Genomic DNA, 54,847 nt, shown 5'->3' with positions numbered 1-54,847 from the left:
CTACCCGACGGCGCAACCGCACAGCACCCTGAACTCGGCACCGTGGCGCGCAATGGCAGCGAGTACGAATGCACGATTCGCTTAGGCCATGGCCCCAACGCTCCACACGAAACGCGGTTCCCCGCACCCATCGTACTGGAAGGCCACTACGGGCCGATTGAGCTACCGCTGTATGACGTAGTGCCCGAAGAAGAGCAGGAGCCGACAGAATGAGCTGGTTACAAGACGCCGAAGTGACGTTTCCTTTATCTGATGAAGAAAAGCTAGAGATAGCGAAAGCCGCTAAAATACGTGAAATTAATAATGCATACACAAAAGCAGCTAAACCTCTCATTGTAGATTATCCCGACCTAGAACAAGCGACGTGGATAGCTCAGGAGTCAGAAGCGCGTTTATACTTAGCTTGGTATGCTGATCAACATGGGGAACCACCTTCGACGCCTGTATTAAACTCTATTTTACTAGGTAGAAATGGCGACTCGGGCAGTGAATCTCTTTACGAATTATGTACAGCAGTACAAGAGAATGCTGATCGATTTACGGCTTTCCAAGTTTTGACAGGTAAAAGGCAAAGACTTGTTAGAAGCGTAAAGCATGCAAAAACTATAGGATACATAGAGTCGGTGGTCTTTTGAGTTTAGCTATTGATTATGTTTTTGAAATCCAAAAAGATCCAAGCTGCTAGGCTCATCGATACCAAAATTAATATAGCAATCGCAAGGGATGAAAGTGTTTCTTTTGGCAGCATTGATTGCAATGTAAATGCTAATAGTAAGTAGTTGAAGATCATTAGTAGCAATGGCGCGGATTTTGCCAGCCTATGTCCGAATGGCTGTGTTCTGAATACTTGGAAAAAGACAGTTTCTTCACTTACGCTAAAGCCGGGCATTTTTTTAGGTTGTGACATACACCCCGCTTCAATCAAAGCGAGCCTGTGCCTTTCTTGAATAAAGGTTAGTCTTCTTATAGAGAGGTAAATGATATAAATGATTAATAGGGATAATGATAATAAAAATGCGGCTATCAGCTTTTCATTTTCTTTTAACAAGAAATACCAGCCCGCAAAAGTACCCGCCTGCACTGATGATAATATAGCCATCTTTGACCAAATTAAGTCGTAACATTTTAGAAATATGTCTTTATCAATGCTGGCGGCAAACTCTGACTTATCCATTTATTACGCTCGCTGATTAGTGTAACCAAAATACATGGTGTCGACGTGAAAATCCAACATAGCGCCTTTCGCGGCGAGCTGCCGATCATGGACGCTCGCCTGTTGCCAGAAAACAACGCCCAGCGGGCACGTAACGTCTACCTGAAACGGGGCACACTCAAGCCCGAGCGTGCACCGCTCACCATTGAGTCGCTTAGCGTGGTCGCGAATCCTTCAACGCTTTACCGCTACCCCAGCGGCAACGATGGGCAAGGCTTCTGGTTGACGTGGGGCATGGGGCGTAACGTTCACGTGGTGAAGTCGCCGCTCGCGAATGACGACTTTTCACGCGTGTACTGGACCGGAGACGGCCCGCCTAAAATGGGCGGTATCAGCGATATTACGAGTGGCACGCCGCCGTACCCAGGTAATAGCTACCGCTTGGGTATTCCTGCGCCGACGAGTGCACCGTCAGCAACAGTCCCTAGTGGGCGGACACCAATCGACGAACGCCCACCGACGACGCTGGAAACCTCGTATGTGGTCACGCTCATTTCTCGCTTTGGCGAAGAGGGAGCGCCCAGCGCGCCCAGCAATATCATTGAACGGTGGGATATGGTCATTGGCGCGCCTACGGGCGGCGAGGTGCAGCTGGCATTACCTAGCGTGCCCAGTGGCAGCCATGACATTGTGACCAAGCGCATTTACCGCGCCGAGTCGAATGGCATCTATCAATACGTAGCCGATGTAAGCGCATCCACCAGTGAATACGTTGATAACTACACCAGCGCCCAACTTGGCCGCGCATTGCCGTCGGTGGAGTGGGATATGCCCGATCCCAGACTTCAAGGATTAACCGCACTCCCTGGCGGCATACTGGCCGGTTTCTTTGAAAACACGTTGTGCTTTAGTGAGGCGTACTTGCCACACGCCTGGCCAGTGGCTTACCAGCTAGCTTTCAAAGACAACATCGTTGCCATTGGTGCCACGTCGTCAGGACTCATCGTGGCGACACAGGGGCAGCCTTACCTTGTCAGCGGTGCGAGCCCCGAGGCCATGTCGCCTATGCAGCTGGATGTTGACCAGCCTTGTATATCAGCACGGTCGCTGGTGGATATGGGCGAGTACGTTATTTACGCAGGCCACGAGGGGCTAGTCGCTGCTGGTGGTCGTGATGCCCGCGTGGTGACTGCCGAGGTGTTTACAAAAGACCAGTGGCAAGCGCTGAACGCCAGCACCATGCATGCTTATCGTTACGATGGCCGTTACCTTGCCTTCTATGACGGTGGCTGCATGGTGTTTACGCCCGGTGAAGGCGTCGAGTTCTTGGATATTAATGCCAGCGGCGGCTATCACGACATTGCAGCGGGCACGCTCTACTTGATCCAGAACAGCGCTATTAAGGCGTGGGGGCAAGGAGGGGCGATGACGTACACCTGGCGCTCTCGTTTGCACGAAGTACCCCCAGGCAGTGCAGGCTTTACTTGTGGCAAGTTGATTGCCTCCCATTACCCCGTTCGCCTCATCATTCGTGCAGACGGCAACCAAGTGATGGATACCCAAGTTCCCAATTCGGGTATGTTCCGACTCCCAGCGGGCTACACGTTGTGCCGCGACTGGGAAATTGAAATCCAAAGCAGCAATGAAGTGCAATCCATCCAGATCGCGACCTCTCCCAGCGAATTGATTTAACCCTTTCAGGCTCACCGTGAGGTGCCCATGAACCGACGCCGTCGGACACTGCCGCCTGTGCCGCCAAAGGCACCGAGCGAGTTACGCCCCCTGATTGCCGCCATGACCGAGATTCTGGAAACCGGCGAAGGCGTGCGGGGCGACCCCTTAGATCGCAAGGTCACGTTGCGTGACCTGTTAGATAGCGGCATTGGTCGTTTAAAGCCCGGCATGCGCCCAGGACAAGATGGAAACCTCGATTCCGGAGCACTGCCGCCAGCGCCGGATTTAAGCATACCGCCAGCCCCTGCCAACTTTGACGCCCAGGGCGGCTTCTACGGCATGATCAACTTAAGCTGGACGATTCCCGGCCAGCAGTATCGCAATCATGCGTATACCAATATTTTTCGCAGCGAAGAGGACAACTTTGCCAATGCGGAGGTGATTGGACGTGAAGCGGGCGGTTTCTATACCGATTACGTGCGCGATGATGCAGTAGATCCAGACGACCCGACCAAGCTCAAGGGTTACTACTACTGGATCACGTTCACGTCGGTGGCCGATATCGAGGGCCCGCCAAATAGCCCAAACGGCACCTATGCCGCCCCGCTGGCTGACCTGGGCTACGTGATAGAGCTGTTGACCGGGCAGATTGATGCGAGTGTGTTGGCGACTGCACTGCGCCAAGAGATCGAGAAAATCCCGACCATTGAATCCAATATTGAGCGCATCGGCCCGATAGAGGCTGAGCTGCGCGGACCAGAGTCGCTGGACGGGACCGTGGCGAACCGTATTGCTCAAGAGCGAGCGGGCCGGATAGAGGCGTTGGACGAAGAGCGAGCGGAGAGGATTCAAGGGCTCACGTTTGAAGCCCAGGCACGTGCGCAAGCCATACAGGATGAGGTCGAGAACCGAACTACGGCTATTCATCAGGCAGTGGAGCAGCTGGAGCAAGAGGATAACTTGCTGGCCCTTCAGCAAAATGTCATTGCTGCCGTATTCGATGCAAATGCTGCATCGATATACTCTATGTCGCAAGTGCGAATTAATGACCAAGAGGTGTTTGCCCAGCAAATTGAGCAGCTATTTGGCAGCGTGGACAGTAATCAGGCGCTGATTCTGAATGAGCGACAAATTCGCATCGATCAGCTCAGTTCGCTATCAACGCAAGTGGGCATTTTGTCAGCTCGCTTGGATGCCCGCCCCTCTATGGCAAGTAGCTTTGAGCCGGGTAGTGATTTTGATGCATGGACCCCGACAGCTGGCAGTCAGCTGCTGGCCGACACAAGCGACGTGTATGCCGGGCAGCAGGCGGCGCTGATATCGGCCACCATAGGGGCTGCAAACCCGGAGACCCATGGTGTTCGCCGAACCATCAGCAGTGACACTTCCAGTCAATTCAGTGGTAATGAAATCCGTGTGTCGCTTTATGCCAAGCGGCCAGCCGATAATGCCAGCGGCGAATTCGCTGTCGCTTACTGCGTAGCGGGGGTTTATGGGCAATGGGTACGCTTTACGCCCAATGATGAGTATACCTTTCATGAGATCATCGTGGATGTGCCAGCGGACACCGCTTCACTGACACATGAGCTGGTGATCTGGGGGGACACGGCGGGTGGCGGCGCTGGCGTGTTGGTTGACAGGGTGTTGGTTACGTTTGCTGAGACCGATATACCGGAAGTCACTGCCGCAATTGAGCAAATCCAACAGGCGTTGGCCGACCAGGAACAAGCCGTCGCCAGTCAGTTGCAAGCGTTTCTGTCACAGCTTGGGCAGAATACTGCGGCAATTCAGTCGGAAATCGAGACCCGATCCACTCAGTACGGTGCGCTGGCCAGCAGCCTGCAAATCCTGACTGCCCAGACGCAGGACAATGCCGCTGACATTGCCGCTGACAGGGCTGCATGGACTTCTGAGGTAGAGGCCGTTGCCGAGGACATACTCGATCTATGGGCGGGAGTAGGTGGCAACGAAGCGCGTATTACGGATGAAGCTCGTGTGCGCGCCACTGAGGACGATCTCCTGGCCGCTGTTCAGCGGGTGATGTCAGCCTCAAGAGGCACGGCGGCGGCAACGTTTTATGGCCTCGAAGAAGTGCGGCTGGCAGATAGCGAAGCTACGGCTCTGCGTATCGACGGCGTTGAGGTGCAACTGGCGGATGCGCTCGCCGCCATCGAACAAGAGCAAAACGTCCGCGCATCCGAGTACCAGGCGTTGGCCACACAGATCACCACGGCAGTGGCTGAGCTGGATGGTGGTATTTCAACGGTGCAGCAGGCGTTGAGTACCGAAGTGACCCGGTTGGATGGCCGGGTAGATGCTCAGTCGCAAGCGCTGACCACCGTGCAATCCCAGCTATTGGGTGACATTGCTACGGTACAGCAAAGCCTGAACACAAACGTGAATCGTCTGGATGGGGCGGTGAGCGCCAACGCTCAGGCGATTATTGATGTTCAGAGTGCGACAGACGGCGCGCTGGCGGGCGTTCAGCAGGACTTCAATACCCAAGTGACCCGCCTTGATGGGCGCATCGATACAGCCGCTCAAGCGGTAACAGAAGTGCGCTCCGACCTGGAAGAGGATGTGGCTGGGGTACAGCAGAACCTCAATACCAACGTGTCACGAATCAATGGGGAACTTCAAAACAATGCCCAAGCGATCACGACCGTGCAGTCGCAACTCAGCGGTCAGATTTCCACCGTTCAGCAGAGCTTGAACAGCCAAATCAATCGAGTTGACGGTGAAATAGAAGCGACGGCGCAGCTGGTTCAACGCGTGCAAACGGACCTTGGCTCGGGACTGCAGGCAGTGGAGGTTAAAGCCGTGACCAACGCGGGCGGCTTGCTCTCGAATGGTCAGTTTGCGACAGGTGACCTTGCTGGCTGGGGTGATACCTGGTCGGGCGTCAGCGTGATAGAGGCCAACCTGGACGGCAGTAGTGGCGCTATTCAGAGCGCGCCGACACGCTACATTGCTCGGTGGTCCGATTCTGCGTGGTCCAGTCACCAGTACATGCGAGGCGAGCGGTTTACGGCAGTGGCGGGAGAGATGTATACCTTCCAGTTCGCTTATGCCAGTGGGGGTAGTAACCGCAATATTACGATTGAGCTGCGTGTTGCCTGGGTGCAAGCGGATGGCGCCACCAGTTACCAAACACTGCGCAGTCAGTCAGTGTCGTCAACCAGCTGGAACAAGACCCCGCTACTCAGCACCGTGGCCCCAGCAGGCGCTGTTGAAGCATGGGTGTACTTCCGACGCGTCAGCGGAGGCAGTGGCACGCTGTTTCTGGCGGACGTACAGGCCAGGCGTACCGATATGGTGGCCGGAGCGCTTTACACCGCAAAGGTGCAGAGCGGCGGGCTGGTCGGCGGGTTTGGTATTTTCAACGATGGCTCCGAGGTGGAGGCGGGGTTTGACGTTGACCGTTTCTGGATTGGCCGCACCGACAGTGATAAACGCAAGCCATTTATCATCGATGGCAATGTCGTTTACATGAACAACGCGATGATTCGCAATGGCTCAATCCAAGAGGGTCAACTGGGCCCAATTACGATTGGCAAGTTCTTCTTGAATGATGGTACGCCAGTGACCACCGCAGGCGGCTTAATCCGTGCGGATGCGATCGACGTCGATAATTTGAGTGTCGCGGAGGCGGCTCGGTTTTATGCAGACGTGCAGTCCGGCAATTACATTGCAGGGCAAAGTGGCTGGCGAATTCGCCAGAACGGCACGGTGGAGTTCAATCAGGGCCAGTTCAATGGCTCCGTGAATGTGGGCAGTGTGACAGGCCTGGGCAGCCTGGCCACTCAGGATAGCGTGAGCTACGCGTCGGTGACAGGCGGCAAGCCGCCAGTGAACGCTGACAGGACGGCCGATAACGTCGCAGCAGATACCGCTAACGTGGCGGGCACAGCGGCGGCTACTGTTCGGGATCGTGCCAATGCAGGCAACTCAGCCAACAATCGCGTATCGAGCTGGACGCGGCCCAGTTCAACGTTGATCGACGGAAACCAGATTTTCACTGGTGACGCGTATGTGGATACGCTGCAAATCAAAGGACAGGCGGTAACGATACCCATATCAGTCGCTGCCTCTTCAGCCATTAATGTTGGCCAGCCTTCACAGGAGCGGGAAATTCTCTGGTCATCCATCAACGCGGAGAATACGAACGTCATGGTCATGGTGTCGTTTGGTGTGTCGGCAGGAGCAATCGACCGATTCGAAATACGCCGAAACGGCACGACCGTTGTTGCCCGCCCGGGGGGCAGTGGCGCGATGTCAGTGGCCGCCCATGTGGGTGCAGACTCGCTGCAGACCTCAATTTTTACCGTTCACTGCTTCGGCGCTAATTTTACGGTCACAGGTCGATCTATCGGCCTGCTCGCCACCAGGAGGTAACCATGAATTGCTATGCCATGGTGCGCCCAGACGGGCGTATCACCCAAATCATGACTGTTCCCTATTGGCTGCTGGCGTGTGATGCCACGGTCAGTGATGACACGCATTACGCCGACGTGGCCACGGGCGCCATATATCCCAAGCGCATGACAGAGGTGGCCCAGAGCGTCGACGGCTTGACCGTCACTCTGTCAGGCCTGCCTGTAGGGATGACGGTATCCAGCAATGGTATGAGCACCATGACGGACGACGATCCGCTGGTCATCGATTACGACTTGCCCGGGACCTATGCAGTTGAGCTGAGCGGTCATGTCGAGTACCAGGACACGACCGTGGAGGTGACCGTTGGCTAGACTTGATGCCAGAACACATGCCAGCCTGCGCGATGCCCGTGCCCATTACCTGACATTGATTGATAATGCGGCCGCACACCAACGCTACTTGGACCCTGCCCAATGCGATGTGTATCGGCAGAAAGTCGCCGAGGCTCGACAGGGGGGCGGTCATCGGCTGGAGGAGGAGGCAGAGATGCTCGGCATTCCGCTGGACGTACTGACAAGTGCCGTCCTGCATCAGCACGAGCGTCGCCAGACTATGGTCCAGACGGTCGAAATGGCACGTATCAAGGCCAAGCGCGATATACGTGATGCACCGACCCCCGCGGCCATGGATGCTATTTTCAACGCCTTCAAGCAGCAGCTGAGCCTGCTATAATTCAACCTTAATTCGCTCACCGTGAGGTGCCGCATGCCCCGCCAGAATGAAGCCACGTTCCTACGTGGCGTACTCCGTAATAACGAAGCGGCCGCGCAATTTTGCGAGATGCTGTTTCGTATTTCCCAAACGCTGGACGACCTGGTCGATAAAGACAATCCGGTGGCTGATACCACGCTGATTCGAACGTTTTGGGAAGCGCTGATTGAGCTGCCTGCAAATCCTTTCTATCGACAGCACGAACCGTATCTTCGTCCGTTGATGGCCAGCGCCTTGCAGGACTGGCGCGATAGCGCGTGCCTTGAGCGCTCTGACAGCCGCCACTACAAGACCCTGGCCTTTGTGCTGCGCGACCAGCTAACCAGCGTGGTGACGCAGTGTGCCTATCTGGTCGGTGGCTATGAGTGGATGAACAAGGTCAGCTTGTCGGTTCGTGATCATTTCCACGAAGATGGCCTGGATGACTACCTCTCTGGCCTTTCCCCGGTACCGGCAGTACCGGCAGAGGAGTATGACGAATGAGTGGCGGCGGTGGCGGCGGCGGCAGCACGACCGTCAAGGACACACCGGAGCAACGCCAACTGGCCGAGGTGGCCGCTGAAAAGTGGAACTTTGCACAGGAGCGGCTTGCCCCGCTGGAAAATGCCTATATGGAGTCCGTAGGCGATATGACCAGCGCAGGCAACATGAGCTACATTGCGGGCCGCACACTGCAAAGCCAGCAGCAGGCCGTGAGCGCCGCCAGTGAACAGGCGGGCATGCAGTTGAGTCAGGCGGGTATCGACCCGTCTGGCGGACGCGCTCAAGCCGTGATGAGCGGCATCGCCCTGGGGGGCGCTAGTGCCGGGGGGGAGACGCTGGGGCGCGCCCAATTCGAACAGGAGAACCAGCAGATTCAGGGCTTGCAGAACATCGTGGCCATTGGCCAAGGCCAGGCTGGGCGGGCGCAAGTCGGGCTGTCAGGCATCGCCGCCCAATCAGCCCAGGACGCACAGCAAACGGCGGCCAACCGCTTCAACCGTAAAAGCGCCAACCTGCAGTTGCTGGGTCAGGTGGCAGGGGCCGGTACCGCTCACTACATGGGGGCCTCGCCGTCGGCCCCGGGCCTGAACCTCTATCACGAAATAGGTGGGGCTAAGCCATGACCTATCAACCCACGCTTGGGCGTATTCAGTACGCCCTCTCTCAAACGTCCCAGCAATACATCGACCCTGGCCAAGCCATGCGCGGCGATCAGGGCGCTTCTCAGCTGTTGGGGCAGCTCAATCGAGCCCAATGGGCCGACTGGAAAAACCGCTTTGCACCCTACGTTGATGAGCTGGCCCGCGTTGCTCAAGACAACAACGCGCCGGGCGTCGCCGCTGCAAATGCCAGCAATGCCGTCGGGCTCGCTTACGACAATAGCCAGCAAGGCTTAGCGCAGCAGCGCCAAGGCTATGGCATTAGCCAAACACCGCAACAGCAAGCGGCTGAAGAGCGCCGTACCCATTTGGAGCGCAACGCTTCGATGGTCAGCGCAGGCAACGAAGCCCGTATGTCCGCCCAGGATCGGCAGCAAGCCATTTTGGCCGGCGGCATGGGCCTTTCCAATATCCCTGACCGAGTGATGAACCCATGAGCTACGGACTACTAGGCCTACGCCAGCAAATGGAAGGCCAGGCCATGCAGGGGCTGAGCGACCTGGCGGGCCAGCAGCGCCAAGCCAAGCTGCAAGAGGACCAGATGAAGCAGGCCGAGCGCGCCCAGAAGATGAGTGCCGTCGGCACCAGTGCGGGCATCGGCATGATGGCAGGTATGAAAGCGGGCAGCGTGGGCGGTCCCATGGGGGCTGCCATTGGTGCAGGTATCGGCTTGCTGGCCAGCTCCATTTTTTAAAGGTGACCACCATGGCGGGATTGGATACACGAGGCTTGGCCACTGGCTTCGCCCAAGGTTTTGGGCTGATGAATCAGTTCCAACGTGGCCAGCGAGCGGATGAACACGCTGAGCAGCAACTGGGCATGCAGCAAGAGCGCATGCAAATGCAGCGGCAACACTTTGATGCCCAGCAAGAAGAGCTCGGGCGGCAACGTGATATGGAAAACATACAGTTCACGCTGGGCAAGATCGGCTCGGGCATGGATGTAGCCGAAGAAGAGCTGGAAACCCTGCGCCGCTACCCGAAGTTTTGGGCCGCGTTAGACCCGCAGACTGACGCCTCTATCAATCAGGCCATGGCGGTGATTGACCCCAATACCACGGTAGACGCTAACGATCCCGAAAGCCTGGCAGCGCTGAACCAGATGTTTGGCGCCGAGATTAACCGCGGCGAGGGTGGGCAAAAACGTGTGGTGGGCATGTACCCAGCACCCGACGGCCAAAGCGTTGCGCTTGAGCTTGAGGTGGTGGGCGAAGATGGCAACACCTACCGCGCACCGATGACCGAAGGGCGCGGCACGGCGGATGATGACCTGGTGAAATACGTGCCGGTGGAGGCGCTGGTGGAGCAGGTGCAAGGCATGCGCTTGCTACGCAATACCATGCACTCGCCGGAAGCCCAGCAGCGCGCCACTCAAGTGCTCAGCCTGCTGCGCGGTGACTCGCAGGAGCGCTGGGAGCAAGTGCAGGGCCCTGGTGGCTCTATTCTGCAGCGTAATGCGACGACAGGTGAAATGCGCTCAGTCATCGGACGGGCGCCCCTACCAGCCAGCTCGGCCAGTGGTCAGGGCGCGCCTACGGCCACCATGAAAGAAGCGCAGTGGATGGTCGATCAAGGGATTGCTGCTGACATACCCAGCGCGTTTGAAACCTTGCGCCGGAGCCGCGGCGATGACCTGCAGCGTGATCGGCTGCAGCTGCAAACCATTAATAGCGACCTCGACCGCACGGCGCGTCGACTCAGCAATATGCGGTCTACGCAAGATGGTTATGCCGAGTTATCCGCACAGTATGACAGCCTGGTCGAGCAGCGTAACGCAATTGCTGGGCAGGTATTTGGTGCAGGCCAAGGGGCGAACCAGGAAACACAATCGCCAAGAGCTGAAGAAGCGCCTGCTGCTTCCGCGATGGCAGACGATGAGCTGCTGAACTCTATCCTGCGCGACCTATAACGAACAGAAGGAGCCGCGTGTGAACGCCGCTGAACAACCCCAGCCCCTACCGTGGAAAGCGGTTTCTGAGCATCCCGATTTCCAAAATGCTGACTGGCAGACCCGCCAGAAGATGCGCAACAACTACATGGAGCGCGTGGTTCGCCCGCTGGCAAAAAGCGAGGACGACTTTTCCCGCGTCCGGGACCAATTCTTTGCTGCCACAGAGCCTGACGTGTTTGGCAACAGTGGTTATCGCGAGCGCTCTCGTATTGCTGATAGTCAGTCGCTGAATGCCGGGTATGGAGGTGGCTTGGCTGAACAGCGCGCCCTGGATGCGAGAGAGATGCCTGAGCCTCAAGCGGCGGAGGGTCTGGCGTTGCCAGCGGCTGACGCTCAACCTGCTGGTCAGCCGGAAGGGCGAACAGCTACCGGCTGGGGAGTGAACCTGGGTCGCGCCGTCGCAGAGGGTGCGGTGGGCTCTGTCGGTGCTGCCGTTGAAGGTATGGGCGTGATAGGCGAGCAGGCGAGCGTGGTGGAAGCCAACCGCCAAGTAGACGACGCTATCAAACGGCTTGAGACCACACAGCAGCAGTATGAGTCGGCGCTAGAGGGTACAAGCGACGCCTTCCGTGAAGACGTGGAGGCCAACTACCAGCGCTTGCTGGATGACCGCGCTGAAGAGCTTCATCAAGCCATGACGGCGTGGGCAGAGCGAGAACCGAGTAAAGCGGCACAGTGGCTGCGGGATCGCGGTATCGACCTGCGCGATTCAGCACAATCGATAGGGCCAGATGACGACTACCGTGGAGTTGCCACTGATTTGGCCGGTGGGCTGGGTTCCATGCTGACGTACATGGGGCCCGGGTTGCTGGTAGGCGCACTGACTCGAGGGTCATCTGCAGCGGCAATGGGCACCGCCGTCGGCATGGCAGGCCCGTCAGGCGTTTCTGAGCAGTATCAGCGTGCCAAAGCAGGCGGGCTGGACGAAGAGGCTGCGCTGGAAAAGGCCATGCAAGGGTTTGGTGCCGGGGCCATTCAAGTTGCCCCCCTGGCGGCCATGATCCGGCCCCTGCCTGCCGAGTTGCAAGGCAAGGCCATCGGCCAGTTGTACGGCATCATGCGTGCTGCTGGCTCTGAGGCGGTGGTAGAGGGCGCCGGTGGTGTCCTGCAAAACCTGATTGAACAGTCCTATAACGCTGAGCGCGGAACATGGGACGACACAGCCTACCAGGCCGCGATAAGCGGCGGCTCAGCGGGGTTGCTGCAAGCCGGGGTTCAGGTGGCCACGCGTGGGCGTGGTATGAACGCAGGAGCGCCCCAGCGCCGAGAAGTCGAAGCCGAGCAGGTAGATGCCCCGCAAGCAGCTGAAAGTGACGCTAACGCTGAATGGGAAGCCGCATGGCGTGAGCAGGCTGCAGAAGACGGCATTATCGACTTCGACCCCCATGCCAATCTCCCAGACACCACGATTGACGTAGATGGCCAGCCGGTAGAGGCCCCAGCCGAGCCATTGCAACAGGAAGTGGAAGCGCCCGCTCCAGCCACGCCCCGGGAAGATGACACCGGCGCGCGATTGATCCGCTCGCCCGTCGACCAGTTGGATCCAGTGGAGCAACGCGCCCGAGAGCGACTGCTAACCGGCGACGGGTACGCTTACCTACGCGAGCGCGCCGACGGCAACGAGGCGGCGGTTGCTGCCGTTGACCGCATGCAGGTGCTGGCTAACGCAGGGGACGCCGACGGTGCCGCCGATGCCTACAAGGAGGCCCGCCAGCTACTGCGACCAGCAGAGCCAGCGGCAGAGACACCCCAAGCAGATGCGCCGCCATCAGAGCAGCAGGCCCACGAACAGGCTGCACCGCTGCCAGATCAGGAGATTGCACAAGGAGCGCCGCAAGCCGAGCCCGCGCAGCCTGCTGCTGTGCCAGTACTTGCCCCCGACCAGCCATCATTAAACCTGACTGCTAAAACACCCCGTCGTGTACCGGTTGAAAGCATTCAGGTGGATCCAGAAGCCTATCAGTTCCGCACGGAAGTAAATGAGCAGGGGGTCGATAGTCGCCTGGAAGGCGTTGAGCAGTGGGACGATATTCGGGCAGGAAACCTGATTCTTCACGAACGCATTGACGGTAGCGTGTTCGCTGCTGATGGCCACCACCGGATTAACTTGGCCCGCCAGCTGGAGCAGCCAGACGTGAACGCTATCGTTCTGCGCGAAGCCGATGGTGTCTCCGTGGAGGATGCGCGCCGTGCGGCGGCTGAGGCGAACATTGCGGCAGGGAGCGCGACCGCGATGGACGCCGCCAAAGTGTTTCGCAACAGTGAGGGCAATATTGATACCGTCATTCGTGAAAGCAACTTGCCACGCTCTCAGCTTGTGCGAGATGGCGCGGACATCGCTAAGCTGGATACAGAGCCGTTTGGGGCGGTACTGAACAAGGTCGTCACCGAAAAAGACGGCGCGGTGATTGGTCGCTCTTTTGCCGACCCAGACCAGCAAATGGCCGCTATAGGCGTCTTCCAGCGCGTGAAGCCGACCAACGACAACCAGCGCGAACTACTGGCTAATGAGGTGCGCCAAGCAGGTTTTGCCGAAAGCCAAGGCGAGCAAGGGGGGCTGTTTGGCAACGATCCAGCTGAGTCGCTGATTGGTGAGCGCGTGAAGGTAATGGACAACCTGCGCCAAACCCTGGTGCGCGACAAGCGCTTGTTCGCTACGCTGAATGACAACGCTCAAACGGCCGAACAGGCAGGTAACCGCATCGCCAAGGATCGCAACAACGCCTTGCAGGAAACCTCGGCAGACGCCATTGCGCTGCTTGAGCGAGCAACCACAACGCCAGAAATTAACCAGCAAATTAACGACGCTGCACGCCGCATAAAGGATGGCGAAGCACTGGCCAGCGTGACGCATGAGCTAAAAGAGGCACTACTGAATGGCACAAACACCCCAGCAGCGAGCGAACGACGTACACCAGCACTTGGCGGCCGATCGGCTGATCAAGCAGGGCAAGACGCTGGACGAAGTGACGCAGTACCTTCAGTCGACAACACACGAGCAGCGCGTACAGGAGAACAACGCCCACGCCCTGGAGCAGGAGCGCAAGCAGAGCCAGCGGTAACCCTGAAAGCCGATGGCAAACCCTTCCAGACGCGCAAGGCCGTTGAGATATCCAAGCGCTTCCGCGACACGCCAAACGCTCAGCCCGTTGAGGTGGAAGGGGGCTGGGGGTTTGCCGTGCAAAATGCTACGCCTGAGGCGTCAGCCGCCACGCAGCAAGCGTTGGCCGCATCAGCTGAACGACCCCAAGTCGCACCTTTGCTCGAAACTCAGACAGAAGAAAGCCTGGCGCGTCGGGAGGCGCAGGTTCAGCAGGCTGAGCAGGCCTCCGCCACTCAGCGCAACCAAGAAGCACAGCGCGCCCAGGCAGACCGTGACGCCAATGATTTTGTATTAAGCGGCAGCAACCGAAGCGCTGACGTTGCTGCATCGCGTGGGCAGAATGATATCTTTGGTGCACAGCCAGCACAGCCAGCACAGCCAGCACAGCCAGCACAGCCAGCACAGCCAGCACAGCCAGCACAGCCAGCACAGCCAGCACAGCAACTGGACACTGCGCGCAGCCCCCGCAAGCCCGCGCCTTTCACGCCACGCCAGCGGCGAGCCAGCGAGGCCTTTGGCGGTGCCGTGGTGGGTGATACGGTCAAGCTGGTATCGGATGTGGGCTATGCAAAGGCAGGCGCCGTCTATACCGTCGACTCGATCAACAAAGACGGCACGTTGCAAGCCACCAATGCTGAGCGCGGTAGTTCACTGATGATCAGTCAAGGCGAGTGGACCCAAGCCAGCCGCAGCTTACAGGGCCCGGTTGCGGAGGTGATCCCCGGCGAAGCCACTGGCGCATCAGCGGAACAGGATGCCCTGTTCAGCACGCACCCAGAGCCGGGGGTTTCTCAATCTGGCGTCGCTCCACGCGCTCCCGATATTACCGCCGCTCTCGCCAACACTCCTGAGCTTGCCGATACCCGTATCATTCAGACAACGGCGGAGCTGCCACCACATGCATTGATAGGCATGATGCTCCGGGGTGTCAATCCGCGTGACGTGCGAGGGATGTTCATTGGCGACGAACTGTTTGTCATCGCGGACAATGTCACCAGCATTGAGGAAGGCGTGCAGACGGCCGTCCATGAGGCGGTAGGCCATAAAGGGATTCGTGGGGTGCTGGGCGGCGAGCTCGAAAGCGTAATGCGCCACGTGTATAACTCCCTGCCGCTGGATCCTCGGGGGCGGGAAGCGCTGAACGAGGTGTTGGAAAGCTACCCGTTTCTGGACCAGTCCAACCCGGAACACCAGGTGACCATCGCTGAAGAGATGGTGGCCCATTTGACCGAAAAGGGCTGGCAGCCCAACGTATTGCGTCGCGCTGTCGCCAAAATCCGCGAGCTGCTGCGCCGCTACTTCCCGGGCATGAACTGGACAGATACAGATGTCATGCAGTTGTCGGAGCGGTCACGTGAGTACCTGCGCCGCCAGCAGCAAGCCAGCGAAGGCGTGGCTGACCAAGACATCGGATTCAGCTTAACCGGCCGCAGCCAATCAGCCAGCACCAGCGCAGTGCAAGCAGGTCTTGGTGAAGTGAGCGGCATCGGTCGGCCGAAAGTGCTGGAAAGCGCTGACAACCTTGCGCTGGATATTGCGCTGGAAAGCACCATTGCTGGCGTTAACCCCCAAGAGGCGATCGCCTTTTATCATGGTGATGACCTGTATGTGATCGCCAGTAATGCCAGCGACTCCGCCGAAGCAGTACGCGCCACCATTGCCACGGTGGTAGGAAACAAGGGGCTTCGCGCCACCGTCGGCAACCGTGTGGATAGCACCCTGCTGAACGTTGTAGCGGGCGCACAGAAAAGCATTACAGGCCGCGAGGCGATTCGAGCCATTCGGGCAGAATACGACCACCTTACTATCGATCATGCCGCCGATCAGGTGAACCTTGGCGCTGAATTGGTTGCTCGGATGAGCGAGCTATCCGACCCGCCCGCATTTATCCGGGAGGCCAATGCCAGGCTGGATGATCTGCTGCAAAGCGGCTATCCCAATGCAGGCTTCACAGCGGGCGATGGCCAAGCCCTGGCGCGCCAGAACCGCCACCACTTGCAACAACAGCAGCGCGACTTTGGTAAAGGCAAGCCGCCTTATTCACTGCCCTATGTATTCAGCGCCCAGGATGGCCCGGGGCGCGGCACCCTTTTGGATATGAACACTCAAGTGGTGGATGCAGACGGCAACATTGTGAGCGATGCCCGCATTGATGGACCGGTTGTGTCTGCGGCGAAATATGGCCAGGCGTTTTTTGAATCCGCGACGGACAGGCTGCGCCGCAGCAATTCACCGGTTCTCCAGGAGCTGGCCAAGCGGGTAGACGCCTACTTTGATCAAGCCGAAGCACGGCTTGGCATGGTGAATGGCATTCTCCGTGAGCCGTTGAAAAAGGTTCGATCAGCTAACCCGTTTAAAGAGCGCCGCAACATGCGCGACTTCGAAGGCTATATGCGCCACCGTGATAATGGTCGCATGGCAGAAGCACAGGCCATAGCAGAGCAGAACGAAGCGGTAGCCGAACTGGCCGAAGCCGTCGACACCATGTTTGACCAGGTGGGCACGATCAACCAGACGGTGAAGACACCCCAGGGCACCGGTATGCGCGTCTTCGACAGCAAGACCGGGGCTTACCGTAAAATCGGCAAGTTCAAGAAGGGCGGCTTTTGGCCGCGTGCCCTGCGCCCAGAGGTGCAGCGCGTCATGCATGACCCCACCAGCAACAGTAAGCTATGGCATGAGCTACTGGACGCCTTGATTGATGGTGGCCATGCCAATACGCGCAAGGAAGCTGCTGAGTACCTGCGCGGCAATTCAGGCTATTTTTCAAACGAAATTACCAGCGACTACTTCGCCGGCATTGAGAAAGCCCGCGGCGAAAAGCTGCCTGAGATGTTTTATGACTACCGCTTTGACGTAGTCAGCAACTACGCCCGAAAGTGGAGCGACCGTATCAGCCAGGTCGAGCAGTTTGGCCAGAAGATAGGGCCGATGGGTAAGGACGCGTTTGAAGAGGCAGCGAGCGTGGCTCGCGATCAGCGAACAAAGGACTATATCGGCTGGCTGGCAGATCGCGCTTATAACCGTCGACCCACGGACGCCTATCATGAGCTCATGGCCAACGCGAACCTGGCGGCCACCGGCCTGCAACTGGGCAACCCGGGTACCGCCACCCTGAATATCATTGGCGGCACTCAGCTCAACGTGCAAATGTTTGGTTCCAAGCGGATGGCCAAGGCCTATCTTGACCTGGCCATGGACGCCAAAAACATCTATCGAGAGGGGGTGGAGCTGGGCATTCTGGGTAAGGACGTGCTGAATATCCTGCGCGATGCTGATAACCGAAATGCTGAGTACATGGATGCCAACAGCAGAACCAAGGACATGCTGGGCAAGTTTACAGCCTTCACGATGAAATGGGGGGGCTACACCGGCACAGAGCAGGTTATCCGGGCCACGGGCATGATTGCTGCGCGGGCACAGCTCATGGATGCGCTACACGCCTGGAACAAGCGCCCGCACTCACGGGATGCCCGCACCTACCGCAAGTTTATGGAGCGCAACCGTATCGACGTTGCCAAGCTGCTGCGTGAAAACGGTAAAGGGGAAGAGACGGGCCGCTATCTTCGCTTGATGGTCAACATCCCCCAGGGTAGCTATCGCGTTGACATGACGCCGCTGTACGTCGATACACCGATGGGCCGCTTCTTCTTCAAATACCAGAAATTCGGCACCCAGGTGAGCCGCCTATTTTGGCAGCAGAAGCTGAAGCCTTTTATGGATGTTGTGAGTGATCCCAATGCTACTGCTATGGACAGAGCGCATGCATTCCTACCTTTGCTTCAGTGGTTTGGATGGGCGGTGGCTGGAGGTGGCGCGGTGCTGGCTGCTCGCGGGGCAATGTTCGGCTATGTTGACCCGGGGCCTGAGCTAGAAGAGATAGCAAAAGCACTCGAAGACGATGACAATGCATCCGCATGGGGGCTTGTAGCAAGCAAGGCTCACGCGAATCTAATAGCTGGCAGTGCCTATGGTTTTTTTGGCAGCTATATACAGATGGGCTTAGATATTGCTGATCAGCAGCGCGTTAAAAATCCCTTTGAACCGCCAGGCCTTGCGCCAGTTGACTCAATTATAGAGCTATTTAGGCGCGGGCTAGAGCAAGGGCGAATCCCTTACGCCGCTGACTTTGATCAGGTGATTAATCGAAACTTCTCGCTCTACAGAACAGGGAAGCGCGGTATTGCAGCACTGGGTAATCAGACTGGCTTTGAGGCGGATTTTATCCAGCTTGAGCAAGCTCGTCGTGACCTACAGTATATTCGTAAAGCTGCCCGCCGCTTTGCTGGCGAAAGTGGGATTGAAGCAACGCGAACTTCCTCAGGTCGCTTTGGTTTAACTGAGAACACGGCTGCCAACAGGGAGATAGTCAACGCTATTTTAATTGGAGATGGGCGGCGCGCTGCTGCTCTGGTAGATGCAGAGCTAGACGCTACGCAAACAAAAGAAGAGGAAATACGAAGAAAGCAGTCTATCCGATCAGCGGTGCGCGCGCGCCACCCGGTTCAGCTTGGCGGGCCCGCAAGCGAAGAAGAGGTTTATTTGTTTTTAGATTGGGCTGACGAGCGCCTACCCGCATCGAGAGCAAGGTTTGTCAGGGAGGTAATTGAACGGTATGAGAACGCCAGTTATAACGCAGGCCTATAACTAAAGGTATTGCCATAGCACCCAGCCTGAAAAGGCTGGGATTGCTGGCAGCACTGCATTGCATACGCCGAACATAAAGAAAACTGGCTCTCCGTCCGGCATCAGGCGATAAGGAAGAAAGAACACCACCCAAATAGGGCTTAGAATCACAATTAAAATAATGGCTGCTATAACAGCTAGACTAATCGGCCAGTAGAAAGCTGAAAAAACAGCATTTATTATGCTTGAATCCGATGCGTGATCTATCAGCTTGGAAACGCCTAGGTAAGTAACGAAGCTCAAGACAATGTATAGCCCGTTGCGGAACTTGTATTTTAGAGGCGCTGGTTTGTTGTCGACTTTTGGCATATAGCAAGACTACCTCATGCAAGCTTGAACAGCGAGGGCCCGCTATTGCTTGTCTTCCCCATTATGCGGGCTGGGTGGTTCGGCGGGTTTTGGCTCAACTTTAGGCTGAGGTGCTGGTCGCTCAGTTTTTGCGCTACCAGGCCCCATGTGTGCCAAGAACTGGTTCAGCCAATACTGGATTTCCTGGACACCAAAGCGCCGCGCCAAGACCACAAGGGCAAAAAGTTGAAGAACGCCGACCAGTAGCGGCAGGGTCCAGGTAGATGCGTTTTGCAATCCCCACGCATTGAAGATGACCACCAGAATGATCATGAACACGAACCGATCCTCTTTGCGGGCATCCCGCTCGTAGGCCAGCTTCTGTTCAAGCTCTACCTCAGCCGTGCTTCTTGCATTCTGCGGGTCGGAGGCGGCGCTTTTACTCGCGAGAGTGCGGAAGCGGTCAGGCTTCTGAGAATCGGGCTCTGTACTCATTCAGGATCGCTTCTTGATCAATGACAACGTGGCGCATGCCGGGGGCGTACGCGTGTGCCCACGCTGAAATAGGTTCGTGGGTAATATCAACCAGCCTGAACGGATCGAGGGGGCCAAGCTCATTCACTGCCTGCACAATTGTCTTGTACTCGTCCGTCCAAGGGGCAACGTCTGGCACGTGATTGAAAATATTTTGGATGTTTGAGCTGCCATAACCCGAAGCATGGTTGTAGACAGAGGGAAGCACCGGGCCATAGGCCCAAGCCTGGAACCGCTCATCATTGATTAGCGGTTCGCCATGCTCGCCAGAGTAGACCATGTGAGCAATGTAAAGGATTTTGTGCAGCTGCAGGTTGCTGAGCGTCCAGCCAGACGCGGCACATGCTGTTTTGGCCGCCTGCATCGCGGAGATAGCCATGGTTACCTCCTTCCAGAAACCGCATAGGGATTGTTGTGTGTCGTGACAAGATAGCGCATTTTGCTACATCTTAGACAGGGAATAGGGGGGATGGTTTAGGGCTTATCCTTAAATTTTTTCTGCAATTTCTTGCCTAGGCGCTCATCAATTTTTCTCTCTATGAGTATAGCCATCATTTCTTCAAGCAGGTCGACATCTCGAGACTCTAGAGCGGATACATCAGAGGTTCTTCGCAACCTCACAATCTCTTTCGGCCCTAAAGACGCTTCAAAACTATCCTGCAGCCGCGCGACTATCTCCGCATTCATGGACCGATGATTTTCTTCCGATGCGCTCTTTAGCTTATCTCTAAGCTCAGGCGGCATTCGTAATTTGTACTGCGTGTGCGTGTCATGTGTGCTCATTCTTCAAATAATGCACCTAATGGGTTCTTGACACAATAGAACCCAAAGGGTACGTTTGTAGAACCCAATGGGTGCAAAGGAGATTGAGCACAGATGAAGCAACGTGACCCCCAGCTGAAAATTCGCCTGAAGCCGAAAACCAAAAGCTGGATCGAAGAAAAGGCGGAGCAAGAAGATAGAAGTCAGACGTGGCTAATCAATCACTATTTAGAGGAGGCGATGCGTCGTGAGTCACAGCAACCAGCCGCATAGAAACGAAGAAGCCCCAGGCGCTGCAACGCTAGGGGCTTCGGATACACAGAACCAACACATTACAGAAGGATACTGCAACATGAATAATAGCATCGGCGCCCCTGGCAAGCCAATCGTCTCCATCAATGCCGGTCAGCCGGTCACCACCTCGCTGGCCATTGCCGAAGGTGTGGGCAACCCGCATTCGTCCGTCATCAAGCTGATCCGCCAGAACGCCAGCGATCTGGAGGAGTTTGGCAATATTGGATTTGAAATCCAGAATTCGCAATCAGGTGCAGGGCGCCCCACTGAGTACGCCATCCTGAACGAACAGCAGTCCACCTTGCTGCTGACCTACATGCGCAACAACGATGTGGTGCGCGAGTTCAAAAAGCGGCTGGTCAAAGCGTTTTTTGAGCTGCGCGACTCTGGCATGAATCGCGTTGACCCTATGCAGGCCCTGTCAGATCCCGCCACCATGCGTGGTCTATTGCTCAGCTATTCTGAGAAGATGCTGGAGCTTGAGTCCAAGGTTACTGAGCAAGCGCCCAAAGTGGCCGCTTACGACCGCATTTCAGCCAGCGGCGAAACGCTAACCATCACGCAAGCAGCCAAGGTGCTGGGGGTAAAGCGTGATGATCTCACGCGATACATGGCGGCCAAAGGGTGGATTTATCGCCAAAACAAGAGCTGGGTGGCTTACAAGTCACAAGAGACGGCGGGTCGCCTGGTATACAAAGAAGCCAAGTACACCGATGACAACACCGGAATGGAGGTGCATCGCCCATATTGCCACCTGACGCAAAAAGGCCTGGCAAAGCTTGCGGTGCTGCTGCAGGAGGGTTCGCTATGAAACGCCTGCAGTATGCCCGCAGCCAGCTCCACAGTGCCATCAGTCTGCTGACGGCAGTGTCTGCCGATGTTGAAGACGTGCATTACGGTGCTGTGATGGGCGTGGTCGGCCAACTTGAGCTTCTTCTGGAGGTCGTCAGCCTCAAAGACTCCGCCGAGAATGTCAGTGACGCGCTCAAGATAGACGTTGCGGCAATGCTTGGGGAAAGCGCTTTCGCCATGGGGCCGCGCTCGCTGCTGGATGATTATGCCTCGGTTCGCCTTGAAAGCGTTGCCGCAGCGGTTCTAAGCATTCAATCTCGGTACCTGGATGCTGACGACAAGCCGCTACGCATGATTGGTAATGCCATGTACGAGGCGCGCCTATGGATATCAGCAGCCAAGCATGCTGTTAACAACGAGCTGAACGCGTTTCCAGAGATTTATTTGGCGGCATAGCCAGGGGGGTATATGGACACTCAAGCTGACAACCAGCTTCTAAAGCCTGATCACCGCGGTGTGGTCAGTATCGACCTGACGTTTCTGTCCGAGATAGTGGCGGAAGCGCTCAGGCTCGATTCGGCCTTTGCTTGTGATGGCCGGGAGAACTACTACCAGCCCATAGGCGCCGAGATTTACCACGGCTGCATTGAGTGTGCGGTGCCAGACGAGCATCTTGCCCAAATGGAGAGCAATGACCATGCCTTGCTGCCGGTCAGCGCGTACCTGGCGTCCGAAGATACGATCTTCTCCAGGATAGGGGAGTATCTCGATTTTGCCGAGCCGGGAGATAAGCCCGGGCTTTCATGGGTAGCTAAGGGCAAGACGCCTTCATTGCTTGCGGCCATCGAAAACATCCGTGGTACGTGTCGTTGGGCGATAGAAGTGCCGCCTGATGGAGAAACTATCCACTGAAGAATTAGTGGGCAAGTCTGAAGCCGCCTGCGGGCGGCTTTTTGCTCCTGCACCATCAAACCCATCGTAGAAACTTATCGTTACTGCTAATCTTGGTTTGCCAGCGGCGTGCTGGCTTCCCTCAGAGGATGGCGTATGAAAAAGGTCATGTTAGCGATGATGTTGGCGGGTATGCTGGTGGGCGGTGGAAGCGCCCTGGCGGCGACAGCGGTTGACGCTGGAGAGGTGGTGGAGCACGGCGGCCGCACAGATAGTAATGGCTGCCACCGTGACACAAAAGCAGGGACGCGCCACTGCCATTAAGCTGAGTGCTGCAACGCCATAACGTCGCTGATAGCATGCCGAACGCGTTGCAGCTTTTTTGCTAGGGAAAGCTCCGCACCATCCACCCCAGCTCACCACCCGGCGACAAGCGCCATACGCCTTCCGTGATGTACTCCTGCCGATAGAACACATAGCCGAGCGAGCCTGGCCGCATGTTGTCCTCGGCATCCAGGTGCCCGACCACACAGCGACCGCTATACAGCTGCCCGCGATGCAGGATGTGAAACTCAATGGCGCGCCGTCTGGGCACGCCCTTTTTGACGTTGATCCAGCCACGGCGCTCCAGCGCTTTTCGCCACTGGACGGCACGGTATTTATCGGGTCCGTTCATCGTCCTGACCAGGGCGAGGGTAGCGTCGGCCTGTCAGCTCCTCGATCCGGTCGGCGGCTTCACGGCAAGCTCGGTTGGCGGGCAGCTGGCGTAGCTTGGTCACCAGCTCTTCGTCGGTGAGTTTTCGCTGGAAGTATTCGGCGGGGGTTTCCATGGGTGGGGCTCCTGATCATCGTCACATCAGGATAGCAGGGCGGGGGTGTGGCGGGCAGGCGTGGCAATCAAAGCATTCAGGCATGCCAACATGCTTGAATACTCTGTGAAGAAATTGTGAGCGCGTCACCATTGCTGACGTGAGCAACAGCACGTTATGCGCCGTTGATATAGCAAATTCACGTTGCACCCAGCAGATAACTATATAAATATCAGTTGCTTATATTCAGGCGGGGTATGGTTTCGGTGTCTTGAAAACCGGCATAGGTTAATAGCCTATCCAGGGTTCGAATCCCTGTCCCTCCGCCACTTATTTGAAAAAGCTCCTGATTCGTCAGGGGCTTTTTTTATGCGTGTGATTTGGCCGAGAATGTATTTATCTCCATCTGTATTCGTTGCCAGCGCTACTTAAAGGGGACGCTATCGTCAGGGTGCCTGCCTGCTTGATACCATGGATATGTATCAGGTGGGCCTTGTCGATTAACCAGTACCTGTCGACGCGGGGTTTATCTTGCTGCTGATGAGCAACATGCCTATAATAGATTTCAACAACACCCCCCAAGCCTATCCTGCAGCGCGCTGCGGTGATGCTCAAACCGGGGGGTTACTATTTTGGGGCTTCCAAAATGTACTATGACAAGCCTCCTATCCCTATTGAGCAGCAAGTGTCGCTACTCCGCAAGCGGGGCATGAATGTGCCAGATACCGCTCGTGCCGAGCATTACCTCACGCATATTGGCTATTACCGCTTAAGCGCTTACTGGTTGCCTTTTGAAGAGCCTAATGCGCTCGCTGACGTTGGGCGTACCCACCGTTTCGTTGCAGGTACCTCGTTTGATGATGTGCTCCAGCATTATATATTTGACCGTGAGTTACGTCTGATTTGTCTTGAAGCCTTGGAGCGGGTGGAAGTCTCCCTGCGCTCGTTATGGGTGAATGCATTTGCTCTTCAAAAAGGACCGCATGCGTATTTGGATGCTCAGTACTTTCATTGTCCTTACAAACACGCCAAGCAGGTGGCCAGAGCAGCCAACGATCTACAAGACAATGAAGAGGCGTTTGTAAAGCACTATCGCCAGAAGTATCGTGGGGCTGGATTGCCCCCTATTTGGATCATGGCGGAAACACTGACATTTGGAGCGCTATCGCAGTGGGTTGAACTCACCATGCCTACAGAAATTAAAAAGGTAGTGATTCAGCAGCTTGATCTACCGACCATCGAAATAGCCCAAGGCATTTTTCATAACCTCAGTCAGCTGCGTAATGTGTGTGCCCATCATGCACGCTTATGGAACCGTCGCTTCTCGAAAAAATATCCCCACATCCGTAGGATGCCGCTTCTCTTGCATCCAGAAACACCCGGTGAACAGGCCCGTTACATCTATAACCATTTCGTGATGCTTGGCCACCTGATGGTGGTAATCAATCCTGGAACATCCTGGCCGCGGCGGTTGTATAGCCTTCTGGAAAAGCAGACCGAAGCCACCCACGTAGCGATGCACCTTCCCGATCACTGGCGGACAGCACTGGCTGCCACTGGCCCGAAGGGCAGTTTCAAGTGATCAATCCGCCCACGAAGGGCTATTTCCAAAGCGCCACCAGATAGCTTATGTTGTTAAATCAACCAACAGGATGGTGACTCTATGAAACGGATATTAGCGGTAGCGATGACGATGGCCATGGCGGGCGTTGCTTTTGCAGAACCGACCATCGACGCTTCCAACCCGCGATACTTTGACCGGTCCCTCGATGAAATTCGTGCTTCACTGGATGACAGCGAGGCTGAACGCTTCGACGAGGCCGTGAATACGCTGCTGATGCGCCGTTCCCAGCAGGGGCTGACCATCGTTCAGCTCAGTGAACTGCGTGATGACGAGCTGGAAGCCCTCGCGACCGAGGCCCGGCGCAGTTTGCACGGGTTGAGTGGGCCGCAAGTGCTGGCCCTGGCAGGGAACTTGCCCGAGAAAGACAAGGAAGGCCATGAGCTGGAAGAGCCCATTGCTCAAGAAATGCTGAGCCGGTTCGTGGTGGAAAGTGCCGAGTATCGGTTAAGCGATGAAGGGGGTTCTGGCAGCACGCCGGTGATCGAACTTCGAGTTACCAACAATACGGGCGAACCGGTGGCACAGGCCCATTTTCGAGGCGTACTGCAAAGCCCGGGGCGGTCGACGCCTTGGGTGGATGAAACCTTCTTCTATACCATTTCCGGGGGCATCGAGCCTGGTGAAACGCTGGAGTGGAGCTTGGCCCCGGATAGCACCGGAGCATGGGGGAATCCGTCGATCAGCGACGATGCGCAGCTGAGTATCGAGGTTCTGCGCCTGGATGGCCCCACCGGTGACATGCTGTGGGAAAGGCCTTGAGAAAGCGCCTGACCTGACGCATCAACACCCGCCAAGGCGGGTGTTGATCGAGGTATCACTTGCGCAGGAGCGCACCATGGATAAAGTGTTTGCCTGGGACCATCGCCGAGAGCGGGTGGTTTATCGAATACCAGGGCATCGTCATGACGATGGACGAGAGGATAGCGACCTGTCGCCCGTGTGGCTGGCTGCTCAGCCCGACGATTTGCCGGAAGGCGTGGCCGTGGAAGACCTGCGCAAGGTCGATGTTGACGAGTAGCCTTATGGCTGTTCGTCGTGTGTTTGCTCGTTGAGGGTATTGGCCACATCGTCGGCTTCTGGCTTGGTGGCGCCCCGGTGGCGAACCAGCTCGCCATCGCGCTCGTTTTCATCCCTCGTGTCGACCACCCACCACTCGGGCTGGTCGTCGATTTCGGCACCTTCCTTGACTGCACGGTAGACGGCAAAACGTTCCATAATCCTCTCCTTGGTCATGATGGGTACGTTAACCCTAGCGCATATCGGCAGCGGTTGCCGAAAGTTTGTTAAGCTTATCGGCCACTTGAGCGTGTAACAGGAGCCCTGCCTGTGTTTCAGCCGTCCCGCTGGCTGGTCAATGGCCATCTTCAAACTGTGTATAGCCCGTTGTTACGTCGCCGTGCGGCCCTGTCGCGCCACCGTGAACGCCTGACCCTGCAGGATGGGGATTTCATCGACCTGGATTGGTATGGGCCTGAAGGGCCACAGGTGCCTTGTGCTGTGTTGCTGCATGGTCTGACGGGCAGTGCTTCTTCCCACTATATCGTTGGCCAGCAGCAGGCCTTGGCGGCCATGGGCTGGCAAAGCGTTGCGGTGAACTGGCGTGGCTGCTCCGGTGAGCCGAATCACCGAGCCCGAGGGTATCACTCCGGGGCCAGCGAGGATCTGGCCGATATCGTAGCCCAACTGGTGGCACGGGCGCCGCAGAAACCACTGGCCGCCGTCGGTTACTCCTTGGGTGGCAATGTGTTGCTGAAGTACCTGGGAGAAACCGGCGAGCAGTGCCCTTTACAGGCCGCCGTGGCGGTGTCGGTTCCCTTTCGGCTCGACCACTGTGCCGACCGTATCAGCCAGGGGGCGTCCAGGGTGTATCAGGCGCGCTTTCTGCGTGACCTGCGCCGCTACGTGGAGAACAAGCGCCACGCGTTCGAAGCCCAGGGCCGCGAGGAAGAGTTGGCGCGTTTGAGCGCTTTGCAAAGTCTGGAGGGGATGCGCACCTTCTGGGACTTCGATGGTCGCGTGACGGCGCCTTTGCATGGGTTTGCCAGTGCGGCCGAGTATTATCGGCGTTGTAGCAGTGCTTACTTCATTGGCAGCATCGCAAGACCCACGCTGGTGATTCATTCGTCGGATGACCCTTTCGTTTATCCTCATAGCGTGCCGCCGAGCGGTGAGTGGGCGTCTTGCGTCACGCTGGAGCTGCATGCACAGGGGGGCCATGTGGGATTTATCGAAGGCACGCCATGGCGGCCACGCTATTATCTCGAACACCGCGTGCCACACTGGCTCGCTGCACAAATAGCCGTACACGGCGCCGTGTCCTGATCACTTGAATAGGCAAGTCGAGGTTATTCATGTCTGCATTTCTGAAGCGGTTGAACGAGGTCGGGTCACCCCGCATTGGCCTGGGCTGCATGAACCTGTCCCATGGGTATGGCCAACGCGTATCGGACGCCGAGGCCATCCGTGCCCTGGAAGAAGCCTTCGAGATGGGATATCGCCATTTCGATACCGCCACGCTGTATGGCGGTACGGCCAACGAGCGGCTGCTGGGGAGCGCCCTGGCCAACAAACGTCACGCGCTGCTGCTGGCCAGTAAAGGCGGAATGGCCATGGACATGGAGCGCGGCCAGCGGGTGATCGACGGTCGTCCCGCTACCTTGCGCAGACAGTGTGAAGAGAGCTTGGCGCGCCTGAAAACCGATCATCTCGATATCTACTATTTGCATCGCCTTGACCGTCAGGTGCCCATCGAAGAGAGCGTGGGCGCGCTCGGGCGCCTGGTAGAGGAGGGCAAGCTGGGCGCGGTGGGGCTATCGGAGATTTCAGCAGCGACGTTACGCAGGGCTCATGCCGAGTACCCCATTGCGGCCGTTCAGTCCGAGTATTCGCTGTGGACCCGCAACCCCGAAATTGCCCTCAAGCAGGCCTGTGAAGGGCTTGGAGTGGCGTTGGTAGCCTTCAGCCCCCTGGGCAGAGGCTTCCTGACGGGAACGATGGACACGCATACGACGTTCCCTCAGGGCGACATGCGGGCCAACATGCCACGCTTCACGGGCGATAACCTGGTGCAGAATGTACAGGCACTGGCTGATGTCAAGGCGCTGGCCGCACGCCAAGGGTGGACGCCTGCCCAGTTGGCGCTGGCCTGGGTCTGTGCACAGGGGGAGAACGTCGTACCGATACCGGGCAGCTGTTCTACCCAGCACATGCGTGAGAACCTGGCGGCAGAGAACCTTCGCCTCGATGCGGATGTATTGGTCAGCCTCCGCCAGATGATGGGCCCAGAGACGGTAGCAGGCAGCCGTTACAGCGATGCACAGCAGGCGGATATCGATACCGAAGAGTTCTGACGCGCCTGGGGCATTTTATTTTTTTGGTGCCGTTGCATTCTTTCAGCATTTGGCTAACATCCAAATTATGCTAACAGGCTGTTAGCCCCCTAAGGAATACCGCCATGTTGAAAGGTCTGATTATCTGCTTCGCTGTACTGTTTGCCCAGTTGGCGGTACTGAACGTGATCGATGCGCGTCTCTACAACGCTCAGGATGCCCGCCAGTCTGCTTCTACCGTGGTGACACCGCATCGGGACGAAGAGGGCGATAGCGAATCGTCCGTGTAAGGGGCAGCGTTGTTCGTTGACCGTGGCTGGATGAAAAAACGACGGCAGCTTTCAAAGCTGCCGTCGTTTTTTTGGGTGCTGATCAAAGCATCTCTGCCAGCCACTGTTGAAATGTGGCCCAGGACTGCTGGTCGGCGCGTTCGTGATAGCGGTCGCTGCCGAATACGCTGAAGGCGTGCGGCGCACCAGAGTAGATGCCAATCTCGTAGGTAACGCCTGCGGCTTCGAGCTCCGTTGCCAGGGTGGCGACATCCTCCAGGCTCACCGCATCATCAGCGCCACCGTGGGCGATATAGATGGGTGCCGTATCGGCTGCGTATGCCTGGCCTTCAGGAGTGTCCAGGCCGCCGTGAAAGCTGGTATAGGCCGCGATGTCATCCGCCTCGCCTGAACGGGCCATTTCCAGCGCGACGGCGCCGCCAAAGCAGTACCCCATGATCACGCTGCGTGAAGCGGCGCCTACCTCACGGGCATGGGCAAGGCCTGCCAGGGTCAATTGACGCATGCGCTCGCGGTCTTCATAGAGCGCTCGCGTGGCAGCCTGTTTATCTTCGATGGCCTGGGGGCGATTGCCTTCACCGAACAGGTCGACGGCAAACGCATCGTAACCCTCCTCGGCCAGCATGTCGGCGCGCTGGCGCTCATAGTCATCCAGGCCGTCCCAGTCATGGACGATGATGACACTGCCTTTCGGGTTGTCACCGCCAGAGACGAAGTAACCGCTGAAGGACTCACCATCGACCTCATAGCGTGTGTCTTCGCCCTGCGGGGTAAAGCCATGGGCGGCCGTCGCCAAGGCGAAACAACCTACGGAAGAGATGATGACAGGGATCTTGTGGCGCATTGTCGTGTCCAATGTATGTTGGGAAATATCAGCATAGTCGAATCGCCGCTCGAGGCGACAACGCAAGACACTCGTTGCGTTTAAAGACAAAAACTTGCGTCTGGAACCTGAGGACGGCATTCTTGTCCGTTGTGAGTATGACCATATAGGGAGCACTGATAATGGCTTTTAACGATTCCAACCTGGCGAGAGCACAGACCACCACGGTCAGTGGTGCCAGTGCCAACAAGGTTCTGCGAAACACCTACGCGCTGCTGGCGATGACGCTACTGTTCTCTGCCGTCATGGCAGGGGTGTCCGTGGCCATGGGCATTCAGCAGCTGAACATTTTCGTGTTCTTCATCGGCGCCTACGGCCTGATGTTCCTGGTGCACAAGACTGCCAATTCAGCCGCAGGCCTTTTGGCAACCTTCGCGTTCACCGGTTTCATGGGCTTTACGCTGGGCCCCATCATCTCGGCCTATCTGACACTGCCCAACGGTGGCGCGCTGATCATGAACGCGCTGGCCATGACGGGGCTGACGTTCATCGGTCTGTCGGCCGTTGCGCTGACGACCAAGAAAGATTTCAGCTTCCTGGGCAACTTCCTGCTGGCTGGCGCGATCGTGCTGGTGCTGGCCATGGTAGCCGGGCTGATCTTCAACATTCCGGCGCTTTCCTTGATGGTGTCCGCGGGCTTTGTACTGTTCGCTTCGGCGGCAATCCTTTACCAAACCAGTGAGATCGTTCATCGTGCGGGCGAGACCAACTACATTCTGGCGACCGTCACTCTCTACGTATCGATCTACAACCTGTTCATCAGCCTGCTGTCCATTCTGGGCATCATGAGCAACGATTGATGTAGCAGGGATGCTCACTGAATGAGAGCATCATGCAAGTACCAACAGACCCTACCCAGTAGGGTCTGTTTTTTTGGCTTCGCTAAAACGAGAGGTGAGCCATGCAGTATGGCCTGTTAGTGATGGGCGCTCCGTATTCAAGTGCCGCTCCTCATTCAGCGCTGCGCTTTGCCCATCAGGTCATTGCGAGTGGGCATCGGGTTGCCGGTGTATTCTTCTACCGCGATGGGGTTCACAATGCGTCGTCGTTGATGACGCCGCCTCAGGATGAGCTCAACCTGCGCGAGGCGTGGATAGAACTTCACCAGACCAACGGCGTGATGCTCGATGTATGCGTGGCTGCGGCCTTGCGTCGGGGGTTGCTCGATGAGTCCGAGGCGAAACGCCATGGCAAGAGCGTGGCCAACCTGGAGGCTCCGTTCTCGCTGACCGGGCTTGGCCAGCTTTTAACGTTACAGCAGCAGTGTGATCGCTTGATCACCTTTGCCTAGGAGCCATTGATGAGCACTTCTCAACGTTTGGTGATCATTCGTCATGGGCCCCATGCGTCCAACGCCTTGCGTGAAGGGCTGGATGTGGCCCTGGTGGCGGCGGCATTTGGTGAAGAGGTAAGCCTGCTGTTCATGGGGCAGGGGGTGTTTGCGCTGCTCAAGGAGCAGGGCGCTGGCGCGCCGGGCCAAAAAGCGACGCTGCCTACGATGAACATGCTGGAAATGTACGACATCAACGACCTGTGGGTGCTCCAAGAAGCGCTGGACGAGCTGAGCCTGACGCCCGATCACCTGCGGGAAGGGGTCAAGTGCTTGCCAGCAGTGGAGCTGCCTGCGCTGCTGGCACGTCATGAACAGGTACTCACCTTTTAATGGGCGACATACGATGCTGCATATAGTCAACAAACCACCTGGGCACAGTGCCGCACACCAGATGCTGGCAGTCGTTTCCCCGGGTGACACGGTACTGCTCATCGAAGACGCCGTTCAGGCCGTGCTGCACGATGCCTGGCAGGGCTGGCGCATGGAAGGCGTGGAAATGCTGGCGCTGAATGAAGATGTGGTAGCCCGCGGGTTGAGTGGATATGCATCTGACAAGTCGTTGGCAGATATGCAGATGTTTGTCCGCTTGACCGAACAGCACCCGCAGATCTTGACGTGGTATTGATATGAGTAATGAAGATTTATACCGTTATCTGGATTCGGCTAAAACAATCCAACTCGACCCTGAAGGCTATCTGGTAGAGCAAGGCCAGTGGTCAGAAGAAGTAGCGGAGTGGCTGGCGAACGACGAAGGTATGTCGTTGACGGCGGAACACTGGGAAATCATCCATGTGGTACGAGACTTCTACGCCCGTTACGAGATGGCACCTGCCATGCGCCCGTTGGTCAAGGCCACCACACAAGCACTGGGAGCAGAAAAAGGGCGCTCGATCTATCTGATGACACTCTTTCCTGGCAGCCCGCCGAAACGTATTGCGAGGATTGCCGGCTTGCCCAAGCCCACCAATTGCCTATGAGCATGCGCCTGCTGGTCATGGCAGGCGCTATACCAGATCTCCACGCGTACAGACCGAGAGCACCACGGCATCGTCCTGGCTGGTCGACACCAATGCGTGGCCCATGTCGCTGTCGAAATAGATGCTGTCACCCTCTGCCAGTACCAGCGGAGCATAGAACTCGGTGTACAGCATGATATCGCCATGCAATACCATCAAAAATTCTTCGCCATCGTGACGCACCCACTGATGATATTCGTCAAAGCTGCGGGCGCGCACGATGGTCTTGAACGGAATCATGCGCTTTTGCGCCAACTGATGCCCCAGTAGCTCGTGTTCGTAGGTGGGGGTGGGGTGCAGCTGCCCTTTGCCTTTGCGGGTAAGATCGCGACGCCCCATGGTGTAACGCTCACGCTTGGGCGGCGTAAACAGCTGCGGCAGGTCGATATTCAAACCGCTGATCAGCTTCTGAACCACCCCGAACGTAGGCGAAACCTGATCATTTTCGATCTTGGACAGCGTCGAACGGGCAATGCCGGTACGTTGGCTCACATCTTCCAGGGTCCACTGGTTGGCCAGACGGATCTGCTTCAACCGCTCACCCAGGCGCAGCGGTTCGACAAAAGGTTTTCGCCCTGAGGCAATGCGCAGCGCGGCATGCTCTTCGGAAGTCGCGGTCATAAAGGTCACGTAGTGAGAGCGTCAATGAGAGAGAACGTCAACGAAAGCCGCATGGTACCACAGGCAAAAGGGGCGCGGTGGCGCCCTAGGGCGTATCGGTGAAAGGTAACCCCAACAGGGCCTTGAGATGTGCTTCACTGCTACTGGCCAATGAAGTCAGGTTATAGCCGCCTTCCAGCACGGACACCACTCGGTTGTCGGCATACAGGGCCGCTATCTCCATGGCCAGGTGCGTCACCCAGTAAAAGTCCTCGTCCTCCAGGCACAGGTCGCCCATGGGGTCCTCGCGGTGAGCATCGAACCCCGCCGAGAGCATCACCAGGTCCGGTTTGAACGCATGCAGCGCCGGTAGCCACTGACGTTCGATGGCGCTGCGAAACGCCGCGCTGTCGGTACCGGCCTCCAGCGGGGTGTTGACCACGTTCTGCCACTCGCTACGCAGGTAACGCCATGGATAGAAGGGGTACTGGAAGCTGGTACAGACCAGCACATCGGGGTCATTCTTGAAAATATCGATGGTGCCGTTGCACTGATGGACATCGAAATCGAGTATGGCGATACGCCGAGCGCCATATTTTGCGCGGGCATGGGCAGCGCCCACCGCCACGTTGTTGTAGAAGCAGAAGCCCATGGCGTCGGCAGCTTCCGCATGGTGCCCAGGGGGGCGGACCGCACAAAACACGTTGTCTGCCTGCCGTTTGTAAACCTGATCGACACCACGAATCACCGCTCCGGCCGCCACTCTGGCCGCTTTCAGGCTCTCCGGGTTCATCATGGTATCGCTGTCCAGCGTCACGATACCTTCATCGGGCACGCACTTTTCCAGCGCTTTCAGGTGGCGCAGGGGGTGCACCCGCGCAAGCGCTTCGTCATCCGCTTCCTTGGCATCCCCCTGCATGGTTTGTTGCAGCAATCCGCTCAACGACAGGCGTGCACGAATGGCTTCCAATCGCTCAGGGCTTTCGGGATGTTCCGGCCCCATGTGGTGCAATACGCAATGGGGGTGGGTAAGGTAGGCGGTAATCATGCAAGTGCTCCGGTGACGGTAAAGCCACCTTAATCGCCCCGGGGGCTTGCGCGACAGTGTCAATAAGTCGTACACAGTAGGGACCCATGTCAGAGGAGATGCCTTCGTGAGCACACGCTTTCTGCACCATTTTTTCGAGCCTCGCTCCATTGCCGTTTTTGGGGCGTCTGAAAAGCCTGAATCGCTGGGTGGGCTCGTGTTGGGCAACGTGCAGGAGGCGGGCTTCAAAGGTGCGCTATGGGCGGTGAACCTGAGAGGCTACGACAGCGTGTTTGGGGTCAAATGCGTCAGAAATGTCGACGAGCTGCCGGAAGTCCCTGATCTGTGTGTCATCTGCTCGCCTATCGAGGGCGTGCCTCGCTTGATCCGCAAGCTGGGCAAGTTCGGCGCCAAGGCCGCGCTGGTACTGTCAGGCGGCGCCTATCTGGACCGCGAGGAGGGCGACAAGGGGTCGATTCGTCAACGCATGCTGCAGGCCGCTCGGGAATCCGGCATCCGAGTGCTGGGCCCGGAGTGCATGGGCCTGATCGTGCCAGGTAAAAAACTCAATGCCTCTTATGCCAGCCAACCTATCAAGGCCGGGCGAGTCGCGTATCTGGGCCAGTCCGGCATGCTGGCCAATGCGATGATCGACTGGGCGGCGGGGCGGGACGTGGGCTTTTCCCATCTGATTACCGTGGGTGACAGCGTCGATGTGCTGCTGCCCGATTTGATCGACTACGTGAACCAGTACTCACCGGCCCAGGCCATCCTGCTGCACCTCGAACGGGTCACCGACGCCCAGCATTTCATGACCTCCGTGCGGGATGCCTCGCGCAATCGACTGGTGGTGGCCATCAAGAGTGGCCGAACCCCGCAATCGGATATTTCCGGCATGCCGCCGACGCCAGGAATCGCGAACCGTGACGTAGTGTTCGACGCTGCCTTTGCCAGAGCGGGGGTGGTACGGGTGAATGATTCGGACGAGATGCTGGATGCGCTGGAAACGCTGTCACGCATGAAACCACTGCGGGGAGACCGCCTGGCCATCGTGTCCAACGGCCTGGGCCCTGCCATGCTGGCCATCGACAAGCTGATCAGTGCCGGAGGAACGTTGGCCGAGTTCGACGCCGACACCCAGGCGGCTCTGCACAAGAGCCAGGTCGACATGAGCAAGCCGGGGGAAAACCCGGTAGACCTGGGGGGCAACGCCACACCGGAGCGCTTCGTCGAGGCGCTGCAAATCGTCACTGCAGACCCCAATGTCGATGCGGTACTGGTGGTTCACGCCCCCACTCGGCTTGCACCTTCGGTGACCACTGCCCAGGCGCTGATCGATCACCGCAAATCCTTCAAGCGCAACCTGCTGACCAGTTGGATGGGGCTCAAGGAAGCTCTCAACGCCCGCCATGTCTGTAATCTGGCGGGGATTCCTACCTATACGTCACCGGAAAAAGCGGTCAAGGCTTTCATGCACATGGTCGACTATCAGCGGGTGCAGGCGCTGCTGCATGAAATTCCGCCCAGCCTGCCGTTTTCCACCAGTCCGGCGATTCGCGCCGAGTGCCGTGCCCTGATCAAACACGCCAAGGAGCAGGGGCGGCAAACGCTGACCCACTCGGAAACCGCCCGGGTACTGGAAGCCTACGGCATCCCCACGGCAGAAAGTGTCTACCTTCAGTCGCCGGAAGAAGCCTTGCAGGTAGCAGAGCGCTTCCCGGGCCCCAAGGCGTTGAAAGTGATTCACGACGGCAACTGTCGGCCCTATCGTTATCGAAAGCATCCCCACAAGATTTCGGCAGGCCTGCTGCAGGACCTCGAAAGCGCTCAGCAGGTGGCCGATGGCGTGCGCCAATTGGGAGACAAGGTCCGCGAGAAATTTCCCGAGCACAGCGTGCGTGAGTACTGCCTTCAGCCCATGCAGCGGGGCAAGCACTCCATGCAGATATGTGCCGGCATCACCCGAGACCCGGTGTTCGGCCCGCTGATCGTGTTTGGTATCGGGGGCTACAAGGTCAACGTGCTGGCGGACCGGCAGGTGGCGCTGCCACCGCTGAACATGAGCCTGGCCTCGGATGTGGTTGGCCGCACCCATGCTGCCTCGCTGATCCGTGAACACTCTGCCGACCCCGAGCGGGACATCCAGCGGCTCTGCCAGCTGCTGGTCAAGCTGTCACAGATGGCCTCCGACCTGACCGATCTGCGCGGCCTGGAGCTCAACCCGCTGTTGCTCAACCGTGACGGTATGCTGGCGGTGGATTTTGCCATGGATTTGGGCACTCCCGCCCGGTTCGCCATCATGCCGTACCCGGAAGAGCTGCGGGAATGGGTCTCCCTGAAAAACGGTTGGCAGGTGGAAGTGCGGCCAATTCGCGCAGAAGATGCGCCGCTGATCACCGCCTTTCACCGGCAGCTGTCGGAGGAGAGCATCCGTTTTCGCTATTTCCACAACAAGTCCAGCCTGACACAGCGTGACCTCTCGATTCTCTCGCATATCAATTATGACCGGCAGATGGCCTTCATTGCCGAGCATCAGCACGACGATGGCAGCAAGGAGATGCTGGGAGTGGTGCGAGTGTGGAACGACCCCGACAACATTCGCACCGAGTTCTCGATCATCATTCGCGATGATTTGCAGGGCTTGGGGATCGGTAGCCTGCTGATGAAGAAAATGATCGATTACTGCACCAGCATCGGCACCCTGGAAATGATCGGCAAGATCATGGTGGACAACCACCCCATGCGTGCGCTGATGAAGCATTTGGGGTTCCGCTGCCGCTATAACATGGAGGAGCAGGTCATCGATGCCGTGCTGAGACTCAACGAGCCGGATAGCGAATGGCAGCGCCACCGCCTGGAGAGCCTGCCGGATTAAGGGCGGGTACTGCCTGAGGAGCGGCCTCCTCAGGCAAGGTTACATGGAAAGCCATGTCAGGGTGCCAGGCGGAAGCGACTCCACTCGCCCCCATCGCGGCGCTCGTAGCGCAGGCGGTCGTGCAGGCGGCTTGGCTGGCCTTGCCAGAACTCGATCATTTCAGGATTGACTCGATAACCTCCCCAGTGAATCGGGCGTGGAATCGTCTGGCCCTCATACGCCTGCTCGAAGCGCTTCTGACGCTCCTCGATCCAGTTGCGGTCAGGAATCACCACGCTCTGGGTAGCGATCCAGGCGCCCAGCTGGCTGCCGCGAGGTCGATTGGCAAAATACTCGTCTGACTCTGCCGCGGGAACCTGCTGGACAGGCCCTTCGATACGCACCTGCCGTGACAGCGACGGCCACCAGAAAGTGAGTGCCGCGTAAGGCACGTTGTTGAGCTCGCTGCCTTTGTGGCTGTGGTAGTTGGTAAAAAACACCATGCCCTGGGCATCGAAGCCCTTGAGCAATACCACGCGAGCATGGGGGCGTCCCTGGCTGTCTACCGTGGCCAGGGTCATGGCGTTGCCATCCTGGCCTTCCTGTTCCAGGGCAAGGCTGAACCACTCATCGAACAGTACAAACGGGTCGCTGGGGGCCGCAGCCTCTTCCAGACGTCCACCTTCATAGTCGCGCCTGACATCGGCAATGTTACGTGTCATGAGCGGATCTCCCTTGCTTTCATCAGTTGTATGCAGGTTATGTTCGCTGGTCTGTGCGTAAAGCTCAAGCATTGATCATGGCTCGCTCCGATGCCGACGCTTGTGACTGTGATACCAACGTGGATAATGAGACACCTTGCCAGCACCATGACAGAGGAACGGGGAATGCAGAAGCAGACAAGACGCATTGCAGTGTGGGATGTGCTGATACGCCTGTGCCACTTGGCCTTGCTGGTCGCCGTCGCCCTGGCCTTTTACACGACCAAAACCGACGGAGCCCCGTTTCTGTTTCCCATCGAGGTACATGCGCAGGCGGGCTACGTGATTCTGGGACTGATCGTCTTCCGTGTACTGTGGGGCCTGGTGGGCAGCCGCTACGCTCGTTTCTCGACCTTTCTCTACTCACCAACGCGCACCACCGACTATGTCCGTGCGCTGATGAAGCGCCAGGAGCCTCGCTATGCCAGCCACAACCCGTTGGGTGGCTGGATGGTCGTGCTGCTGCTGTTGAGTCTGGGATTTCAAGCCCTTAGTGGCCTGTTCCTGAGTGACGACATCTTTTTTCAGGGGCCGCTGAACGGCTGGGTCGAACGTGACCTGAGCCGCGATCTCGCCAGGCTACACGCCTTGAACAGTGATCTGCTGTTGATATTGATCGGCGTGCATGTGGCGGGGGTGGCGCTGCATGTTGCCAAGGGGGAAGGGCTGATGGCGGCCATGGTCACCGGCGTGAAACGCTTTGCCCGTCCGCCTGTGGATGAAGCACCCGCCGTTCACTCGGCGACTACTCAACGGCTGTGTGCCGTCGGTGCGCTGCTGGTGGCGGCGGGTGTCAGTGGTTGGCTGTGGTTTGCGTAAGATCAGCCTTTCAGGTGCTGCTGACGGCTACGGAAACGCGCGTAGCCCATGCAGCCGGTGAATAGCGCCAGTGCCACGATGGCTTCCAGCACGCCGCGCAGACCTTGCCCTGGCAGCGTGGCCAGCATGACCCCTTGGGTGAAATAGAGCAGACTGACGAAGGCCAACCAGGCATGGCCGCGCGCACGCTGGCCAATGATCGAGGGCAGAAACAGTATCAGCGGCAGAATGAATGCCACCACCGGCCGCCAGTTGAAGTCGTCCCCTTGAATGAAAAACCCGCGATAGATGACCAACAGCAGCAGTAGCGCGAAACTCCCCAGTACCAGCTGGCGAGAGTAACGGGTCAACGTATCCAGCCCATGGCGCTGTTCCAGACCATCCAGCCACTGTCTCATGATGCCTCCTTGCGGCGCATTGCTTCGAGCGCCAGGGCCAGACGGGCAATGCGCTTGCCTTGTGCTTGGCACAGCGCACGTTCGTCGGCATCCACCGGACGGTCACTGCGAGCCCCAGCCACGTGGCTCGCCCCGTAGGGGGTTCCGCCGCTTTGGGTGCTCAGCAGCTCGGTTTCGCTGTAGGGTACGCCTGCGTACACCATGCCATGGTGCAGCAGGGGCACCAGCATGCTCAGCAGCGTGCTCTCCTGGCCACCGTGAAGGCTGGAGGTCGAGGTGAAGGCACAGGCGGGTTTATCGATCAGTGCACCATTCATCCAAAGGTTGCTGGTGCTGTCCAGGAAGTACTTCAAAGGGGCGGCCATGTTGCCAAAGCGGGTCGGGCTGCCCAATGCCAGCGCGCTGCAGTGGCGTACATCGTCCAGCGTGGCGTAAACCGCGCCTTCTTCCGGAATCTCGGGGTCGACGGCCTCGCAGGTGGTCGATACTGGCGGCACCGTGCGCAGGCGTGCTTCGATGCCTGCCACGCCTTCCACGCCTGCGGCCAGCTGTCGTGCCATCTCTGCCGTCGCGCCTGAGCGAGAGTAGTAGAGAATCAATACATAAGGGGTAGCATCGCTGCTCATGGTCGCTCCTGAAGGGGCCTGAAGTAGGCAAGGACGCTGCCTGGGGTTGGCGGCGTCGTCAAAGATGTGGGGTATGTTACCAGAGCGGCCAGGTCGACAGGAGGGGCAAGCCAACGCTGCCCGAGGGTTGGCAAGCGCACATATACCCAGGCCTGCTGCCCGTTGGCCAGCGGCTGTTTGATGCGGTTATAGCGCACTCCCAGCCGTTCGTAGCGGTCCAGCCTTTCCAACTGATCTGCCGTCACGGTCAACAGCAGCCCCTCCACGTGGGCCGCCGGGTTGGGCGACAGGTCGAGGCCCCGGCGTTCGAAGCCCGGTAGCCGTGCTTCGCTTGGATTGCCGGACGCACCCATGACCACCCAGCGCACCGGCCAGTAGCGCAGCGTGCCGTAGACGAACACCTGATGCGTGCGCGGCTCGACCTCGGCCACGCTATCGGGGCGCTCATAAAACCAGGGGCTCAGCATGGTCAGCCACAGCCACCCGGCCATGCCGATCAGCAGTAGCGCTATGAGCCACAGCCCGCGTTTGACCCAAACCATGGGCATGACTCCTCAGGTTGCAAATCTCTCAGCTTGAACGGCGTGACGACACAAGACAAGTCTTAAGCAATATCGCGGGGTTTGCTACGATGGTAGAAGATAGCGTGGCACTCTATAGCTGACGAAAGGAGCCTGATATGAGTCAGTCACTTCGGGATGAGTTGGATTTCCGTTCGCTGGTCGGCGAGGTAACGCCGCTGGCCAAGCGAAACCGTGCCGATACAGGCCCTCGGCGGCAAACGCCCTCCGAGGCGCAGCTGGCCAGACGTGAGAGCGCCGCTCAGCGCTTCGATGAGCGCAATTTTCTGTCCGATGATTTTGTCGATCTGCTGCCTCCTTTCGACCCCATCGAGTTTCGCCGCGAGGGGACCCAGCAAGGCGTGGTCGATAAGTTGAAGCACGGCGGTTACAGCGTTCAAGCTCAGCTTCACCTGCTGCGCAGACCTTTGGCGGAGTGCCGGCGCATGCTGTTTCCGTTCATTCAGGAAGCCTATGCCCACGACTTGCGCTCGGTGCTGATCGTGCATGGCCGTGGCCGCGAGCTGGATAGCCCAGCCAACGTATTACGCTCTTATATCGCCAAGTGGCTGACCCAGTTCGACGAAGTGCAGGCGTATGTCTCCGCCCAACCGTCGGAGGGTGGGTTAGGTGCCACCTGGGTGATGCTGCGCAAGAGCGATCGCGCCAAGGCCCACAATCGAGAGCGCCAGCAGAAACGGCGCGGCTGAACGCAAAAACGCCGACAGGGGCTGCCCCGGTCGGCGTTTTTTTAACGGATGGCCGCGCTTAGTGGCTGGCGGTCAAACGCTTCTCGAACAGCGCCTGACGCTCTTCGACGTCCGTCTGGTAGCGAACGCTGAAGGCGTTGAGGGCACGCAGGGCGTCTTCGGGGTGCTGATCATCCCGCAGGGCCATGGTCGAAAACCCACAGCGGCGCATGTAATCGAGCTGGTCGACCAGCACGTCACCCACCGCACGAATTTCCCCCATGAAGCCGTAACGCTCCCGCAGCAGGCGGGCAATGGTGTAACCACGGCCATCGGTAAAGGCAGGAAAATCGACGGCAACGGCAGGTGCTTTATCGAGCGTGCTGGCCAGCTCGGCATTCAGCTCGGTATCACTGGCCAGCAGGGGGGCCAGTTCCGCATCTTCCTTGTTTGCCTGCCAGAGCGCCAGCGGCACGAACGCAGGGCGCTGCTCGGGCAGCGCGTCGGCATCGTAGGAAACGCACCAGGCATTCTCTGCGGCCAACTCACCCTCTTCGATCAGGTGATCCACGTGCACCGGCGTCTGTGGCAGCGCTTCGGTTTGAGTGTCATTGCTGGGCATAAACACGCTCCTTGAAGGGTTTCAGGCCAATGCGACGGTAGGTATCCAGGAAGCGCTCGTCTTCGTGGCGTTCGGCCACGTACACTTCCAGCACTTTCTCGACCACACCCGGCACGTCTTCGCGGAAGAAGGAGGGGCCGAGAATCTTGCCTAACGAAGCATCATCGGTGGCGTTACCGCCAATCGAGATCTGGTAATACTCTTCGCCTTTCTTGTCGACGCCCAGAATGCCGATATGGCCAACGTGGTGGTGACCACAGGCGTTCATGCAGCCGGAGATGTTCAGGTCCAGCGGCCCCAGGTCGTAAAGGAAGTCGAGGTCCTCGAAACGCTCCTGGAGCGCCTGGGCGATGGGGATCGACACCGCATTGGCAAGGCCACAGTAATCACCGCCGGGGCAGCAGATGATGTCGTTGAGCGTGCCTACCGTGGGGTTGGCCATGCCCAGCGCGTCCAGCTCGTTCCAGAGTGCTTCGATCTCGTCGACGGGCACGTCCGAGAGCACCAGGTTCTGCTCATGGGTAACACGTACTTCACCGAAGCTGTAACGGTCTGCCAGGTCGGCAACGGCGTCCATCTGGTCGGCGGTCACGTCGCCAGGCGCGTGCTCACGGCGCTTGAGCGACAGCGTCACGGCCTTGTAGCCCGGCACTTTGTGGTCGGTCACGTTGTTGGTGACGAAACGCGCAAAACTGCGGTTTTCACCGCGCAGCTGTTCGTAGGCGTCGATGGCGCTCTCGCTGACAGGGCGGCGCTCGGGCTCCGGGAAGTGCACCTTGGCGGCATCCACGGCGGCCTGGTTCAGCGTTTGCGGGCCATCCTTCAGGTGGGCCCACTCTTCATCGACGCGGCGACGGAACTCTTCGATACCCAGCGCCTTGACCAGGATCTTGATGCGCGCCTTGAACTTGTTGTCGCGGCGGCCAAACTGGTTGTACACCCGTACACAGGCTTCCAGGTAGGTCAGCAGGTGCTGCCAGGGCAGGTCATGGCGGACCACGTCACCAATCATCGGCGTACGTCCCAGGCCACCGCCTGCCAGTACCGAAATGCGCAGCTCACCTTCATCGTTGCGCCACAGGCGCAGGCCAATATCATGCACCTGAATGGCTGCACGGTCCTGAGCGGCGCCGGTGACGGCGATCTTGAACTTACGCGGCAGGTAAGCGAATTCGGGGTGCAGCGTCGACCATTGGCGAATCAGCTCGCACCACGGGCGCGGGTCTTCCACTTCATCGTTGGCGATACCCGCAAACTGGTCACTGGTGGTATTACGGATACAGTTGCCGCTGGTCTGGATGGCGTGCATCTGCACCTTGGCCAGTTCTGCCAGGATGTCCGGCACGTCTTCCAGGGCGGGCCAGTTCAGCTGGAGATTCTGGCGCGTGGTGAAGTGGCCATAGCCGCGGTCGTAGCGACGGGTGATCTCCGCCAGCGCGCGCAGCTGATAGCCCGCCAGCATGCCGTAGGGAATGGCAATGCGCAGCATCGGGGCATGCTTTTGGATGTAGAGCCCGTTCTGCAACCGCAGGGGGCGGAACTCTTCTTCTCCCAAACGCCCTGCGCGGTAGCGTTCCATCTGGTCGCGGAACTGAGCGACGCGCTCATCGACCAGCGTCTGGTCGTGAATATCATAACGGTACATGTGGCACGATCCTGCTAAAAGCGAAATGGTCACGTCGGGACGGACGGTATTGTGCCGCCACCTTAACGCGGGCGTCATATTCTACAAAAGAATATATAATTATCTTTTTATCGTTAAATGCTATTAATGCGTTAGCGCTCAGGCATTCGCCTTGAGGCCGTGGGCCAGCCAGCGTCGTCGCTGCCAAACCCATAAAAAACTGCTGGAATTGAGCAGCCGATAGCATAGCTGGCTCAGCCATACGCCGACCAGCCCGTAGCCCATGACGATGCCGACCCACCAGGCCAAGGGCAGAAATACCAGCCACTGCATGCCCAGCGTCAACAGCATCACGGTACGTTGTGCGCCCGCTCCCATCAACGCCTGGGCCAGCACCAGGGCAGCCGCATCCAGCACGATCATCACGGCGGTAATGCGTAGCGGCAGTGTCCCAAGTTCGAGCAGCGCCGGATCCGTAAAAAAGATCCCCAGAATCTGCGCGGGAAACAGCAGCATGGGGAGCGCCAGTATACTCAACATCATGGCCGCGACGCGAAGGGCGTCCAGCCCCCAGCGATGTGCCTCGCGCTGATCGTCACGCCCCAGGGCTTCGCCCACCAGGCTCATGGCAGCCACGCCAATGCCCACGCCAGGCAGAATCAGCAGCAGAGAGAGGTTCACCAGCACATGGCCTACCGCCACGCTGGAGGTACCCAACCGCCCCAGCAGCCAGAACAGCACCACATAGCCCGCGGCAAACCAGAGCTGTTGAAGTGAGTGGGGGAAGGCCAGCCGGACGGTTTGCCATAGGGCCGCCAACGGCAAGGGCTGCCACGTAATGCGCGCCCGCAGCGTTACCCAGGCCCAGGCCAGCAGGCCCAGCAGCAGTGAAAGGCTGGTGCCCATGGCCGCGCCATTGGTGCCCAGCGCAGGCAAACCTGCCAACCCGTAAATCAGCCCTGCGCTGAGCAGCACGTTGACCAGATGCACCGCCACGACAATACGCAAATACAGGTGGGTGTGCTGAAGCCCGTTCCAGTAGCCCCTCAGGCAGAGGGTCATGGCGATCACCGCAAGCGACAGCACTCGCCAGCGAAAGTAGTCGACGGCCACCTGCGAGACATCATCGGCAGGGGCGATCAGCTGTATCCACCAGGGGGCTTGCCACCATGCCCAGGCGGTCAAGGGAACCCCTACCCCCAGGCTGATGAGCAGCCCGGCCTGCAAGGCAGTGGGCGCGGTGCGGCCTTCTCCGAAAGCGTGAGCGGTCTGGGATTGCACGCTTGACGAGAGGCCGAACACCAGTGCCGTCATCATGAACATGGCGTAGCCACCCAGCCCCACGCCCGCCAAAGCCTCCTCTCCCAAGTGGCCCACCAGCGCAGCATCCACCAGGTTGAGCATGCTCTGAGACAGCATGCCCAGCATGACCGGGAGAGCAAGGCGCATGACCTTGCTCTGACGACGAACCGGCGCCATCAGCTCGGATCGTAGGAGAGCACGGGCGCCAACCAGCGCTCCATTTCTTCCAGCGACATCTGTTTGCGCTGCGCCAGCGCATCGACCTGGTCACGGGTGATCTTGCCGGTGGAGAAGTACTTCGACTGCGGATGGGCAAAGTACCAGCCGGACACCGCCGCCGCAGGCCACATGGCAAAATTTTCGGTCAGCACGAGCCCGGTGTTCTTTTCGGCTTCCAACAGCCGGAACAGCGTGGCTTTTTCGGTGTGATCAGGGCAGGCCGGATAGCCGGGGGCAGGGCGGATGCCCTGATACTTCTCGGCGATCAAGGCCTCGTTGTCCAGCGTCTCTTCCGGCACGTAGCCCCAGAACTCCTTGCGTACCCGCTCGTGGATACGCTCGGCAAAGGCCTCTGCCAAACGATCGGTCAGGGCCTGCACCAGGATGGCATTGTAGTCATCTCCCGCCGCTTCATAGGCTTTGGAAAGCTCATCCACACCATGGCCCGTGGTGACCGCAAAGCCCCCGATCCAGTCGGCCTTGCCGCTCTCCTTGGGGGCGATGAAATCAGCCAGGCTGTAACAGATGCCGTCACGGCCTTTGGTGGTCTGCTGACGTATATGATGCAGACGCTCGACGACCTGGGTGCGGGATTCGTCGGCATAGACTTCGATGACATCGTCGTCCACGCTGTTGGCAGGCCACAGGCCGATCACACCCCGCGCCTGCACGCGTTTTTCATCGATCAGCTTGCGCAGCATCACCTGCGCATCGGCAAACAGGCTGCGCGCCGCTTCACCCACGATCTCGTCGTCGAGAATCTTCGGGTACTTGCCGGCCAGTTGCCAGCTCATGAAGAAGGGCGTCCAGTCGATGCGCTCCACCAGCTCGTTCAGGTCGTAATCATCGAAGGTCATCAAACCCGGCTGCCGGGGGGCCACAGGGGTATGCGTGGCCCAGTCGGTGCGGAAGCGCCGCTTGCGGGCCTGGGTGTAGTCCAGGTCGGCGGCTTTGGGGCGACGCTTGGCGTTGCGCTCGCGGACCTTTTCGTACTCTTCACGAATCTCGGCGACGTAGGCCGCCTTGAGGTTGGGCGCCAGCAGCTTGCCGGCCACGCCCACGGCGCGGGAGGCGTCGGTGACGTAGATGACCGGGTGGTCGTACTGGGGCTCTATCTTGACGGCGGTATGCGCCTTGGAGGTCGTCGCACCGCCGATCAGCAGCGGCAGGTTCATGCCGCGTCGCTGCATCTCCTTGGCCACATGGACCATTTCATCCAGCGAAGGCGTGATCAGGCCCGACAGGCCGATGATATCGGCATTGTGGTCAATGGCGGCCTGGAGAATTTTCTCGGTGGGCACCATGACGCCCAGGTCGATCACTTCATAGTTGTTACACTGCAGCACCACGCCGACGATGTTCTTGCCAATATCGTGGACATCGCCCTTGACCGTGGCCATCACGATCTTGCCCTTGGCCTGGGTCTCGGCGCTTTTCTCGGCTTCGATGAACGGGATCAGATACGCCACCGCCTGCTTCATGACGCGGGCCGACTTGACCACCTGGGGCAGGAACATCTTGCCCGCGCCAAACAGGTCGCCGACTACGTTCATGCCATCCATCAGCGGGCCTTCGATGACCTCGATGGGGCGTTCAGCCTGGGCGCGGGCCTCTTCGGTATCTTCCTCGATGAACGCCGTCACGCCCTTGACCAGCGCATGCTCGATGCGCTTGTTGACCGGCCAGCTGCGCCACTCCAGATCTTCCTTCTTGGCTGCGCCGCTGCCATCTCCCTTGTACTTGTCGGCAATGTCCAGCAACCGTTCGGTGCCATCATCGCGGCGGTTGAGCACCACGTCTTCGACGGCGTCACGCAGTTCGGCGGGCAGATCATCGTAAACCGCCAGCTGGCCGGCGTTGACGATGCCCATGGTGAGGCCGGCGCGAATCGCGTGGTAGAGGAACACCGAGTGGATGGCTTCCCGCACCGGGTTGTTGCCACGGAACGAGAACGACACGTTGGAGACGCCGCCGGAAATCATCGCATGGGGCAGGTGCTCACGGATCCACTGGGTGGCCTCGATGAAATCGACGGCGTAGTTGTTGTGCTCCTCGATGCCGGTGGCGATGGCGAAGATATTCGGGTCGAAGATGATGTCTTCCGCCGGGAAGCCTATCTCGTCCACCAGCAGGCGGTAGGCGCGTTCACAGATTTCCACCTTGCGGGCGAAGGTATCGGCCTGGCCCTCTTCGTCGAAGGCCATCACGACGATCGCCGCACCAAAACGGCGACATTTGGTGGCCTGTTCGCGGAACGCCGCTTCACCCTCTTTGAGCGAGATGGAGTTGACCACCGCCTTGCCTTGCACGCACTTCAAACCCGCCTCGATGATGGCCCACTTGGAGGAGTCGATCATGATGGGCACCCGGGCGATGTCAGGCTCCCCGGCAATCAGGTTGAGGAAGCGCACCATGGCTTCCTGCGACTCCAACATGCCTTCGTCCATGTTGATGTCGATGATTTGCGCGCCGCTCTCGACCTGCTCCAGCGCCACTTCCAGCGCCGTGGTGAAGTCCTCTTCGACGATCAGGCGTTTGAAGCGGGCCGAGCCGGTCACGTTGGTACGCTCACCCACGTTGACGAACAGCGAGTCGGCCTCGATGTTGTAAGGCTCCAGGCCCGCCAGACGGCAGGCGCGACGGCGCTCGGGCACCTGGCGGGGCGCCATGCTGTGAACGGCCTCGGCAATGGCGCGGATATGTTCCGGCGTCGAGCCACAGCAGCCGCCAATGATGTTGACCAGACCGCTCTGTGCAAACTCGCCCACGATGGCCGCCATCTCTTCTGGCGTCTGGTCGTACTCGCCGAACTCGTTCGGCAAGCCCGCATTGGGGTGTGCCGACACGAAGGTATCTGCCTTGGTGGCCAGCTCTTCCAGGTAAGGGCGCAGCTCCTCGGCGCCCAGCGCACAGTTGAGGCCCACCGAGAGGGGCTGGGCATGGCGAATGGAATTCCAGAAGGCTTCGGTGGTTTGCCCTGACAGGGTGCGCCCGGAGGCATCGGTGATGGTCCCCGAAATCATGATCGGCAAACGAAGGCCCAGGTCTTCGTAAAGCTCTTCAAGGGCGTAAATGGCGGCCTTGGCATTGAGCGTGTCGAAAATGGTCTCGATCATGATCAGATCGGCACCACCCTCGATCAGCGCGTTGGCGGCTTCGTAATAATTCTCGCGCAGCTCGTCGAAGGTCACGTTGCGCTTGGCGGGATCGTTGACGTCCGGCGACAGCGATGCGGTACGCGAGGTAGGCCCCAGCACGCCGGCCACATAGCGGGGGATGTCGGTTTCCGCGGCCACGGCATCACACACCTCTCTGGCCAGCCGGGCAGACTCCCTGTTCAGCTCGGGCACCAGGTCTTCCATGCCATAGTCGGCCTGGGAAAGTCGTGTGCTGTTGAAGGTGTTGGTTTCGAGAATATCGGCGCCTGCCAGCAGGTAGTCGCGATGGATACGGGCCACCACGTCGGGACAGGTCAGGGCCAGCAGGTCGTTGTTGCCCTTGAGATCGGAAGGCCAGTCGTGAAAACGCTCGCCACGAAAATCCTCTTCACTGAGCTGGGCATTCTGCAGCATGGTACCCATGCCGCCATCCAGAATCAGGATGCGTTGGGTCAGGCGTTGGGTAAGGGATGCAGTCAAATCACTAGCGGCCATGGCAGGGGAAGTTCTCCAGCGTCTCGGTCGAAAAGGATATTCTTGTTGTCGTCGTCATGGGTGAGCGGCGCTTATCATACCAAAGGGTGCTCGCAAGGGCAGCAAGTAAGCCATGCCGCTCGCCCAATAGCCGACTAAAACGGTCGGGATTGTGTCGCAACGTGGTTTTGCTTACCATAGGCACAAATGACATGTGAAGTGGCAACGCCACTACCACGGGAGGATAACATCCCTTATGACCACGACTATCGAAGCGCCGGGCATTGACATCACTGATAGCGCACAGGGCTACCTCGCCGAGCTGCTGGAAAAGCAGAACGTCGAAGGCATTGCCGTGCGTATTTTCATTACCCAGCCGGGCACGCCTTATGCAGAAACCTGCCTGGCCTACTGCCGCCCGGGTGAAGAAGAGCCCACCGACGTCAAGCTCGAGCTTGACAAGATCAACGTGTTTCTCGACAAGAACAGCCTGGCATTTCTTGAAGAGGCCGTGGTGGACTTCAACGCCGACCGCATGGGTGGGCAGCTGACCATCAAGGCACCCAACGCCAAGATGCCCAAGGTCAATGCGGACAGCCCGCTGGAAGACCGCATCAACTATATCCTGTACAGCGAGATCAACCCCGGGCTGGCGGCCCACGGCGGTGAGATCAAGCTGGTCGAGCTGACCGAAGATAAAATGGCCATTCTGGCCTTTGGTGGCGGTTGCCAGGGCTGTGCCGCAGTCGACCTGACCCTCAAGGATGGCGTCGAAAAAACGCTGCTTGAGCGCATCCCCGAGCTGGCGGGTATTCGTGACGTCACCGACCACACCGATACCAGCAACGCCTACTACCGCTGACAAATAGTCGCCCCATGAAAAGGGGCTGAATCCAGGCTGATTTGTTTGTCTGGATGTATGCAGCAAGCGTGTTAGAGCCCGGCAGGCCACTGTCGGGCTCTCTTGTTCATGACCTTGCAACGGCAAGATAGCGGCACGGTTTAAAAAATGTTAGCCAGCAAATAGCGAGAAACAGACCCTGGGTGTATAACTGTTGTAGAGGAGAAACGACAACAGGGAGCATCGATCATCAAAACGTCATCCGCTTTTTCCAACATTCATAAACCCATCTTCTTTGGTTCACTAGGCCTGCTGCTGGCCGTCACGATCCCCCTGGTGCTGTTTCCAGACATGGGACGCGTATGGGTCATGGCGGCGCAAGGCTTCGTCACCACCAACTTCGGTATGCTCTACCTGGCCATGGGGCTAGCTTCTCTGGGCTTCATGTTTTACATCGTGTTCAGCGACATTGGCCAGATCAAGCTGGGGGATGTGGATACCGAACCCGAATTCTCGCTGTTTTCCTGGGGTGCAATGCTCTTTGCGGCAGGTATCGGTGGCTCGGTAGTGTTCTGGGGCATGGTGGAGTGGATGTACTACCTGCAAGCACCGCCATTTCATCTCGAGCCTTTCTCGGAAGAAGCGACGGCCTGGACAGCCACCTACGGCATGTTTCACTGGGGGCCTATCGCCTGGTCGATCTACCTGGTGCCTGCGCTACCCATGGCGTATTTCCTGCACGTACGCAAGCATAAGGTCTTGAGAATCAGCGAAGCAATTCGCCCAGTACTGGGTGAAAAGCTGGCCAGAAGCTGGCTGGGCAACATCATCGACGTGCTGTTCATCTTCGGCATGCTGGGTGGCGGTGCCACGTCGCTGGGCATTCTGGTGCCGCTGGTCAATGAAGGGGTGGGCGAGTTGCTGGGCTTCACGCCCAACGCGCTGAGCCAGGTACTGGTGCTGCTGGGCACGACAGCCCTGTTTGCCGTCAGCGCCTGGCGCGGCTTGAAGGGTGGCATCGAGGTTCTGTCGGACATCAATATGTGGCTGGGGTTGGGGCTGCTGCTCTTCATCCTGATCATGGGGCCCACGGTGTTCATTCTCGATACCGGCCTGAACTCGATCGGCCTGATGCTCAGCAATATCGTTCGCATGGCTACCTGGACCGAACCTTTCGGCAGTTTGAGCGGCTTCGAAGAAACCGGCTTTCATCAGTCGTGGACCATTTTCTATTGGGCCTGGTGGCTGGTATTCGCTCCTACGGTGGGCTTGTTCATCGCGCGGATTTCGAAAGGCCGGCGCATCAAGACCATGGTGGCCGGGTCGATCTTTTTCGGCTCCATGGGCTGTGCGCTGTTTTTCATGATTCTGGGCAACTACGGCCTCTATCTGCAGCTTTCAGGCACGTTGGATGTCATCCAGGTCATGAATGAACAATCCGCCAACGCTGCCTTCTTTGCTGTATTGGGAGAGCTTCCGTTTGCCTGGCTGGTCAAGCTGCTGGTCGTGGTGCTGCTGTCCATATTCACTGCCACGACCTTCGATTCGATTGCCTATATTCTGTCGTCTGCCGCTGAAAAGAAGCTGGACAAGGAGCCCGCCCGCTGGCACCGACTGTTCTGGGCCTTTACGCTGTCATTGTTACCCATGTCCTTGCTGTTTCTGGGCGGCCTGCAAACGCTGCAAACTGCCAGTATCGTCAGCGGTCTGCCGCTGCTGGTCATTGCCGTACTGCTTATGGTATCGATGGTTAGGGCAGCGCATTATGACCTGCGCTACCAGCCAGATTACGATGAGCCGGAAATCAATATCGAGGAGTTCCCGGAAAACGACCCTTGGACAGAAGAGGGTAGCTGGGAGGTGCCTGAAGAGAGCGGTGCTCCCGACAAGGGATGACCCAACCGCTGGCGAGCGCCACCTCCTTGGAGGTGGCGTTTTGAATTGGATTCATCTTGTAAGGTTTATCTTGTTGCGTCTCTCTTATCGGGACAACCGCAAGGCTTATTTCTGTGGCCTATTCCTGCGACCTAGAGGTCATGGCTTCCGGTAGCGCTGCCAGCTGTGCCTGCATAGCCTCCATTCGCTGCCACAATTGTTGTTGCCACTCTTCACGCCCTGCCGATTGCTGCTGCTCCGCCGCTAACGCCTGCCTTGCCTGATCGAGATTACGCTGAGCGGTTTCCAGTGCCACCTCCAGTGTTTCCTGGTGCCCCTGATGCGTTTGCAGCTGCTGCTCGAGCTTGCCGTTGTCCACCTGCAAACGGCTGACCGTATCGTTTTTATTGCGCAGCTCCTGCTCCAGCGTCTCGCTACGCTTTTCCCACTGCTGCAGACGTTTCTGCAGCGCTTTCTCTTCGTTGGCACGCTCCTGACGCAAGGTGTCCAGCAGCGCCATCAACCGCGCCTCGGCGGCTTCGTTACGCTGCTCCTCCTGTGCGAGGCGCTCCTCCCATGCCTGCTGCTTAGCCTCCAGTTGCATAGTGAAGTCCTCCTCGGCAGCCGTCAGGGCGCGCTGGGCGCCTTGCAGGTCAGCCAGGTGCTGCTCGGCATGCTTTGTGGCCTGCTGAGCCTGCTGCTGCCAATGCCGCTCGCGGGCCTGACACTCTGCCAGTTCACGATGCAGCTGTTCCAGGCGCTGTTCGGTGTGGCGCAGGTGCTCTGCCAGGGCGCTTTCTCGCTGTTCGGCATTGGCGGCCTGCTGGCGTGCTTCGGCGGCTTCCTGCTGAGCGTTTTCTACTTGCTTGTTGGCATCTTCGCGATAGTGCGACAGTGCCTCGTTGGCCAGCTCCTGCGCTTCACTCCATAGTTCACTCGCCACATTGGCCACCACTTCCGGGACGCCCTTGGGTGGGGGAACGTCACGATTCTGCTCACGTGCCGCCCGCCAGGTGCGGAAATGTTCGCTGATGGTGGTGAAGCTGCCGGTTCCCAGTACATCGCGTATGCGCTGCACGCTTGGAGAGTCGCCACGAGACAGCAGCGTATCGATTGCCTGCTGTACATCACTGTACTGAATGCCGTTCCGAGCCATGCCTGTTTGAATCCTTGAAGTGAGTCGCGCCTGAAATGTTCAGGATGGATATTTGCTATGCGCCATTGTCGTGTAAAAACGGACTCAACTCAATTATTACGTATTACATAAAACGTAATATTATTTATCTCAAAACCTATAAATTCAAGATTACCCATATTATCTTGAATTTATGTATCAAAAAGGCGATGCTGAGGGCTCTGATAGCGCGAGTTACCACCATGACCCAGCCACCTGTGCCGCTCTACGACTCAACGCACCTTGTGACCTTCGCCAACGGGCTGGAGATGGCCGAGCGGAAGGGCAGTGGCGACGTGTTTCCAGATATCGGGAGCAGGCTAACAACCACCGATTCAGCAACGCTCCATGTGTCGGCCGATAGCGACCATCAGGCCGTTTCGCATTGGCTGGCGGAGTACCAGGACAGCCCGCAAACCCTGAAGAGCTATCGTCGTGAAGCGGAGCGGCTGTTGCTCTGGCTGGCCAGTCAGGGGCGCGGGCTAAGGGAGGTGAACCGTGAAACGCTGCGGGACTACGAGGCATTTCTGGAAAACCCGCAGCCCAGGGAGATGTGGGTAGGACCCTCCAAACCACGCCACCATCCGGCGTGGCGGCCGTTTCGCGGCGGGCTGTCACCGGCAAGCCGACGCCAGACCCTCGTCATCCTGCAAGGGCTGTTTGGCTGGCTAGTGGAAGCAGGGTGGGTAGGCCACAACCCATTCGTGCTGATGCGCGACAAATCGCGCCGCCTCAATAATCAGACCCAACGTATCGAACGCTATCTGGAGCGACCGCTGTGGGACTGGCTATGGGCGTGGCTGAATACACGGCCCATGCCCGCGGATGCACGCGGCCGCTATGAACATGCGCGGCATCGCTTCATTTTCGGCTTTGCCTACCTATTGGCGCCGCGCATCCATGAGATGGCCAACGCCACCATGGACGATTTTCGGGTCAGTGAAGGGCGCTGGTGGTGGCATGTGATTGGCAAGGGCGGCAAGCAAGCGCGCATACCGCTGCCCGAGGACATGCAGGCGTGCTTGCAACAGTGGCGCCGGGCGCTGGGCTTAGCGGGCCTGCCCGGTGTTAGCGAACATGGTCCGCTGATCCGCGCGCTGGACAAGCAGCGCGGCATCAGCGACAACCAGCTCTATCGTTTGATCAAGGAGGCCTTCGGTGATGCGGCTCTGGCCCTTGAAGCAGAAGAGGGCAAGAGGGAGTATATCGATGCGCTACGCAAGGCCACCCCCCACTGGCTACGCCACACTTCGATTACCCATCAAGCCCTGGCGGGTGTCAGCCTGCGCTACCTGGCAGAAAACGCCCGCCACTCAAGACTGGATACCACCAGCCGCTACCTGCACACCGAAGCCCATGAGTGGCATGAGCAGCAGCAGCGGCATCGCTTGAAAACAGCACCCCCAGAACAGCCTTGAACCGTTATAATGTTGGCCTTCAACGCACTTACCCTGAAAAGGAACCACCATGACCACTTCCGGTGCCGAGCTCGCCCAACAAGAGCTGGTCGAAGAGTTTGAAATGTTCGATAACTGGATGGATCGCTACCAGTACATCATCGATATGGGGAAGCAGCTCCCGGCGTTTCCTGCTGACAAAATCACCGACGAATTCAAGATTCAAGGCTGCCAGTCAAACGTGTGGATGTGCCATGAAGAGCAGGGCGGCCGCTTGATCTTCAAGGCCAAGTCCGACGCTGCCATCGTCTCGGGGCTTATCGCGGTGCTGCTGCGCATTTATAGCGAGCGCACGGCAGAGGAAATCCAGCAGACGGAGCCGCATTTTCTGGCAGATCTGGCATTGGACAAGCACCTGTCACCCACCCGGAGCAACGGCCTGCATGCCATGCTGGAGCGCATCTATCAGGTGGCTAAACAGCATTAGATAAGCAATTTGCTAGGCTTTGTACGAAAAGTCGGCGAGCGATGGCCAGACAAGGCAAAAATCGGCGAAAAGACGGAGTTTACAAGGTGTACATGAGTACTTTGAGCCGATTTTTAACGCCGTATGGGCGAGCGTAGGCAGTTTTCGTACAAAGCCTAATGCTCTGTAGGTTTGGAGGAGGAGCCTGAGCAGCAGCCATCATCTTCCTTGCAAAGCTGCTCGCTGCGGCCGCCCGGTACCGGGTCCATGCCCCCCGCGCTGCCGGGGTGGCAACGCAGGATGCGCTTGAGCGCCATCCAGCCCCCTTTGAAAGGGCCATGCACCTGGATGGCTTCGATGGCATAGGACGAGCAGCTGGGCCAGTAGCGACAGCGGGGGCCCAAGAGCGGGCTGATCGTATATTGATAAAGCCGAACCAGGCCGACCATCAATAGTGACACTCCCTTGATCAACGCGTTCTTTACCGCCTTCAACGCTTTCAAGAGGGCGCCTTCAAGGGCTTTTTTTGCCATACAGCGTGGCGGGGTCGATCAAGGGCTGGCTGGTGATGGCGGCCTTGTGGGCATCCACCGCCACGTAAAAACAGCTGCGCCTGCCGGTATGACACGCAGGCCCCGTCTGGTCTACCTGCAGCAGCAGCGTATCGCCATCGCAATCCAGCGCAGCGCTTTTCAGATGCTGCTGCTGGCCGGACGTCTCACCCTTGCGCCAGAGCGCCTGACGAGAGCGAGAGTAGTAGCATACTCGTTGGGTAGTGAGCGTTTCTTCCAGCGCTTCCCGGTTCATCCAGGCCATCATGAGCACTTCGCCGCTGTCGTGCTGCTGTGCTATGGCAGGCAGCAGGCCATCCGAATTGAAGCGCACCGAGGCCAGGATGGTCGCCACATCGGGCAGCGTGTCTGAAGGGGAGGCGGACTCCAGCGACTTGAACAGATCGCCGTCGTACTGGTTGACTATGGACATCACGCGTTACTCGCAGGTCGGCACGCCTGGCACAAGCCCTGAAGCTCGATGGTCTGGCGCTCTACATGAAAGCCCTGGCGCTTGGCCAGCGCAGCCAGCTGGTCGCTGATTTCGTCCAGATGAAGCTCTTCCACATAACCACACTGACGGCAAATCAACAGTTGAAAGCCGTGGACGTGCTCCGGGCAGGCGCAGGCAACGTAAGCGTTCTGCGACTCGATGCGATGCACCAGCCCCTGGTCGATCAGGAACTCCAGCGCCCGATACACCGTCGGTGGCCGTGCGGCGGCATGCTCCGTGGAGAGCTGATCCAGCAGGTCGTAGGCTTTCAGGCCGCCACCATTTTCGGCGATCAACTCCAGCACCCGGCGGCGGATAGGGGTAAAGCGTACACCGCGAGTGTGGCACTGAGACTCGGCTTGTTGCAGTAACGTGTTGGCTTCAGTCATTGGACAGCTCGTTGAACATCATGGGCCTAGTCTACGCGCTTGCCGAAGAGGTGTCAGGCGTTTCCACCAGCTCGCTTCGCCGCGCAAAGTGATGCTGGGCAAACGCAACCCGCTTGGCAACGGGAACGTTATCTGGCTGCCGTTCGATCAAGTCCAGGCGGCGGCGCAGGCCTTCGCCATTGGTCATCTGGATGGCCAGGCCAGGGCGCGCGTTCAGCTCCAGAAGC

The 54,847-nt window shown here is 58.4% G+C and carries 59 protein-coding genes (2 of these 59 running past the window's edge); 35 read left to right on the top strand and 24 right to left on the bottom strand.

Going from position 1 to position 54,847, the window contains the following annotated elements:
* Positions 1-213, top strand: the 3' portion of a protein-coding gene (locus FEU76_RS10965) for a hypothetical protein (protein ID WP_144982904.1). It extends 39 nt beyond the left edge of the window; only the last 213 of its 252 coding nucleotides appear in the window; the start codon falls outside the window, past its left edge; the stop codon is at positions 211-213.
* Positions 210-635 (top strand): hypothetical protein, encoded by a 426-nt coding sequence (locus tag FEU76_RS10960; protein WP_144982901.1) that lies wholly within the window; start codon positions 210-212, stop codon positions 633-635. Before FEU76_RS10965 ends, FEU76_RS10960 begins: the two co-directional genes overlap by 4 nt.
* 2 nt (positions 636-637) lie before the next feature.
* Here FEU76_RS10960 and FEU76_RS10955 read toward each other — a convergent pair whose 3' ends face one another.
* The gene (locus tag FEU76_RS10955; RefSeq protein ID WP_144982898.1) at positions 638-1,174 is read right to left on the bottom strand and encodes a hypothetical protein; all 537 of its coding nucleotides are present in this window, start codon (positions 1,172-1,174) and stop codon (positions 638-640) included.
* A 45-nt stretch (positions 1,175-1,219) separates the two neighbouring features.
* Here FEU76_RS10955 and FEU76_RS10950 point away from each other — a divergent pair, with 45 nt between their 5' ends.
* The 10 genes from FEU76_RS10950 to FEU76_RS10905 all read left to right on the top strand — a co-directional run bounded on the left by FEU76_RS10950 (position 1,220) and on the right by FEU76_RS10905 (position 18,817).
* Positions 1,220-2,845, top strand: a complete 1,626-nt coding sequence (locus tag FEU76_RS10950; protein WP_186299130.1) for a hypothetical protein — start codon at positions 1,220-1,222, stop codon at positions 2,843-2,845.
* 27 nt (positions 2,846-2,872) lie between these two features.
* A complete protein-coding gene (locus FEU76_RS10945) occupies positions 2,873-7,222 on the top strand; it encodes a phage tail tip fiber protein (protein WP_144982895.1) in 4,350 nt (1,449 codons plus the stop codon).
* Between the two features lie 2 nt (positions 7,223-7,224).
* Positions 7,225-7,575 carry a hypothetical protein gene (locus FEU76_RS10940; RefSeq protein ID WP_144982892.1) on the top strand — a complete coding sequence of 117 codons (351 nt, stop codon included), beginning with the start codon at positions 7,225-7,227 and terminating at the stop codon, positions 7,573-7,575.
* A complete protein-coding gene (locus FEU76_RS10935) occupies positions 7,568-7,936 on the top strand; it encodes a hypothetical protein (RefSeq protein WP_144982889.1) in 369 nt (122 codons plus the stop codon). The genes FEU76_RS10940 and FEU76_RS10935 overlap by 8 nt, the downstream gene beginning before the upstream one ends.
* Before the next feature lie 33 nt (positions 7,937-7,969).
* Positions 7,970-8,458, top strand: a complete 489-nt coding sequence (locus FEU76_RS10930; protein ID WP_144982886.1) for a hypothetical protein — start codon at positions 7,970-7,972, stop codon at positions 8,456-8,458.
* Positions 8,455-9,081 (top strand): hypothetical protein, encoded by a 627-nt coding sequence (locus FEU76_RS10925; RefSeq protein WP_144982883.1) that lies wholly within the window; start codon positions 8,455-8,457, stop codon positions 9,079-9,081. The genes FEU76_RS10930 and FEU76_RS10925 overlap by 4 nt, the downstream gene beginning before the upstream one ends.
* Complete coding sequence (locus FEU76_RS10920) at positions 9,078-9,554, top strand: hypothetical protein (protein WP_144982880.1); 477 nt, start codon at positions 9,078-9,080, stop codon at positions 9,552-9,554. The genes FEU76_RS10925 and FEU76_RS10920 overlap by 4 nt, the downstream gene beginning before the upstream one ends.
* On the top strand, positions 9,551-9,811 hold the full coding sequence (locus tag FEU76_RS10915; RefSeq protein ID WP_144982878.1) for a bacteriocin: 261 nt from the start codon (positions 9,551-9,553) through the stop codon (positions 9,809-9,811). The genes FEU76_RS10920 and FEU76_RS10915 overlap by 4 nt, the downstream gene beginning before the upstream one ends.
* Positions 9,812-9,822: 11 nt before the next feature.
* Positions 9,823-11,025: a hypothetical protein gene (locus FEU76_RS10910; protein ID WP_144982875.1), complete on the top strand. Its 1,203-nt coding sequence runs from the start codon at positions 9,823-9,825 to the stop codon at positions 11,023-11,025.
* Between the two features lie 640 nt (positions 11,026-11,665).
* Positions 11,666-18,817 (top strand): hypothetical protein, encoded by a 7,152-nt coding sequence (locus tag FEU76_RS10905; protein ID WP_144982872.1) that lies wholly within the window; start codon positions 11,666-11,668, stop codon positions 18,815-18,817.
* Here the strand turns inward: FEU76_RS10905 and FEU76_RS10900 are convergent, their stop codons facing one another.
* From FEU76_RS10900 to FEU76_RS10885, 4 genes are all read right to left on the bottom strand, one after another.
* A complete protein-coding gene (locus FEU76_RS10900; RefSeq protein WP_144982869.1) occupies positions 18,818-19,165 on the bottom strand; it encodes a hypothetical protein in 348 nt (115 codons plus the stop codon). It abuts the gene before it with no gap.
* Positions 19,166-19,207: 42 nt separating this feature from the next.
* Positions 19,208-19,639, bottom strand: a complete 432-nt coding sequence (locus tag FEU76_RS10895; protein ID WP_144982866.1) for a hypothetical protein — start codon at positions 19,637-19,639, stop codon at positions 19,208-19,210.
* On the bottom strand, positions 19,608-20,057 hold the full coding sequence (locus FEU76_RS10890) for a Panacea domain-containing protein (RefSeq protein WP_144982863.1): 450 nt from the start codon (positions 20,055-20,057) through the stop codon (positions 19,608-19,610). The genes FEU76_RS10895 and FEU76_RS10890 overlap by 32 nt, the downstream gene beginning before the upstream one ends.
* Positions 20,058-20,152: 95 nt before the next feature.
* Positions 20,153-20,461, bottom strand: a complete 309-nt coding sequence (locus FEU76_RS10885; protein WP_144982860.1) for an Arc family DNA-binding protein — start codon at positions 20,459-20,461, stop codon at positions 20,153-20,155.
* Positions 20,462-20,554: 93 nt separating this feature from the next.
* On the opposite strand from FEU76_RS10885, the gene FEU76_RS18585 reads away from it, so the two are divergent.
* The 5 genes from FEU76_RS18585 to FEU76_RS10865 all read left to right on the top strand — a co-directional run bounded on the left by FEU76_RS18585 (position 20,555) and on the right by FEU76_RS10865 (position 22,741).
* Positions 20,555-20,713 carry a hypothetical protein gene (locus FEU76_RS18585; protein WP_186299129.1) on the top strand — a complete coding sequence of 53 codons (159 nt, stop codon included), beginning with the start codon at positions 20,555-20,557 and terminating at the stop codon, positions 20,711-20,713.
* The gene (locus FEU76_RS10880; RefSeq protein ID WP_222114799.1) at positions 20,688-21,545 is read left to right on the top strand and encodes a phage regulatory protein/antirepressor Ant; all 858 of its coding nucleotides are present in this window, start codon (positions 20,688-20,690) and stop codon (positions 21,543-21,545) included. The genes FEU76_RS18585 and FEU76_RS10880 overlap by 26 nt, the downstream gene beginning before the upstream one ends.
* On the top strand, positions 21,542-21,982 hold the full coding sequence (locus tag FEU76_RS10875; RefSeq protein ID WP_144982858.1) for a hypothetical protein: 441 nt from the start codon (positions 21,542-21,544) through the stop codon (positions 21,980-21,982). Before FEU76_RS10880 ends, FEU76_RS10875 begins: the two co-directional genes overlap by 4 nt.
* Before the next feature lie 12 nt (positions 21,983-21,994).
* Positions 21,995-22,438, top strand: a complete 444-nt coding sequence (locus FEU76_RS10870) for a hypothetical protein (protein ID WP_144982855.1) — start codon at positions 21,995-21,997, stop codon at positions 22,436-22,438.
* 135 nt (positions 22,439-22,573) lie between these two features.
* Positions 22,574-22,741 carry a YHYH domain-containing protein gene (locus FEU76_RS10865; RefSeq protein ID WP_144982852.1) on the top strand — a complete coding sequence of 56 codons (168 nt, stop codon included), beginning with the start codon at positions 22,574-22,576 and terminating at the stop codon, positions 22,739-22,741.
* A gap of 61 nt (positions 22,742-22,802) precedes the next feature.
* Here the strand turns inward: FEU76_RS10865 and FEU76_RS10860 are convergent, their stop codons facing one another.
* Together FEU76_RS10860 and FEU76_RS18580 are read right to left on the bottom strand one after the other, a co-directional pair.
* Positions 22,803-23,093, bottom strand: a complete 291-nt coding sequence (locus tag FEU76_RS10860; protein WP_144982848.1) for a hypothetical protein — start codon at positions 23,091-23,093, stop codon at positions 22,803-22,805.
* Positions 23,077-23,247: a hypothetical protein gene (locus FEU76_RS18580; RefSeq protein ID WP_186299128.1), complete on the bottom strand. Its 171-nt coding sequence runs from the start codon at positions 23,245-23,247 to the stop codon at positions 23,077-23,079. Before FEU76_RS18580 ends, FEU76_RS10860 begins: the two co-directional genes overlap by 17 nt.
* A 625-nt stretch (positions 23,248-23,872) precedes the next feature.
* Here FEU76_RS18580 and FEU76_RS10850 point away from each other — a divergent pair.
* The 3 genes from FEU76_RS10850 to FEU76_RS10840 all read left to right on the top strand — a co-directional run bounded on the left by FEU76_RS10850 (position 23,873) and on the right by FEU76_RS10840 (position 25,868).
* On the top strand, positions 23,873-24,808 hold the full coding sequence (locus FEU76_RS10850) for an Abi family protein (protein ID WP_157779981.1): 936 nt from the start codon (positions 23,873-23,875) through the stop codon (positions 24,806-24,808).
* A gap of 81 nt (positions 24,809-24,889) precedes the next feature.
* The gene (locus FEU76_RS10845) at positions 24,890-25,609 is read left to right on the top strand and encodes a DUF6694 family lipoprotein (protein ID WP_144982841.1); all 720 of its coding nucleotides are present in this window, start codon (positions 24,890-24,892) and stop codon (positions 25,607-25,609) included.
* A 76-nt stretch (positions 25,610-25,685) separates the two neighbouring features.
* Entirely contained in the window at positions 25,686-25,868 is a 183-nt protein-coding gene (locus FEU76_RS10840) for a hypothetical protein (protein WP_016913871.1), read from the top strand.
* Positions 25,869-25,870: 2 nt separating this feature from the next.
* Here FEU76_RS10840 and FEU76_RS10835 read toward each other — a convergent pair whose 3' ends face one another.
* Positions 25,871-26,065 (bottom strand): hypothetical protein, encoded by a 195-nt coding sequence (locus tag FEU76_RS10835; RefSeq protein WP_016913870.1) that lies wholly within the window; start codon positions 26,063-26,065, stop codon positions 25,871-25,873.
* 111 nt (positions 26,066-26,176) lie between these two features.
* On the opposite strand from FEU76_RS10835, the gene FEU76_RS10830 reads away from it, so the two are divergent.
* From FEU76_RS10830 to FEU76_RS18575, 3 genes are all read left to right on the top strand, one after another.
* Positions 26,177-27,172, top strand: a complete 996-nt coding sequence (locus FEU76_RS10830; protein ID WP_144982838.1) for a hydrolase — start codon at positions 26,177-26,179, stop codon at positions 27,170-27,172.
* 29 nt (positions 27,173-27,201) lie between these two features.
* Positions 27,202-28,200 (top strand): aldo/keto reductase, encoded by a 999-nt coding sequence (locus tag FEU76_RS10825; RefSeq protein ID WP_144982835.1) that lies wholly within the window; start codon positions 27,202-27,204, stop codon positions 28,198-28,200.
* A gap of 104 nt (positions 28,201-28,304) precedes the next feature.
* Positions 28,305-28,469 carry a hypothetical protein gene (locus tag FEU76_RS18575; protein ID WP_016913867.1) on the top strand — a complete coding sequence of 55 codons (165 nt, stop codon included), beginning with the start codon at positions 28,305-28,307 and terminating at the stop codon, positions 28,467-28,469.
* An 82-nt stretch (positions 28,470-28,551) separates the two neighbouring features.
* On the opposite strand, the gene FEU76_RS10820 is transcribed toward FEU76_RS18575, so the two are convergent.
* On the bottom strand, positions 28,552-29,313 hold the full coding sequence (locus FEU76_RS10820; RefSeq protein WP_096922976.1) for a dienelactone hydrolase family protein: 762 nt from the start codon (positions 29,311-29,313) through the stop codon (positions 28,552-28,554).
* Between the two features lie 161 nt (positions 29,314-29,474).
* Here FEU76_RS10820 and FEU76_RS10815 point away from each other — a divergent pair, with 161 nt between their 5' ends.
* From FEU76_RS10815 to FEU76_RS10795, 5 genes are all read left to right on the top strand, one after another.
* Positions 29,475-30,152 (top strand): Bax inhibitor-1/YccA family protein, encoded by a 678-nt coding sequence (locus FEU76_RS10815; RefSeq protein ID WP_039177898.1) that lies wholly within the window; start codon positions 29,475-29,477, stop codon positions 30,150-30,152.
* A gap of 101 nt (positions 30,153-30,253) precedes the next feature.
* Positions 30,254-30,643: a sulfurtransferase complex subunit TusD gene (gene tusD / locus FEU76_RS10810; RefSeq protein ID WP_144982831.1), complete on the top strand. Its 390-nt coding sequence runs from the start codon at positions 30,254-30,256 to the stop codon at positions 30,641-30,643.
* Positions 30,644-30,652: 9 nt separating this feature from the next.
* Positions 30,653-31,015: a sulfurtransferase complex subunit TusC gene (tusC, locus tag FEU76_RS10805; RefSeq protein ID WP_144982828.1), complete on the top strand. Its 363-nt coding sequence runs from the start codon at positions 30,653-30,655 to the stop codon at positions 31,013-31,015.
* A 13-nt stretch (positions 31,016-31,028) separates the two neighbouring features.
* Complete coding sequence (gene tusB / locus FEU76_RS10800) at positions 31,029-31,310, top strand: sulfurtransferase complex subunit TusB (protein WP_144982825.1); 282 nt, start codon at positions 31,029-31,031, stop codon at positions 31,308-31,310.
* A gap of 1 nt (position 31,311) precedes the next feature.
* The gene (locus FEU76_RS10795; RefSeq protein ID WP_096922980.1) at positions 31,312-31,662 is read left to right on the top strand and encodes a TusE/DsrC/DsvC family sulfur relay protein; all 351 of its coding nucleotides are present in this window, start codon (positions 31,312-31,314) and stop codon (positions 31,660-31,662) included.
* A gap of 27 nt (positions 31,663-31,689) precedes the next feature.
* On the opposite strand, the gene FEU76_RS10790 is transcribed toward FEU76_RS10795, so the two are convergent.
* Both FEU76_RS10790 and FEU76_RS10785 read right to left on the bottom strand, forming a co-directional pair.
* Positions 31,690-32,322: a helix-turn-helix domain-containing protein gene (locus FEU76_RS10790; RefSeq protein ID WP_039177909.1), complete on the bottom strand. Its 633-nt coding sequence runs from the start codon at positions 32,320-32,322 to the stop codon at positions 31,690-31,692.
* Between the two features lie 85 nt (positions 32,323-32,407).
* Positions 32,408-33,349 (bottom strand): histone deacetylase family protein, encoded by a 942-nt coding sequence (locus FEU76_RS10785; protein WP_096922981.1) that lies wholly within the window; start codon positions 33,347-33,349, stop codon positions 32,408-32,410.
* Between the two features lie 106 nt (positions 33,350-33,455).
* On the opposite strand from FEU76_RS10785, the gene FEU76_RS10780 reads away from it, so the two are divergent.
* Complete coding sequence (locus tag FEU76_RS10780; RefSeq protein ID WP_039177913.1) at positions 33,456-36,203, top strand: bifunctional acetate--CoA ligase family protein/GNAT family N-acetyltransferase; 2,748 nt, start codon at positions 33,456-33,458, stop codon at positions 36,201-36,203.
* 56 nt (positions 36,204-36,259) lie between these two features.
* Here FEU76_RS10780 and pdxH read toward each other — a convergent pair whose 3' ends face one another.
* The gene (pdxH, locus tag FEU76_RS10775; protein ID WP_144982822.1) at positions 36,260-36,904 is read right to left on the bottom strand and encodes a pyridoxamine 5'-phosphate oxidase; all 645 of its coding nucleotides are present in this window, start codon (positions 36,902-36,904) and stop codon (positions 36,260-36,262) included.
* A 165-nt stretch (positions 36,905-37,069) separates the two neighbouring features.
* On the opposite strand from pdxH, the gene FEU76_RS10770 reads away from it, so the two are divergent.
* On the top strand, positions 37,070-37,762 hold the full coding sequence (locus tag FEU76_RS10770) for a cytochrome b/b6 domain-containing protein (protein ID WP_144982818.1): 693 nt from the start codon (positions 37,070-37,072) through the stop codon (positions 37,760-37,762).
* Positions 37,763-37,764: 2 nt separating this feature from the next.
* Here the strand turns inward: FEU76_RS10770 and FEU76_RS10765 are convergent, their stop codons facing one another.
* Genes FEU76_RS10765 through FEU76_RS10755 form a run of 3 tightly spaced genes read right to left on the bottom strand, consistent with a single transcriptional unit; the run spans position 37,765 to position 39,328 of the window.
* Positions 37,765-38,160, bottom strand: a complete 396-nt coding sequence (locus tag FEU76_RS10765) for a DUF2069 domain-containing protein (protein WP_039177918.1) — start codon at positions 38,158-38,160, stop codon at positions 37,765-37,767.
* Positions 38,157-38,786: an NAD(P)H:quinone oxidoreductase gene (wrbA, locus tag FEU76_RS10760; protein WP_144982815.1), complete on the bottom strand. Its 630-nt coding sequence runs from the start codon at positions 38,784-38,786 to the stop codon at positions 38,157-38,159. The genes FEU76_RS10765 and wrbA overlap by 4 nt, the downstream gene beginning before the upstream one ends.
* Positions 38,783-39,328, bottom strand: a complete 546-nt coding sequence (locus FEU76_RS10755; protein ID WP_096922986.1) for a gamma-glutamylcyclotransferase family protein — start codon at positions 39,326-39,328, stop codon at positions 38,783-38,785. The genes wrbA and FEU76_RS10755 overlap by 4 nt, the downstream gene beginning before the upstream one ends.
* A gap of 137 nt (positions 39,329-39,465) precedes the next feature.
* On the opposite strand from FEU76_RS10755, the gene smrA reads away from it, so the two are divergent.
* Complete coding sequence (smrA, locus tag FEU76_RS10750; protein WP_016913852.1) at positions 39,466-40,056, top strand: DNA endonuclease SmrA; 591 nt, start codon at positions 39,466-39,468, stop codon at positions 40,054-40,056.
* Between the two features lie 58 nt (positions 40,057-40,114).
* Here the strand turns inward: smrA and FEU76_RS10745 are convergent, their stop codons facing one another.
* The 4 genes from FEU76_RS10745 to metH form a co-directional block, all read right to left on the bottom strand.
* Positions 40,115-40,657: a DUF934 domain-containing protein gene (locus tag FEU76_RS10745; RefSeq protein ID WP_144982812.1), complete on the bottom strand. Its 543-nt coding sequence runs from the start codon at positions 40,655-40,657 to the stop codon at positions 40,115-40,117.
* On the bottom strand, positions 40,644-42,302 hold the full coding sequence (locus tag FEU76_RS10740) for a nitrite/sulfite reductase (protein ID WP_096922987.1): 1,659 nt from the start codon (positions 42,300-42,302) through the stop codon (positions 40,644-40,646). Before FEU76_RS10740 ends, FEU76_RS10745 begins: the two co-directional genes overlap by 14 nt.
* Before the next feature lie 138 nt (positions 42,303-42,440).
* A complete protein-coding gene (locus FEU76_RS10735; protein ID WP_227408040.1) occupies positions 42,441-43,730 on the bottom strand; it encodes an MATE family efflux transporter in 1,290 nt (429 codons plus the stop codon).
* 29 nt (positions 43,731-43,759) lie between these two features.
* Positions 43,760-47,455, bottom strand: a complete 3,696-nt coding sequence (gene metH, locus FEU76_RS10730; RefSeq protein WP_096922989.1) for a methionine synthase — start codon at positions 47,453-47,455, stop codon at positions 43,760-43,762.
* Between the two features lie 235 nt (positions 47,456-47,690).
* Here metH and nfuA point away from each other — a divergent pair, with 235 nt between their 5' ends.
* Both nfuA and FEU76_RS10720 read left to right on the top strand, forming a co-directional pair.
* Complete coding sequence (gene nfuA / locus FEU76_RS10725; protein WP_016913846.1) at positions 47,691-48,296, top strand: Fe-S biogenesis protein NfuA; 606 nt, start codon at positions 47,691-47,693, stop codon at positions 48,294-48,296.
* 186 nt (positions 48,297-48,482) lie between these two features.
* A complete protein-coding gene (locus FEU76_RS10720) occupies positions 48,483-50,171 on the top strand; it encodes a BCCT family transporter (RefSeq protein ID WP_144982806.1) in 1,689 nt (562 codons plus the stop codon).
* Positions 50,172-50,289: 118 nt separating this feature from the next.
* Here FEU76_RS10720 and FEU76_RS10715 read toward each other — a convergent pair whose 3' ends face one another.
* Complete coding sequence (locus FEU76_RS10715; protein WP_096922990.1) at positions 50,290-51,306, bottom strand: DNA-binding protein; 1,017 nt, start codon at positions 51,304-51,306, stop codon at positions 50,290-50,292.
* Positions 51,307-51,527: 221 nt separating this feature from the next.
* Here FEU76_RS10715 and FEU76_RS10710 point away from each other — a divergent pair, with 221 nt between their 5' ends.
* Positions 51,528-52,742 carry a site-specific integrase gene (locus FEU76_RS10710; RefSeq protein ID WP_144982803.1) on the top strand — a complete coding sequence of 405 codons (1,215 nt, stop codon included), beginning with the start codon at positions 51,528-51,530 and terminating at the stop codon, positions 52,740-52,742.
* A 49-nt stretch (positions 52,743-52,791) separates the two neighbouring features.
* Entirely contained in the window at positions 52,792-53,208 is a 417-nt protein-coding gene (locus FEU76_RS10705) for a SufE family protein (RefSeq protein ID WP_096922992.1), read from the top strand.
* Between the two features lie 155 nt (positions 53,209-53,363).
* Here the strand turns inward: FEU76_RS10705 and yidD are convergent, their stop codons facing one another.
* From yidD to FEU76_RS10685, 4 genes are all read right to left on the bottom strand, one after another.
* On the bottom strand, positions 53,364-53,636 hold the full coding sequence (yidD, locus tag FEU76_RS10700) for a membrane protein insertion efficiency factor YidD (protein WP_205738359.1): 273 nt from the start codon (positions 53,634-53,636) through the stop codon (positions 53,364-53,366).
* A gap of 64 nt (positions 53,637-53,700) precedes the next feature.
* Positions 53,701-54,171, bottom strand: a complete 471-nt coding sequence (hisI, locus tag FEU76_RS10695; RefSeq protein WP_096922993.1) for a phosphoribosyl-AMP cyclohydrolase — start codon at positions 54,169-54,171, stop codon at positions 53,701-53,703.
* Complete coding sequence (locus tag FEU76_RS10690; RefSeq protein WP_039177943.1) at positions 54,171-54,620, bottom strand: transcriptional repressor; 450 nt, start codon at positions 54,618-54,620, stop codon at positions 54,171-54,173. The genes hisI and FEU76_RS10690 overlap by 1 nt, the downstream gene beginning before the upstream one ends.
* A 31-nt stretch (positions 54,621-54,651) precedes the next feature.
* Positions 54,652-54,847 carry the 3' end of an alpha-L-glutamate ligase-like protein gene (locus FEU76_RS10685; RefSeq protein ID WP_039177944.1) on the bottom strand. 803 nt of this gene lie beyond the right edge of the window, so 196 of the gene's 999 nt are visible here — the last part of the coding sequence; the start codon falls outside the window, past its right edge — the gene reads right to left on this strand; its stop codon occupies positions 54,652-54,654.

The organism is Halomonas sp. C22, from assembly GCF_007655045.1.
Taxonomy (GTDB): Bacteria; Pseudomonadota; Gammaproteobacteria; order Pseudomonadales; family Halomonadaceae; genus Vreelandella; species Vreelandella hamiltonii.
The sequence above is the reverse complement of the archived record's forward strand: the minus strand, read 5'-3'. Positions and strand labels throughout refer to the sequence as shown.

Excerpts from the sequence above, each read along its gene's own strand:
- FEU76_RS10960 (WP_144982901.1), top strand. The coding sequence starts at position 210 with ATGAGCTGGTTACAAGACGCCGAAGTGACGTTTCCTTTATCTGATGAA.
- FEU76_RS10955 (WP_144982898.1), bottom strand. The coding sequence starts at position 1,174 with ATGGATAAGTCAGAGTTTGCCGCCAGCATTGATAAAGACATATTTCTA.
- FEU76_RS10945 (WP_144982895.1), top strand. The coding sequence starts at position 2,873 with ATGAACCGACGCCGTCGGACACTGCCGCCTGTGCCGCCAAAGGCACCG.
- FEU76_RS10940 (WP_144982892.1), top strand. The coding sequence starts at position 7,225 with ATGAATTGCTATGCCATGGTGCGCCCAGACGGGCGTATCACCCAAATC.
- FEU76_RS10930 (WP_144982886.1), top strand. The coding sequence starts at position 7,970 with ATGCCCCGCCAGAATGAAGCCACGTTCCTACGTGGCGTACTCCGTAAT.
- FEU76_RS10925 (WP_144982883.1), top strand. The coding sequence starts at position 8,455 with ATGAGTGGCGGCGGTGGCGGCGGCGGCAGCACGACCGTCAAGGACACA.
- FEU76_RS10920 (WP_144982880.1), top strand. The coding sequence starts at position 9,078 with ATGACCTATCAACCCACGCTTGGGCGTATTCAGTACGCCCTCTCTCAA.
- FEU76_RS10915 (WP_144982878.1), top strand. The coding sequence starts at position 9,551 with ATGAGCTACGGACTACTAGGCCTACGCCAGCAAATGGAAGGCCAGGCC.
- FEU76_RS10910 (WP_144982875.1), top strand. The coding sequence starts at position 9,823 with ATGGCGGGATTGGATACACGAGGCTTGGCCACTGGCTTCGCCCAAGGT.
- FEU76_RS10900 (WP_144982869.1), bottom strand. The coding sequence starts at position 19,165 with ATGCCAAAAGTCGACAACAAACCAGCGCCTCTAAAATACAAGTTCCGC.
- FEU76_RS10895 (WP_144982866.1), bottom strand. The coding sequence starts at position 19,639 with ATGAGTACAGAGCCCGATTCTCAGAAGCCTGACCGCTTCCGCACTCTC.
- FEU76_RS10890 (WP_144982863.1), bottom strand. The coding sequence starts at position 20,057 with ATGGCTATCTCCGCGATGCAGGCGGCCAAAACAGCATGTGCCGCGTCT.
- FEU76_RS10885 (WP_144982860.1), bottom strand. The coding sequence starts at position 20,461 with ATGAGCACACATGACACGCACACGCAGTACAAATTACGAATGCCGCCT.
- FEU76_RS18585 (WP_186299129.1), top strand. The coding sequence starts at position 20,555 with ATGAAGCAACGTGACCCCCAGCTGAAAATTCGCCTGAAGCCGAAAACC.
- FEU76_RS10875 (WP_144982858.1), top strand. The coding sequence starts at position 21,542 with ATGAAACGCCTGCAGTATGCCCGCAGCCAGCTCCACAGTGCCATCAGT.
- FEU76_RS10870 (WP_144982855.1), top strand. The coding sequence starts at position 21,995 with ATGGACACTCAAGCTGACAACCAGCTTCTAAAGCCTGATCACCGCGGT.
- FEU76_RS10865 (WP_144982852.1), top strand. The coding sequence starts at position 22,574 with ATGAAAAAGGTCATGTTAGCGATGATGTTGGCGGGTATGCTGGTGGGC.
- FEU76_RS10860 (WP_144982848.1), bottom strand. The coding sequence starts at position 23,093 with ATGAACGGACCCGATAAATACCGTGCCGTCCAGTGGCGAAAAGCGCTG.
- FEU76_RS18580 (WP_186299128.1), bottom strand. The coding sequence starts at position 23,247 with ATGGAAACCCCCGCCGAATACTTCCAGCGAAAACTCACCGACGAAGAG.
- FEU76_RS10850 (WP_157779981.1), top strand. The coding sequence starts at position 23,873 with ATGTACTATGACAAGCCTCCTATCCCTATTGAGCAGCAAGTGTCGCTA.
- FEU76_RS10845 (WP_144982841.1), top strand. The coding sequence starts at position 24,890 with ATGAAACGGATATTAGCGGTAGCGATGACGATGGCCATGGCGGGCGTT.
- FEU76_RS10840 (WP_016913871.1), top strand. The coding sequence starts at position 25,686 with ATGGATAAAGTGTTTGCCTGGGACCATCGCCGAGAGCGGGTGGTTTAT.
- FEU76_RS10835 (WP_016913870.1), bottom strand. The coding sequence starts at position 26,065 with ATGGAACGTTTTGCCGTCTACCGTGCAGTCAAGGAAGGTGCCGAAATC.
- FEU76_RS10825 (WP_144982835.1), top strand. The coding sequence starts at position 27,202 with ATGTCTGCATTTCTGAAGCGGTTGAACGAGGTCGGGTCACCCCGCATT.
- FEU76_RS18575 (WP_016913867.1), top strand. The coding sequence starts at position 28,305 with ATGTTGAAAGGTCTGATTATCTGCTTCGCTGTACTGTTTGCCCAGTTG.
- FEU76_RS10820 (WP_096922976.1), bottom strand. The coding sequence starts at position 29,313 with ATGCGCCACAAGATCCCTGTCATCATCTCTTCCGTAGGTTGTTTCGCC.
- FEU76_RS10815 (WP_039177898.1), top strand. The coding sequence starts at position 29,475 with ATGGCTTTTAACGATTCCAACCTGGCGAGAGCACAGACCACCACGGTC.
- tusD (WP_144982831.1), top strand. The coding sequence starts at position 30,254 with ATGCAGTATGGCCTGTTAGTGATGGGCGCTCCGTATTCAAGTGCCGCT.
- tusC (WP_144982828.1), top strand. The coding sequence starts at position 30,653 with ATGAGCACTTCTCAACGTTTGGTGATCATTCGTCATGGGCCCCATGCG.
- tusB (WP_144982825.1), top strand. The coding sequence starts at position 31,029 with ATGCTGCATATAGTCAACAAACCACCTGGGCACAGTGCCGCACACCAG.
- FEU76_RS10795 (WP_096922980.1), top strand. The coding sequence starts at position 31,312 with ATGAGTAATGAAGATTTATACCGTTATCTGGATTCGGCTAAAACAATC.
- FEU76_RS10790 (WP_039177909.1), bottom strand. The coding sequence starts at position 32,322 with ATGACCGCGACTTCCGAAGAGCATGCCGCGCTGCGCATTGCCTCAGGG.
- FEU76_RS10785 (WP_096922981.1), bottom strand. The coding sequence starts at position 33,349 with ATGATTACCGCCTACCTTACCCACCCCCATTGCGTATTGCACCACATG.
- pdxH (WP_144982822.1), bottom strand. The coding sequence starts at position 36,904 with ATGACACGTAACATTGCCGATGTCAGGCGCGACTATGAAGGTGGACGT.
- FEU76_RS10770 (WP_144982818.1), top strand. The coding sequence starts at position 37,070 with ATGCAGAAGCAGACAAGACGCATTGCAGTGTGGGATGTGCTGATACGC.
- FEU76_RS10765 (WP_039177918.1), bottom strand. The coding sequence starts at position 38,160 with ATGAGACAGTGGCTGGATGGTCTGGAACAGCGCCATGGGCTGGATACG.
- wrbA (WP_144982815.1), bottom strand. The coding sequence starts at position 38,786 with ATGAGCAGCGATGCTACCCCTTATGTATTGATTCTCTACTACTCTCGC.
- FEU76_RS10755 (WP_096922986.1), bottom strand. The coding sequence starts at position 39,328 with ATGGTTTGGGTCAAACGCGGGCTGTGGCTCATAGCGCTACTGCTGATC.
- smrA (WP_016913852.1), top strand. The coding sequence starts at position 39,466 with ATGAGTCAGTCACTTCGGGATGAGTTGGATTTCCGTTCGCTGGTCGGC.
- FEU76_RS10745 (WP_144982812.1), bottom strand. The coding sequence starts at position 40,657 with ATGCCCAGCAATGACACTCAAACCGAAGCGCTGCCACAGACGCCGGTG.
- FEU76_RS10740 (WP_096922987.1), bottom strand. The coding sequence starts at position 42,302 with ATGTACCGTTATGATATTCACGACCAGACGCTGGTCGATGAGCGCGTC.
- FEU76_RS10735 (WP_227408040.1), bottom strand. The coding sequence starts at position 43,730 with ATGCGCCTTGCTCTCCCGGTCATGCTGGGCATGCTGTCTCAGAGCATG.
- metH (WP_096922989.1), bottom strand. The coding sequence starts at position 47,455 with ATGGCCGCTAGTGATTTGACTGCATCCCTTACCCAACGCCTGACCCAA.
- nfuA (WP_016913846.1), top strand. The coding sequence starts at position 47,691 with ATGACCACGACTATCGAAGCGCCGGGCATTGACATCACTGATAGCGCA.
- FEU76_RS10715 (WP_096922990.1), bottom strand. The coding sequence starts at position 51,306 with ATGGCTCGGAACGGCATTCAGTACAGTGATGTACAGCAGGCAATCGAT.
- FEU76_RS10710 (WP_144982803.1), top strand. The coding sequence starts at position 51,528 with ATGACCCAGCCACCTGTGCCGCTCTACGACTCAACGCACCTTGTGACC.
- FEU76_RS10705 (WP_096922992.1), top strand. The coding sequence starts at position 52,792 with ATGACCACTTCCGGTGCCGAGCTCGCCCAACAAGAGCTGGTCGAAGAG.
- yidD (WP_205738359.1), bottom strand. The coding sequence starts at position 53,636 with ATGGTCGGCCTGGTTCGGCTTTATCAATATACGATCAGCCCGCTCTTG.
- hisI (WP_096922993.1), bottom strand. The coding sequence starts at position 54,171 with ATGTCCATAGTCAACCAGTACGACGGCGATCTGTTCAAGTCGCTGGAG.
- FEU76_RS10690 (WP_039177943.1), bottom strand. The coding sequence starts at position 54,620 with ATGACTGAAGCCAACACGTTACTGCAACAAGCCGAGTCTCAGTGCCAC.